At 65.9% G+C, this 56834-nt stretch carries 50 protein-coding genes and 9 pseudogenes (1 of these 59 only partly in view); 24 read left to right on the forward strand and 35 right to left on the reverse strand.

The genetic code is table 11. The features are described from left to right. Positions 1-6: 6 nt before the first annotated feature. On the forward strand, positions 7-1068 hold the full coding sequence (gene adhP / locus SHTP_RS02695) for an alcohol dehydrogenase AdhP (RefSeq protein ID WP_020726699.1): 1062 nt from the start codon (positions 7-9) through the stop codon (positions 1066-1068). On the opposite strand, the gene SHTP_RS02700 is transcribed toward adhP, so the two are convergent. Continuing rightward, positions 1059-1679, reverse strand: coding sequence for a hypothetical protein (locus SHTP_RS02700; RefSeq protein ID WP_012396440.1), 621 nt, complete (start codon positions 1677-1679; stop codon positions 1059-1061). The two genes, adhP and SHTP_RS02700, sit on opposite strands and share 10 nt — an antisense overlap. A 64-nt stretch (positions 1680-1743) precedes the next feature. On the opposite strand from SHTP_RS02700, the gene SHTP_RS02705 reads away from it, so the two are divergent. Together SHTP_RS02705 and SHTP_RS02710 are read left to right on the forward strand one after the other, a co-directional pair. Then, positions 1744-2637, forward strand: coding sequence for a phosphoribosylaminoimidazolesuccinocarboxamide synthase (locus SHTP_RS02705; RefSeq protein ID WP_096369693.1), 894 nt, complete (start codon positions 1744-1746; stop codon positions 2635-2637). After that, positions 2634-4751 (forward strand): S9 family peptidase, encoded by a 2118-nt coding sequence (locus tag SHTP_RS02710; RefSeq protein WP_096372288.1) that lies wholly within the window; start codon positions 2634-2636, stop codon positions 4749-4751. Before SHTP_RS02705 ends, SHTP_RS02710 begins: the two co-directional genes overlap by 4 nt. Here the strand turns inward: SHTP_RS02710 and SHTP_RS02715 are convergent. Continuing rightward, the gene (locus tag SHTP_RS02715; protein WP_011738826.1) at positions 4710-5159 is read right to left on the reverse strand and encodes a DoxX family protein; all 450 of its coding nucleotides are present in this window, start codon (positions 5157-5159) and stop codon (positions 4710-4712) included. The genes SHTP_RS02710 and SHTP_RS02715 overlap by 42 nt on opposite strands. Before the next feature lie 94 nt (positions 5160-5253). Between SHTP_RS02715 and SHTP_RS02720 the strand changes: the two genes are divergently transcribed. After that, positions 5254-5817, forward strand: coding sequence for a TetR/AcrR family transcriptional regulator (locus SHTP_RS02720; protein ID WP_094360599.1), 564 nt, complete (start codon positions 5254-5256; stop codon positions 5815-5817). Here the strand turns inward: SHTP_RS02720 and SHTP_RS02725 are convergent. After that, a pseudogene (locus tag SHTP_RS02725) lies at positions 5807-7426 on the reverse strand (DHA2 family efflux MFS transporter permease subunit). The gene SHTP_RS02720 and the pseudogene SHTP_RS02725 overlap by 11 nt on opposite strands. Before the next feature lie 168 nt (positions 7427-7594). On the opposite strand from SHTP_RS02725, the pseudogene SHTP_RS02730 reads away from it, so the two are divergent. Then, positions 7595-8300 (forward strand): annotated as a pseudogene (locus SHTP_RS02730) (DUF2334 domain-containing protein). Here the strand turns inward: SHTP_RS02730 and SHTP_RS02735 are convergent. Then, positions 8258-9304, reverse strand: a complete 1047-nt coding sequence (locus tag SHTP_RS02735; protein WP_096369694.1) for a DMT family transporter — start codon at positions 9302-9304, stop codon at positions 8258-8260. The pseudogene SHTP_RS02730 and the gene SHTP_RS02735 sit on opposite strands and share 43 nt — an antisense overlap. An 84-nt stretch (positions 9305-9388) precedes the next feature. Between SHTP_RS02735 and SHTP_RS02740 the strand changes: the two genes are divergently transcribed. Next, positions 9389-10303: a LysR family transcriptional regulator gene (locus tag SHTP_RS02740; RefSeq protein ID WP_096369695.1), complete on the forward strand. Its 915-nt coding sequence runs from the start codon at positions 9389-9391 to the stop codon at positions 10301-10303. Between the two features lie 79 nt (positions 10304-10382). On the opposite strand, the gene SHTP_RS02745 is transcribed toward SHTP_RS02740, so the two are convergent. Next, complete coding sequence (locus SHTP_RS02745; protein WP_096369696.1) at positions 10383-11021, reverse strand: MBL fold metallo-hydrolase; 639 nt, start codon at positions 11019-11021, stop codon at positions 10383-10385. Here SHTP_RS02745 and SHTP_RS02750 point away from each other — a divergent pair. After that, positions 10998-11726 carry an ATPase gene (locus tag SHTP_RS02750; protein ID WP_172900498.1) on the forward strand — a complete coding sequence of 243 codons (729 nt, stop codon included), beginning with the start codon at positions 10998-11000 and terminating at the stop codon, positions 11724-11726. The genes SHTP_RS02745 and SHTP_RS02750 overlap by 24 nt on opposite strands. 26 nt (positions 11727-11752) lie before the next feature. On the opposite strand, the gene SHTP_RS02755 is transcribed toward SHTP_RS02750, so the two are convergent. From SHTP_RS02755 to SHTP_RS02765, 3 genes and pseudogenes are all read right to left on the reverse strand, one after another. Next, complete coding sequence (locus SHTP_RS02755) at positions 11753-12232, reverse strand: hypothetical protein (protein WP_231991694.1); 480 nt, start codon at positions 12230-12232, stop codon at positions 11753-11755. Between the two features lie 60 nt (positions 12233-12292). Beyond that, positions 12293-13495, reverse strand: coding sequence for an ISAs1-like element IS2404/ISMul1 family transposase (locus SHTP_RS02760; RefSeq protein WP_420872931.1), 1203 nt, complete (start codon positions 13493-13495; stop codon positions 12293-12295). 146 nt (positions 13496-13641) lie between these two features. Further along, positions 13642-14195: pseudogene (locus SHTP_RS02765) on the reverse strand (PPE family protein); the annotation flags it as partial. A gap of 328 nt (positions 14196-14523) precedes the next feature. Between SHTP_RS02765 and purS the strand changes: the two are divergent. After that, positions 14524-14763: a phosphoribosylformylglycinamidine synthase subunit PurS gene (gene purS, locus SHTP_RS02770; RefSeq protein WP_015357291.1), complete on the forward strand. Its 240-nt coding sequence runs from the start codon at positions 14524-14526 to the stop codon at positions 14761-14763. Then, positions 14760-15434 carry a phosphoribosylformylglycinamidine synthase subunit PurQ gene (gene purQ, locus SHTP_RS02775; protein ID WP_011738743.1) on the forward strand — a complete coding sequence of 225 codons (675 nt, stop codon included), beginning with the start codon at positions 14760-14762 and terminating at the stop codon, positions 15432-15434. The genes purS and purQ overlap by 4 nt, the downstream gene beginning before the upstream one ends. A gap of 11 nt (positions 15435-15445) precedes the next feature. Here purQ and SHTP_RS30060 read toward each other — a convergent pair. From SHTP_RS30060 to SHTP_RS02800, 5 genes and pseudogenes are all read right to left on the reverse strand, one after another. Continuing rightward, a pseudogene (locus SHTP_RS30060) lies at positions 15446-15910 on the reverse strand (hypothetical protein). Between the two features lie 100 nt (positions 15911-16010). Then, positions 16011-16475 (reverse strand): cupin domain-containing protein, encoded by a 465-nt coding sequence (locus SHTP_RS02785; protein ID WP_012396425.1) that lies wholly within the window; start codon positions 16473-16475, stop codon positions 16011-16013. Between the two features lie 25 nt (positions 16476-16500). Beyond that, the gene (locus SHTP_RS02790; protein WP_096369699.1) at positions 16501-17985 is read right to left on the reverse strand and encodes a dihydrolipoyl dehydrogenase family protein; all 1485 of its coding nucleotides are present in this window, start codon (positions 17983-17985) and stop codon (positions 16501-16503) included. A gap of 558 nt (positions 17986-18543) precedes the next feature. Then, entirely contained in the window at positions 18544-19350 is an 807-nt protein-coding gene (locus SHTP_RS02795; RefSeq protein WP_096369700.1) for a family 1 encapsulin nanocompartment shell protein, read from the reverse strand. Continuing rightward, positions 19347-20396: a Dyp-type peroxidase gene (locus SHTP_RS02800; protein WP_096372289.1), complete on the reverse strand. Its 1050-nt coding sequence runs from the start codon at positions 20394-20396 to the stop codon at positions 19347-19349. The genes SHTP_RS02795 and SHTP_RS02800 overlap by 4 nt, the downstream gene beginning before the upstream one ends. A gap of 10 nt (positions 20397-20406) precedes the next feature. Between SHTP_RS02800 and SHTP_RS02805 the strand changes: the two genes are divergently transcribed. Both SHTP_RS02805 and SHTP_RS02810 read left to right on the forward strand, forming a co-directional pair. Continuing rightward, the gene (locus SHTP_RS02805; RefSeq protein WP_096369701.1) at positions 20407-21699 is read left to right on the forward strand and encodes a M18 family aminopeptidase; all 1293 of its coding nucleotides are present in this window, start codon (positions 20407-20409) and stop codon (positions 21697-21699) included. Positions 21700-21741: 42 nt separating this feature from the next. Then, a pseudogene (locus SHTP_RS02810) lies at positions 21742-22072 on the forward strand (VOC family protein). A 17-nt stretch (positions 22073-22089) separates the two neighbouring features. On the opposite strand, the gene SHTP_RS02815 reads toward SHTP_RS02810, so the two are convergent. Continuing rightward, the gene (locus SHTP_RS02815; RefSeq protein ID WP_096369702.1) at positions 22090-22740 is read right to left on the reverse strand and encodes an acetyl-/succinyl-CoA transferase; all 651 of its coding nucleotides are present in this window, start codon (positions 22738-22740) and stop codon (positions 22090-22092) included. Positions 22741-22837: 97 nt separating this feature from the next. Here SHTP_RS02815 and purL point away from each other — a divergent pair, with 97 nt between their 5' ends. Genes purL through SHTP_RS02830 form a run of 3 tightly spaced genes read left to right on the forward strand, consistent with a single transcriptional unit; the run spans position 22838 to position 26790 of the window. After that, entirely contained in the window at positions 22838-25135 is a 2298-nt protein-coding gene (purL, locus tag SHTP_RS02820) for a phosphoribosylformylglycinamidine synthase subunit PurL (RefSeq protein WP_096369703.1), read from the forward strand. Then, a complete protein-coding gene (locus SHTP_RS02825; protein WP_094360621.1) occupies positions 25123-25782 on the forward strand; it encodes an Rv0804 family intramembrane glutamic endopeptidase in 660 nt (219 codons plus the stop codon). The genes purL and SHTP_RS02825 overlap by 13 nt, the downstream gene beginning before the upstream one ends. A gap of 51 nt (positions 25783-25833) precedes the next feature. Continuing rightward, the gene (locus SHTP_RS02830) at positions 25834-26790 is read left to right on the forward strand and encodes a 3',5'-cyclic adenosine monophosphate phosphodiesterase CpdA (protein ID WP_096372290.1); all 957 of its coding nucleotides are present in this window, start codon (positions 25834-25836) and stop codon (positions 26788-26790) included. On the opposite strand, the gene SHTP_RS02835 is transcribed toward SHTP_RS02830, so the two are convergent. The 3 genes from SHTP_RS02835 to SHTP_RS02845 all read right to left on the reverse strand — a co-directional run bounded on the left by SHTP_RS02835 (position 26735) and on the right by SHTP_RS02845 (position 31086). Then, a complete protein-coding gene (locus SHTP_RS02835; protein WP_096369704.1) occupies positions 26735-28333 on the reverse strand; it encodes a stealth family protein in 1599 nt (532 codons plus the stop codon). The two genes, SHTP_RS02830 and SHTP_RS02835, sit on opposite strands and share 56 nt — an antisense overlap. Before the next feature lie 236 nt (positions 28334-28569). Further along, the gene (locus SHTP_RS02840) at positions 28570-29826 is read right to left on the reverse strand and encodes an HAD family hydrolase (RefSeq protein WP_096369705.1); all 1257 of its coding nucleotides are present in this window, start codon (positions 29824-29826) and stop codon (positions 28570-28572) included. 54 nt (positions 29827-29880) lie between these two features. After that, complete coding sequence (locus tag SHTP_RS02845; RefSeq protein WP_015357282.1) at positions 29881-31086, reverse strand: MCE family protein; 1206 nt, start codon at positions 31084-31086, stop codon at positions 29881-29883. A gap of 19 nt (positions 31087-31105) precedes the next feature. Between SHTP_RS02845 and SHTP_RS02850 the strand changes: the two genes are divergently transcribed. The 3 genes from SHTP_RS02850 to purM all read left to right on the forward strand — a co-directional run bounded on the left by SHTP_RS02850 (position 31106) and on the right by purM (position 34327). After that, entirely contained in the window at positions 31106-31495 is a 390-nt protein-coding gene (locus SHTP_RS02850) for a sterol carrier family protein (RefSeq protein ID WP_011738755.1), read from the forward strand. 138 nt (positions 31496-31633) lie between these two features. Continuing rightward, on the forward strand, positions 31634-33160 hold the full coding sequence (gene purF / locus SHTP_RS02855) for an amidophosphoribosyltransferase (protein WP_096369706.1): 1527 nt from the start codon (positions 31634-31636) through the stop codon (positions 33158-33160). Positions 33161-33223: 63 nt separating this feature from the next. Further along, on the forward strand, positions 33224-34327 hold the full coding sequence (gene purM, locus SHTP_RS02860) for a phosphoribosylformylglycinamidine cyclo-ligase (RefSeq protein ID WP_096369707.1): 1104 nt from the start codon (positions 33224-33226) through the stop codon (positions 34325-34327). A 93-nt stretch (positions 34328-34420) separates the two neighbouring features. Here the strand turns inward: purM and SHTP_RS02865 are convergent, their stop codons facing one another. From SHTP_RS02865 to csoR, 6 genes and pseudogenes are all read right to left on the reverse strand, one after another. Further along, a complete protein-coding gene (locus tag SHTP_RS02865) occupies positions 34421-34600 on the reverse strand; it encodes a DUF3073 domain-containing protein (protein ID WP_011738758.1) in 180 nt (59 codons plus the stop codon). 158 nt (positions 34601-34758) lie between these two features. Next, a complete protein-coding gene (gene ygfZ, locus SHTP_RS02870; protein WP_096369708.1) occupies positions 34759-35850 on the reverse strand; it encodes a CAF17-like 4Fe-4S cluster assembly/insertion protein YgfZ in 1092 nt (363 codons plus the stop codon). A 21-nt stretch (positions 35851-35871) separates the two neighbouring features. Next, complete coding sequence (locus SHTP_RS02875; protein ID WP_015357278.1) at positions 35872-36447, reverse strand: DUF5134 domain-containing protein; 576 nt, start codon at positions 36445-36447, stop codon at positions 35872-35874. Between the two features lie 36 nt (positions 36448-36483). Then, a pseudogene (locus SHTP_RS02880) lies at positions 36484-38818 on the reverse strand (heavy metal translocating P-type ATPase). A 55-nt stretch (positions 38819-38873) separates the two neighbouring features. Next, positions 38874-39182, reverse strand: coding sequence for a DUF1490 family protein (locus tag SHTP_RS02885; RefSeq protein WP_096369709.1), 309 nt, complete (start codon positions 39180-39182; stop codon positions 38874-38876). Between the two features lie 101 nt (positions 39183-39283). Further along, the gene (csoR, locus tag SHTP_RS02890; protein ID WP_096369710.1) at positions 39284-39637 is read right to left on the reverse strand and encodes a copper-sensing transcriptional repressor CsoR; all 354 of its coding nucleotides are present in this window, start codon (positions 39635-39637) and stop codon (positions 39284-39286) included. Between the two features lie 134 nt (positions 39638-39771). Here csoR and SHTP_RS02895 point away from each other — a divergent pair, with 134 nt between their 5' ends. Further along, entirely contained in the window at positions 39772-40662 is an 891-nt protein-coding gene (locus SHTP_RS02895; RefSeq protein ID WP_096369711.1) for an aminodeoxychorismate lyase, read from the forward strand. Between the two features lie 259 nt (positions 40663-40921). Here the strand turns inward: SHTP_RS02895 and SHTP_RS28355 are convergent, their stop codons facing one another. From SHTP_RS28355 to lmeA, 9 genes and pseudogenes are all read right to left on the reverse strand, one after another. Beyond that, positions 40922-41662 carry a RyR domain-containing protein gene (locus SHTP_RS28355; protein ID WP_231991267.1) on the reverse strand — a complete coding sequence of 247 codons (741 nt, stop codon included), beginning with the start codon at positions 41660-41662 and terminating at the stop codon, positions 40922-40924. A gap of 60 nt (positions 41663-41722) precedes the next feature. Then, entirely contained in the window at positions 41723-42034 is a 312-nt protein-coding gene (locus tag SHTP_RS28360; RefSeq protein WP_231991695.1) for a hypothetical protein, read from the reverse strand. Further along, positions 42022-43287, reverse strand: a complete 1266-nt coding sequence (locus SHTP_RS28365) for a hypothetical protein (protein WP_231991269.1) — start codon at positions 43285-43287, stop codon at positions 42022-42024. Before SHTP_RS28365 ends, SHTP_RS28360 begins: the two co-directional genes overlap by 13 nt. A gap of 126 nt (positions 43288-43413) precedes the next feature. Beyond that, a pseudogene (locus SHTP_RS02905) lies at positions 43414-44049 on the reverse strand (heme-binding beta-barrel domain-containing protein); the annotation flags it as partial. 186 nt (positions 44050-44235) lie between these two features. Continuing rightward, the gene (locus SHTP_RS02915; RefSeq protein WP_096369713.1) at positions 44236-44538 is read right to left on the reverse strand and encodes a DUF1416 domain-containing protein; all 303 of its coding nucleotides are present in this window, start codon (positions 44536-44538) and stop codon (positions 44236-44238) included. A 1-nt stretch (position 44539) separates the two neighbouring features. After that, complete coding sequence (locus tag SHTP_RS02920; RefSeq protein WP_096369714.1) at positions 44540-45382, reverse strand: sulfurtransferase; 843 nt, start codon at positions 45380-45382, stop codon at positions 44540-44542. Positions 45383-45419: 37 nt separating this feature from the next. After that, positions 45420-45890 carry a DUF4395 domain-containing protein gene (locus SHTP_RS02925; protein WP_015357271.1) on the reverse strand — a complete coding sequence of 157 codons (471 nt, stop codon included), beginning with the start codon at positions 45888-45890 and terminating at the stop codon, positions 45420-45422. A 138-nt stretch (positions 45891-46028) separates the two neighbouring features. Further along, positions 46029-46193 carry an Ms5788A family Cys-rich leader peptide gene (locus SHTP_RS30255; protein ID WP_369688737.1) on the reverse strand — a complete coding sequence of 55 codons (165 nt, stop codon included), beginning with the start codon at positions 46191-46193 and terminating at the stop codon, positions 46029-46031. Beyond that, positions 46190-47002: a mannan chain length control protein LmeA gene (lmeA, locus tag SHTP_RS02930; protein ID WP_011738769.1), complete on the reverse strand. Its 813-nt coding sequence runs from the start codon at positions 47000-47002 to the stop codon at positions 46190-46192. Before lmeA ends, SHTP_RS30255 begins: the two co-directional genes overlap by 4 nt. A 403-nt stretch (positions 47003-47405) precedes the next feature. Here lmeA and SHTP_RS02935 point away from each other — a divergent pair, with 403 nt between their 5' ends. The 6 genes and pseudogenes from SHTP_RS02935 (at position 47406) to pstB (ending at position 53165) form a co-directional block, all read left to right on the forward strand. Beyond that, positions 47406-48173, forward strand: coding sequence for a winged helix-turn-helix transcriptional regulator (locus SHTP_RS02935; RefSeq protein ID WP_085981878.1), 768 nt, complete (start codon positions 47406-47408; stop codon positions 48171-48173). Further along, positions 48170-49132 (forward strand): mycothiol synthase, encoded by a 963-nt coding sequence (gene mshD, locus SHTP_RS02940; RefSeq protein WP_096369715.1) that lies wholly within the window; start codon positions 48170-48172, stop codon positions 49130-49132. Before SHTP_RS02935 ends, mshD begins: the two co-directional genes overlap by 4 nt. A gap of 136 nt (positions 49133-49268) precedes the next feature. Further along, the gene (gene pstS / locus SHTP_RS02945) at positions 49269-50375 is read left to right on the forward strand and encodes a phosphate ABC transporter substrate-binding protein PstS (protein WP_096369716.1); all 1107 of its coding nucleotides are present in this window, start codon (positions 49269-49271) and stop codon (positions 50373-50375) included. 56 nt (positions 50376-50431) lie between these two features. Beyond that, a pseudogene (gene pstC, locus SHTP_RS02950) lies at positions 50432-51464 on the forward strand (phosphate ABC transporter permease subunit PstC). Next, positions 51461-52369: a phosphate ABC transporter permease PstA gene (gene pstA / locus SHTP_RS02955; protein ID WP_096369717.1), complete on the forward strand. Its 909-nt coding sequence runs from the start codon at positions 51461-51463 to the stop codon at positions 52367-52369. Before pstC ends, pstA begins: the two are co-directional and overlap by 4 nt. Before the next feature lie 19 nt (positions 52370-52388). Further along, positions 52389-53165, forward strand: coding sequence for a phosphate ABC transporter ATP-binding protein PstB (gene pstB, locus SHTP_RS02960; protein WP_011738774.1), 777 nt, complete (start codon positions 52389-52391; stop codon positions 53163-53165). A gap of 34 nt (positions 53166-53199) precedes the next feature. On the opposite strand, the gene phoU is transcribed toward pstB, so the two are convergent. From phoU to dusB, 3 genes and pseudogenes are all read right to left on the reverse strand, one after another. After that, entirely contained in the window at positions 53200-53868 is a 669-nt protein-coding gene (phoU, locus tag SHTP_RS02965) for a phosphate signaling complex protein PhoU (RefSeq protein ID WP_096369718.1), read from the reverse strand. A 57-nt stretch (positions 53869-53925) separates the two neighbouring features. Then, a pseudogene (locus SHTP_RS02970) lies at positions 53926-56049 on the reverse strand (LCP family protein). Positions 56050-56315: 266 nt separating this feature from the next. Further along, positions 56316-56834: the 3' portion of a tRNA dihydrouridine synthase DusB gene (dusB, locus tag SHTP_RS02975; protein ID WP_096369719.1), read on the reverse strand. Its footprint extends 615 nt past the window's final position; only the last 519 of its 1134 coding nucleotides appear in the window; the start codon falls outside the window, past its right edge — the gene reads right to left on this strand; the stop codon is at positions 56316-56318.

Here is a 56834-nt window from a genome sequence, read left to right on the forward strand (position 1 = left end):
ACCGTCATGACCCAGACACTGGCTAACCCAGGTGCAACGCAGGCGACCGAAACCCTGCGCGCGGCGGTCGTCACCGGATTCGGCGAGCCGTTGCAGATCAAGGAACTCGCGTTGCCCACCCCGGGCTACGGTGAGGCACTTGTCAAACTCGAGACCTCGGGTGTGTGCCACACCGATCTGCATGCGGCACATGGAGATTGGCCGGTCAAGCCGGCCCCGCCGTTCGTTCCCGGGCATGAAGGCTGCGGCACCGTGGTCGCGCTCGGGGACGGCGTCACCGACCTGAAGGTCGGCGACAAGGTGGGCAATGCCTGGCTGTGGTCGGCGTGCGGCAGCTGCGAACAGTGCCGTACCGGATGGGAAACGCTGTGCGAAAACCAGCGCAACGGCGGCTACACCGTCAACGGCAGCTTCGGCACCTACATGCTGGTCAACGCCGACTACGCGGCACGCATCCCCGACGGTGCCGACCCGCTCGAGGTCGCGCCGATCCTGTGCGCCGGTGTCACCGTCTACAAGGGGCTCAAGGTGACCGACACCCGGCCGGGCCAGTGGGTCGCCATTTCAGGAATCGGCGGGCTCGGCCATGTTGCCGTGCAGTACGCCCGCGCGATGGGCTTGCGGGTGGTGGCCATCGACATCGATGACGACAAGCTCGCGCTGGCCGCCCGGCTGGGCGCCGAACTGGTGGTCAATGCCCGTACCAGCGATGTCGTCGCGCAGGTGCAAGAAGCCACCGGCGGGGTGCACGGCGTCCTGGTCACCGCCGTGCATCCGCAGGCGTTTGGGCAGGCCATCGGGCTGGCGCGGCGCGGCGGAACGATCGTGTTCAACGGGCTACCCCCGGGGGACTTCCCGGCGCCGATCTTCGACATCGTGCTCAAGGGCCTGACGATTCGCGGTTCGATTGTCGGCACCCGCCAGGACATGGCCGAGGCGCTGGACTTCTACGCCCGCGGTTTGATTCACCCCACGGTGGAAGGCGCCGCGCTCGAAGACATCAACCACGTCTTCGAGCGCATGGAGCGCGGCCAGATCGACGGCCGGGTCGTCATCGACTACCGGTAGCGAAGCCTGACCCCGGCCGCCCGCAATTCAAGTGCGGCCAGGCCGCGGATGATGGCCGGATCCTCGCGGCGCCAGCCACCAACCGGATCCGCGCTGACGGCCGCCAGCTTGGCCGCTGGACGGTTGGTCAACGCCCGAAGGGCCAGCAGCTGCTGGCCCGCCGCCGTGGCGGCCAGGGCCGTCACGGTCCACTTGCGCCGGAAGAACCGCAACCGTAGGAACAACCACGGCATGGCCACGGCCAGGATCGGCGTGGCGGCCACCGCGAGTGCGAGCACGATCGCCAGCCAGCTCGCCGTGGAATCCAGATTGTGTCCGGCCTCGGCGATGCCGAGTGCGGCGTCGGCCGCGGCGGCAATCGGCTTGCTGACCGCATCGCCCACCAACGGGATGTGCTGGGCGCCGTGCCCCGCCGAGGCCAAGTTGCCCGCGACCCCTTGCGAGCCGGTCTCGATCTGGTGCCCCGCTTCGGCGATCGCCGAGATGGCGCGGTGCACGGCGATGCCGACGAATACCCACAGCGTGGTCCAGACGGCCACGGTGATATCGCTGAACAATTGGATCGCCAACCGGAGCGGCCTGGTGGAGTAGGGCAAGAACCGCGATTTCATACCACTGATACCAGCACAGCTCCCGGCAGAATGGGGCGGTCTGGTTGCCCGATAGGCTGGCCCGATGCGCCCCCAATTGTCCGACTACCAGCACCTGGCCAGCGGCAAGGTTCGCGAGCTATACCGCGTGGACGACGAGCATCTGCTGCTGGTCGCCTCCGACCGGATCTCGGCCTACGACTACGTGCTCGACAGCATGATCCCGGACAAGGGCCGCATCCTGACCGCGATGAGCGTGTTTTTCTTCGGCCTGGTCGACGCCCCCAACCACCTGGCCGGCCCCCCGGACGACCCGCGGATCCCCGACGAGGTGCTTGGTCGCGCGCTGGTGGTGCGCCAGCTGGAGATGCTTCCGGTGGAATGCGTGGCCCGCGGCTACCTGACCGGGTCAGGGCTGCTGGACTACCAGGCGAGTGGGAAGGTCTGCGGTACCGCCCTGCCGCCTGGCCTGGTCGAGGCCAGCAAGTTCGCCGAGCCACTGTTCACCCCGGCCACCAAGGCCGAGCTGGGTGACCACGATGAAAACATTTCCTTCGCCCAAGTGATCGAGACGGTTGGCGGGGTACGCGCCAACCAGCTGCGCGACCGCACCCTGCAGATCTACGTCAAGGCCGCCGACCACGCCCTGACCAGAGGAATCATCATCGCCGACACCAAGTTCGAATTCGGCGCCGACCGCGACGGTAACCTGCTGCTGGCCGATGAGATCTTCACCCCCGATTCGTCGCGGTACTGGCCCGCCGATGAGTACCGGGCCGGGGTGGTCCAGAACAGCTTCGACAAGCAATTCGTCCGCAACTGGCTTACCAGTGCGGAATCCGGTTGGGGCCGCGGCGGTGATCAGCCGCCACCCCCGTTGCCGGATCACATCATCGAAGCCACACGGGAGCGCTACATCGAAGCCTACGAACGAATTTCGGGTCTCAGTTTCGGTGAATGGATCGGGCCGGGCGCATGACCGATCCCACCCTTCCCCCCGTCGCCAAGCGCGTGGAGATTCGCCGGGAGCATCACGGCGACGTCTTTGTAGACCCCTACGAGTGGCTGCGCGACAAGGACAGCGTCGAAGTCATCGCACATCTCGAGGCCGAAAACACCTATACCGATCAGACCACCGCGCATCTCGAGCCGTTGCGGCAGAAGATCTTCGATGAGATCAAAGCCCGCACCAAGGAAACGGATCTCTCGGTTCCGACGCGACGCGGCAACTGGTGGTACTACGCCCGCACGTTCGAGGGAAGACAGTACGGCGTGCACTGTCGTTGCCCGGCCGCAGACCCGGACGACTGGAATCCGCCGCAATTCGACGAGCACACCGAGATACCGGGCGAACAGGTTCTGCTCGACGAGAACGAGGAAGCCGAAGGCCACGATTTCTTCGCCTTGGGTGCGGCCAGTGTCAGCCTGGACGACAATGTGCTGGTCTATTCGGTAGATGTGGTCGGCGACGAGCGTTACACCTTGCGGTTCAAGGACTTACGCACCGGCCAGCGCTACCCGGATGAAATCGCAGACATCGGCGCGGGCGTGACATGGGCCGCCGACCACCGCACCGTCTACTACATCACCGTTGACGCCGCCTGGCGCCCGGACACGGTGTGGCGCTACCGACTCGGCTCACCCGGATCGTCGGAACGGGTCTACCACGAACCCGACGAACGATTCTGGCTGGGCGTCGGACGTACCCGCAGCAACAAATACATTTTCATCGCGGCGGGCTCCTCGGTGACCTCCGAGATGCGCTACGCGGATTCGGCCGACCCCAGCGCCCAATTCACCATCGTGCTGCCGCGCCGCGAGGGCGTCGAGTATTCGGTGGAACACGCCGTGATCGGTGGGCAGGACAGGTTCCTCATCCTGCACAACGACGGCGCGGTGAACTTCACCCTGGTGGAGGCACCGGTCGACGACCCGACCCGGCAACGCACCCTCATCCCACATCGCGAGGACGTGCGCCTGGACGGCGTGGACGCCTTTGCCGCCCACCTGGCGGTCAGCTACCGCATCGAGGCGTTGCCCCGCATCCAGCTGTGGCCGCTGACCGCCGACGGTGATTACGGCGAGGTCGAAGACGTCGTGTTCGACTCCGAGCTGATGTCGGCCGGCCTGGGCGCCAATCCCAATTGGGATTGCCCCAAATTGCGAGTAGGCGCAGGATCTTTCATCACCCCGGTGCGCATCTACGACATCGACTTTTGCACCGGTGAGCGCACCTTGCTGCGAGAGCAGCCGGTGCTGGGTGGCTATCGTCGCGAAGACTATGTCGAGCGCCGTGACTGGGCTCATGCCGAAGACGGCACGCGTATCCCGATCTCGATCGTGTACCGCGGCGGCATCCAGCTTCCGGCGCCGGCAATGATCTACGGCTACGGCGCTTACGAGATATGTGAAGACCCACGCTTTTCCATCGCGCGATTGTCACTGCTGGATCGGGGAATGGTGTTCGTCATCGCTCACGTTCGTGGCGGTGGCGAGATGGGTCGGTTGTGGTACGAACACGGAAAGTTGTTGCAGAAGAAGAACACCTTTACCGACTTCATCGCGGTGGCGGAGCATCTGGTGGAATCGGGCCTGACCCAGCCGGAACGTCTGGTGGCATTGGGGGGCAGCGCGGGAGGGCTGCTGATGGGTGCGGTGGCCAACATGGCTCCGGAACTCTTCGCCGGAATTCTTGCCCAGGTGCCCTTCGTGGATCCGCTGACCACGATTCTGGATCCGTCGCTACCGCTTACCGTCACCGAATGGGACGAGTGGGGAAACCCGTTGAGCGACAGCGAAGTCTATGCCTACATGAAGTCATACTCGCCGTATGAGAACGTCGCGGACCGGCGGTATCCGGCCATCTTGGCGATGACTTCGCTCAACGATACCCGGGTGTGCTTCGTGGAGCCGGCCAAATGGGTTGCCGCGCTTCGTCATGCCAACGGTGACGGCAATCAGGTGCTGCTGAAGACGCAGATGAACGCCGGGCACGGCGGTATCAGCGGGCGATACGAACGCTGGAAGGAAACCGCCTTCCAATACGCGTGGTTACTGGCAGCCGCCGGTTGCGACGATAGCGGCGGCGGCTAGGAATACGAGCTCCTCGGCGCTGCGCACAGATAGCCGCGTCGTCATCGACTTGGGTGGGCTGGGCATCCGGGCGGCATAGATGTTGGCGGGGAACATCGCCAGCATCAGGATCAGCAAGCACAGTGCCGCTGCCACCCGGGTGACCGGCAGCAGCAGGCCGGCGGCGCCCAGCAGTTCCAGCGCTCCGGTGATGGAGACCAATAGCCCGGGCGCCGGCAGCCGGGGCGGCACGATCGCGACGAGGTCGCCGCGTAGCGGCGGCGCGAAATGCGCGATGCCGGTCAGGGTGAACATTGCCGCCAGTCCGACCGCGATCGCGGCGGACCAGCTGTCCAGGTAAGCGACGCCGAGCTGGCCGATGATGCGGGCCACGATGCTGCCCAGCACCAGGGTGATCATCGGTGCCATCTGAGCCTCCCAACAATCTAGTCGATGACAAGAATGACCGTTAGGCTAACCCGCGGAACTATTCACTGTCAAGATTGGCTTGTATGCTGGCGGGATGAATCGTCCGGCGTATCACCACGGTGACCTGCGGGCCGTAATCCTGGACGAGGCGGCGCGATTGGTGGCACAGCGGGGCGCGGACCGGGTGTCGATGCGGGAGCTGGCGCGCGACGCCGGCGTGTCACATGCGGCCCCCGCGCACCACTTCACCGATCGGCGAGGCCTGTTCACCGCGCTGGCAACGCAGGGATTTCAACTGCTGGCGGCCGCCCTCGTGGCGGCCCGTGGTCACTTCGCCGATGCTGCCCTGGCCTACGTACGCTTCGCGATCGAGCATCCCGGCCACTACCAGGTCATGTTCAACCGGTCGTTGCATGACGCCGATGACGCCGACCTGGCCGCGGCGCAGGCCGCTGCCGCTGCCGAATTGGCTGCCGGGGTAGCGACCTTGCGTGACCCGGGCGCGCGGTTCGATCCGGAGGGCGCGCAGTTGGCCGCCTGGTCCTTGGTGCACGGCTTCTCGACCTTGTGGCTCAACGACGCACTCGATGCGCAAGTGCGAGCGCTAGACCCGATGGACACCGTATTGCGTATCGCAATGATGCTGTTCAAAAGCTAGCCGGAGCGGCTGCCGGCGTTTTGGGCAGGAATGCCGCCGGGATGAGGGTCGACACCACCAGCACCACGACAACCCCGAAAACCACCGTGTAGGCGTGGGAGAGATCATGCATCACGTTGTCGGCGAAGTCGGGGGTGAGGGCCTGGGGCGGTAACCCGGAGGGGTCAACCGTGACTCCCCGTGCGGCCGCGTTCTGTTCCAAAGTGGCCACCTTGTTTGCGACCCAGATGTTGTCGCTGCGATTGAACTGGTTGGTCAGTATCGTCGCCATCAATGCGGTGCCGATCGATCCGCCCACTTGCTGGGTCACGCTGATCAGGGTCGAACCACGCGCGATCTCCCGCGGCTTCAGGGTCAGCACCGCTGCTCCGGCGAGCGGCATCATCGTGCATCCCGTGCCCATGCCCATGATCGCGAGCCCGACCAGCAGCGTGGGTAGGTACTGCGCCCGGGTGGCGACTTCGAAGGTGAACATGGCCAGGCCCACGGCGTTCAGGACGATGCCGAGCAGCACGCTCTTTCCTGGCCCGCGCCGGTCCATGAAGGCACTGGCGATGGGCATGGTCAGCATGGCGCCCAGGCCCTGGGGGATCAGATAGAGCCCCGATTGCATCGGCGTCTGGTGCAGCACTTGTTGCAGGTAGGTGGGGATCAACAGCGAAGAGCCGAAATACGCCGCGGCGAAGGCCAGCAGCGTCAGATTGGCCTGGGTGACCGCGCTGTTGTTGAACAGATGCAGGTCGATGAGCGGGTGATCGGCACGGTGCCACGCATGTCAGGCGAACCCGCCGATCAGTGACAAGCCGGCAATGACCGGTATCAACACGTAGCGATCGGCCACGGTGCCCCGGTCGGGAATCAATGACAGGGCCAACAGAAATGCCGCCAGGCCTGGCGAGAGCAGCAGCACGCCGATGACATCGAAACTTTCCGAGGGCACCGGACGATCCGCCGGAAAGGTAATCGCCGCCAAGGCGAACGCTGCCAGGCCGATGGGCAGGTTCACCAAGAAGATCCAGTGCCAGCCGAAGGAACTGATCAACCAGCCGCCCAGGATGGGGCCACCGATCGGGCCTAGCAACATCGGTATGCCGATGGCTGCCATCAAGCGCCCCAGCCGTTTTGGGCCCGCGGCCCGAGTTAGGATGATGAACCCCAGCGGCATCAACATGCCACCGCCGACACCTTGAAGCACCCGAAAAAAGATGAGCGACAGGATGTTCGGTGCCAGCGCGCACAGCAGCGACCCCAGGGCGAAGGCCAGGACCGAGCCCATCCACAGTCGCTTGGTGCCGAACCTGTCGGCTGCCCAGCCAGCCACCGGGATCACGGTCGCCAGTGCCAGCGTGTAGCCGGTCATGGTCCATGCCACGACAGCCTGGGTGGAGTCGAATTCGATGATGAACGTGCGCTGTGCGACGCCGACGACGGTGGCGTCCAGTACCGACATCAACGAGGCGAGCACGCAAACGCCGGCAATGCGCAGCAGTCCCGCGTCGAGCCGGTCGGGGTAGACGTGTTCGCCGGGGCTGCTTGTCCCCGTGCGGGTATCGGGCGGTGCTACCTCCGCCGGTGTGCAATGCGCCTCGCCCATGGCGGTACTGAGCATATCTAGGCATATCTCGCCATGTCATCGGCGGCGATGCGCCATTGGCCCGCCGGCTTGCCGGTTAACCCGGCCGTAATCGGAATATCCGCACGTCAGGCATGCTAGTTAGACGTTTTAAGTCTGCATGTCCTTCACCGTCTCGAAACCTGCATTCGGCAAATTGCAAGCGTGGCTGGAAAACTGATCGTCTCGGTTTCGGGGATAGGCGAGCGCACCCTGGCCGACGTCGAGTCGTTCTGTGCGCAGATGGACGAGCGCTCGGTGCCGTTGTCGCTGTTGGTCGCGCCGCGGCTCAAGGGGGGGCTACCGGCTCGAGCGCGATCCGCACACCGTCGACTGGCTGGCCGGGCGTCGCAATGGTGGCGATGCCCTGGTGCTGCACGGGTATGACGAAGCGGCGACCAAGAAGCGCCGGGGCGAGTTCGCGACACTTCATGCCCATGAGGCCAACCTGCGGGTGATGGCCGCCGACCGGGTGCTCGAACATCTCGGGCTACGTACCCGCTTGTTCGCGGCGCCGGGCTGGGTTGCTTCGCCGGGTGTGGTCAAGGCATTGCCGGGCAACGGATTCCGCTTGCTCGCCGATTATCACGGGATTTCGGATCTGGTCCGCAAGACGACTGTGCGGACCCGCGTACTGGGCATCGGGGAGGGTTTCCTCTCCGAACCGTGGTGGTGCCGGATGGTGGTGTTGTCAGCCGACCGAGTCGCTCGGCGGGGCGGTGTCGTGCGCATCGCGGTGTCAGCCCGTCAGCTGCGCAAGCCGGGACCGCGCCAAGCCATGTTGGATGCCATCGATCTGGCGCTTATGTACCGCTGCACACCGATGGTTTACAACTGGCGCCCAGATGGTGCGGTGCTCGACGCCGCATAGTCGCTCAGGCCCACCGGCAAGCTCTCAACGCCCTGCAATTGATCACCTGTACCGGCGCGCCGCCGACTACGCGCTGGCAGCCGCAGCAGTCCGCGAGCCAACGCGACCCCGATCAAACATGCTCCCCCGCCAGCGAGCCCTAGCGGGTTGGGAACCTCGGCGAGCAACAGTCCCGACAACGCGATCACCAACGCGGGAACCATGAGCGTGGTCGCGGCCGTCACTCCCGCGTTGGTGCGCGCCAAGGCATACGCCCACGTGGTGAACGCGATGGCGCTGGGGCCCGCCCCGAGAAACACAAGCCACCAGAGATCGGCGGCGGAGGCCAGGCTCAGTTCCCGGGCCGCTGCCGGCAGAAATGGCAGCGTCACGATGAAGCCCACCAGCGTTCCCCAGAGGGTGGCACTCAGCGCGTCGACGGTCCGCAGTGCCACCTTCTGCAACAGCACCCCAGCGGCGTACAGCACCGCGGCGAGCAACCCCAGACCGACGCCCAGCCAGTCGGTCTGCGACCCGCCCCCGCCGGCGCTGATGAGCACAACGCCGGCGAAAGCGATTGCAATGCCAGTCAACAGCCGCGCCGAGTAGCCCTCGCCGAGAAAGAAACCCGCGAAGACGGCCACCAGAATCGGGGCCAAGTTGACCAGCAGCGCCGTCGTTCCGGCATCGATGTGTTGCTCGGCCCAGCTGATCACGATCGAATAGGCGCCGAACCATGCCACCCCGTAGGCGATCACAAGGGTGAGCGCGGCGGCCGACGGCGGACGCAGACGCCTGGTCGTGGCGCGACCGGCATAGGCGGTGTACGTCGCCGCGATGGTAGCGATCACCGCCATCACCATCACCGCGATGAAGAGCCGGCTCAGCGCCAGGACGCCGGGGGAAAACACGCGCCCGGCCGACCGGACTCCGACAAACGCGAACGCCCACAGCGTGACCGTGACCCCCATGGCCAACGCGGGCATGTTCACGGTGCGTTGCGAGGAGGTCGTCGAGGAGGCCATGGCGGGTATCGTCCCCGGAAAAACACTTCAGCACAATTGAATATTTCTAAATTAATGATTAGCAGCACCGTATAGTCGTTGCGCGTGATCGATCCTCATCGCCTGCGCATCCTGCGTGCCGTCGTCGCGGAGGGATCGATCGGTGGTGCTGCCGCCGCGCTGGGGTGCACACCGTCCGCGGTGAGTCAGCACATCGCTGTGCTGCAACGTGAGATCGGACTCACCCTGGTGGAGAAGGTCGGGCGTGGAATCGCCCCCACGGATGCAGGCGCAACCCTCGCGGCGGAGTCGGCGGCGGTCTTCGACGGGCTGTCGCGTCTCGACGGTCTGGTCGCTGATCTTCGACATGGCCGCGCTGGCACCCTGCGGGTGAGCTACTTCGCGTCGGCGGGGGCGGCCTGGATGCCGGCGGTCATCGCGACCATCAGCTCGGAATATCCCGCTGTCCGGCTGGATCTACGGTTGGTCGAACTCGCCGACGCCGAGGACGCGGCGCCCGACGTCGAGATCAATGTCGCCGGCATGCCCGGCACCGAGCTATCGAACTACGACACCGCTGCCCTGGTCACCGAGGATTACGTGGTCGTGGTCGGCGCCGGAAACTCTCTCGCTGAACGGGATTCGGTGACCCCGCGTGAGCTCGCAGGCGAACCGTGGATCGACAACGACGTTGCGCGCGGCAACTGCCGGGAGAATCTCCTGCGTGCCTGCACTGCCGCGGGATTCACGCCGTGCTTTCGTGTCGAAACACACGACTACGTGACCGCGGTGCGATTCGTTGCCGCAGGTGTCGGTCTCACCGTGGTACCCAGGCTTGCCCTCATCGACCTACCTGCCGGGGTACGCACCGTCGCCATCTCCGAACCGACGCCGCGGCGCACCATCGTGGTTCGCCGGCACCACCGCGCACGTAACAATGTGGTCGCCGGCCGCGTACTCGAACTCATCCATCAACAGGCGGTGCGGACGCACGGACCGGCGGTGGAGGCACTGGCCTGATCTGGGCTTGGGTCGCACATCTTGACCCGAAAGACCTTGGGTGAAGTCGAAAATGATATGGCTGCAAGGTGTCTCGAGGTTAGAAGGTGACCGCGCTTTCTTCGGGCAACACCTGAAAGTCGGTATCGGTCATCTCGGCGAGCCGGCCGTAATAAATGCCACGTGCCTCGGTGGCGATGATCCCCTGATGGATGGGTACGGCGCGGGCCGGCGCGACCGATCGCAGGTAGTCGACGGCCTCGGAGATCTTCATCCACGGGGCGGCCGCCGGCGTGGCCAAGACGTCCATCGGTTCGTCCGGGACGAACAGGGCGTTGCCGGGATGCATCAGCCTGGCGCGATGATCGCCGTCGCCGACCAGGTACGAAATATTTTCTATGACTGGGATTTCCGGATGAATCACCGCGTGACGTCCGCCGACGGCCCGGATCGTCAGCTCACCGACCGCCAGTTCGTCGCCGACGTGGACCTCCCGGCATTCGGTGCCAAGTACGGCTGCGGTCTGCGCGTCGGCATACAGGGCGGCATCGGGGTTGGCCGCTAGCAGCGCGGGCAGCCGGCTCACGTCGACGTGATCAGGGTGCTGGTGGGTGATCAGGATCGCCGCCAGGCCAGTGATCCCCTCGAACCCGTGCGCAAAGGTCCCGGGATCAAACAGCACTCGGGTTTGACCGAAATCCGCGAGAAGACAGGAATGCCCAAAATGCGTCAGTTGCATGTCTACGATTGTGCCCTGATGGCAGCCCTGCCGATGCGACTGTTGCTGGCGACAATGCTGGTCGCCGGCAGCTTGGTGATCACGGTAGGGGTGGCCACGCCGGCAGCGGCGGAGCCCGAAACCTGCCCACCGGTCTGCGACCAGATTCCCGGTGCCGCGTGGATCCAGCGATGCGCCGTGCCCATGAACGCAATCTATCGCTGGCCCGCGCTGGGCGCGGTCGCGACCGCCCTGACCAGGACGACACCCCGGTTCCGGTTCGAGGAAATCTGTGCCACACCGGCCTTTCCGGACGACATCCGCAAATCGGCCGTTGCGGGCCGCGCGTCGGTGACTCACCCGGACGGTCAGTGGCAATTGCAGGCCCAAATACTGCACTGGCGGGGCGACACGGCCCGCGGTGGAGCCATCGCCGCGACCGTCTTCGGCGCCGCGGTCACCGCGCTGCGCGCGTGTCAGCTGGGGGCGCCCAAGCAATCCCCGTCGGTGACCGACGACGAACCCACCCGGATGTCCGCGGTGATCAGCGGTCCGGTCATCATGCACACCTACCTGGTTGCGCACCCGGCGAGTAGCACCATCAGCGAGCTCACGCTGTGGACTTCCGGACCGGCGCAGGTGGAATGGCCGGTGATCAACGATTCCACCGTCCTGGACGCCATGGTTGCGCCGCTGTGTGAGGCCTATATCGCCTCGTGCAGCTGAGCTGACCGCGCCGTTCCACCGGGGATCTAGGCGGCTATGCCAAGTGCTTCCACATGCTGTGCACGTGCCGCCGCGAAGGCGGCCGCCCTTGCGGAAACAGAAGCCGTAGGCGACACCAGCTCCGCTTCGGGCGCTATCGCCGACGCTATTGCGGAAGGCGCGGCAACAGGTTTAGCGCCCGCAATTTCAGATTCAGCCTCGGCGGGCGGTGCATACAAGCTCAGCAAAAACGGGAGGTTCGGGCCAATATCGATATTGAACGCGTCCGATAACCCGCGCAAAGTCCCGGACAACGCGCATGCCATTGCGATGAGCAGCAGCGTTGGGCCGGCCAGGGCCAAGGCCGGTCCCGCCAGGACGCCCACCGCCAAGGCAATTTCGTACAAATACACCATGAGAAATGTGTGCCAGAACACCAGCAGAATGATCATCGACAAATAGACGATTACATATAAATACACGCCCAAGATGATCGAATAGTACAGAATATTCATGATCAGCCACATGATTAAATCGATGATGTCGATTTTCTGGGCGGTGGCGGGCCAGGGCTCCGGCGTTGTTGATTAGCAGGCTTGTGAGCTGGGGAATTGTGGATTGAGGAGGTCTAGGCGGCGGTTGGCGGTCAAAGCGGTGATCCGGCAGGCTTCGGCGATGTTGTCGGCGCCGTTGAGGCGGTGCAGATTGATCGCGGTGTTGCGTAGCGTTGCTAGGACCTGTGCGCCGTTTCCGGTATGTGCCCTTTGACGGTCTTCGTCGAAGGTGACGTCGCGTATCCAGTGCAGGCTGTTCTCGATTCCCCAGTGTTGACGCATCCAGGTCATGATCGCGGTAGGGCGGGCGTGCTCGAACGGCAGGCTGCAGATGGCATAGACCACCTCCACGCTGCGCTGGTCGGTGGCGGTGATCAAGCGTTCACGAGTGATCCGGATGATTTGTTTTGCGTAGGGGAAGCCGATTCCTCGTGCAGCGGTGATGATTTGCAGGGTGCGGGTCTCGACACGGCCGTGGCCGCGGGAGTCGTCGGTAGCGGCTGCGGGCACCTCGGTCCAGGGCAGCGCGGTGATACGCGCAAGTATTTTGGCTTGGTTGGACTTGACGATCATCAGGTAGTGCGACTTCAAGGTGGCGCAGATCAACTTCGCGGTGACGACCTGGGTATGCATCGCATCCACGGTGACCAGCCACCGCAAGCTACCCGGCAGCAGCGTGAGCAGGGCACGTACGCAGGGAATTTCATTGCTTTTCTCGGCGACAGCGAGTTGACCGAGCACCAATCGGGCACGGTGGGCGAACACCGACACGAGATGCGTGGCTGTCGCTTTGGCGCGTAAAGCACCACGCAGCATCTTGCCGTCCAACGCGATCGGCACCAATCCACTGGGGTCGCTGCTGGCCACGTGTGCAGTGAAGTAACTGCCCATCCTGGCGTTGAGGTCGGCGGGGTCTAGCCGAGACAAAACAGCGCGGAAGGTCTTCTCACTGGGCCGCCGGAACCGGACCCCTAATTGGGCCAACACATCATCGGGAGCGGTGGCCGCCCATGTGGCAAAACCAGCATAGCCGCGCATCCCCGCGGCAGTGGCCAGAACCGCGATCGCCAACAAAGCCATCAGCGAATACCTCCGACCGCGTGGGTCCCTCGGGTCTGGCACCGAGGCCAACACATCGAGAAACTCCGATCCGATGAGCCCGCTGCGCTCACCAGGACTCCAGCGGTCGAACACCTCTGGAACCGACGACACAGGCAATACTGAAACGGTAGGCACGGGCAACTCCAGACCAACGACGAACAGTAACCAACTCGATCGTTCTCCAGATAGCCCGTGCCTACACTCCGGCCCCAATAGCGCGGCATCAAAGATCATCAACCCAGCTCACAAGCCTGCTAATCAACAACGCCGGAGCCCTGGGTGGCGGGCGTGCTGATTTCGGCCTTGAGTATGAGCGGGGCCGGTGTGGTGTGGGGCATCGAGGCCAGCGTCGTGCCTGAGACCGCCTGATAGGCGCTCATGGTGGTGGCCGCTTGGATCCACATCCGCGCGTAGTCGACTTCGTTGAGCGTGATGGGGATGGTGTTGAGTCCAAAAAATTGGTCGCGACGAGCGCCGCATGGGTGGTGCGGTTGGCGGTCAACTCCGCCAGTGTCGGCATTGCTGCCAGCGCACTGGCGTAGGCCCCCGCCGCCGCCTCGTGCTCGGCCGCCGTCACCGCGTAGCCGGCGCTGGTCTTGGTCAACCACGTCAGATACGGCACATGGGCATCGACATAACTCTGCGCGCTCGGCCCCTCCCGAGCCACGGCCGACTCACCCAGCATGGTGGTGAGTTCCTCTGCGGCCGAGGCGTGTTCGGCGGCCAGCGCCGTCCATGCCGCGGCGGCCTCGTGCAGTGGGCCCGGGCCCGGGCCCACGCTCAGCAAAGCCGAATGCACTTCCGGCGGCGAGGCCATCCAAACAGACGCCGTCATAAAAGTCCTCCCGAAATCCGACAAGTCGCCGCCACAGTACGGACGCCTGGTGAACAAACGGGGTTAGCTGGTTGCCGGCATCGGGGTGCGGGCGTCGCGTCGGTGAACCGGCGCCGGCGAAGCGACACAACGCAGCGAAACCGTCGGGTGGCTCCGGTGCGATCGCACACCGATCTCGATGGGTATGCCGTCACCGGATCGGCGAACAGCGCGTCTTCGGTCGGTTGTTCTCCCGGGCCGGCAGCAGCGGACTCGCGCCCGTGACGCGCCCCGGAGGCCATCGCCGGTAGAGTTGGCGCCGAGCAATCGGAGCTGAGGAGGAATGCCGGTGGCCCGGGTGGTCGTCAATGTGATGCCCAAAGCGGAGATTCTGGACCCGCAGGGCCAGGCAATCGTCGGCGCCCTGGGCCGTCTCGGGCATCCCGGAATCTCGGATGTCCGCCAGGGCAAGAGATTTGAGCTAGAGATCGACGACAGCGTGGACGATGCCACGCTGGCTGAAATCGCGGAATCGCTGTTGGCGAACACGGTGATCGAGGATTGGACGATAAGCCGGGACCCGCAGTGACAGCTCGGATCGGGGTCATCACATTTCCCGGAACGCTCGACGACGTGGACGCCGCCCGCGCGATCCGGCTGGTGGGCGCCGAGGCGGTGAATCTCTGGCATGCCGACGCGGATCTGAAAGGCGTCGAGGCCGTGGTGGTGCCCGGCGGCTTTTCCTACGGCGACTACCTGCGGGCGGGTGCGATCGCCAGGTTTGCCCCGGTGATGGGCGAAGTGGTGAGCGCCGCGCGGCGAGGCATGCCGGTCCTGGGGATATGCAATGGTTTCCAGGTGTTGTGCGAGGCCGGCCTGCTGCCCGGCGCGCTGACCCGCAATGTGGGGCTGCACTTCGTCTGCCGCGACGCATGGCTACGGGTGGCGTCGACGTCGACCGCCTGGACATCGCGTTTCGAACCGGCCGCGGACTTGTTGGTGCCGCTCAAGTCCGGGGAGGGCCGCTATGTGGCCTCAGAACAGGTGCTCGACGAGCTGGAAGCCGAAGACCGGGTGGTGTTCCGCTACCACGACAATGTCAACGGCTCGCTGCGTGACATCGCCGGGATCAGCTCCGCCAATGGCCGGGTGGTCGGGCTCATGCCCCACCCCGAACACGCGATAGAGGCGCTGACCGGCCCCTCCGATGACGGACTCGGGCTGTTCTATTCGGCGCTAGACGCGGTGCTGGCTGCCTGAGGTCGGCCGGATCAGCCGGCGTCGCGCATCAGCGGCGACGTCTGCGGCAGCTCGGCGACCCGGTTCAACTCGCCAAACAGCTCGATCGATGCGCCGATGGCGCGGTCCACGAATACGGCGAATTCGCTGAAGTCCACCGGACCGGCGATCCATTGGGACTTGTAGGCGGTGACGCCGATGCGCTGTGGGTCAGACGAGTTGTGCACTATCGCGGTGACTCCGCGACGCTGGGTGTTCTAGCGGTCGGCGAACCGCGCCAGCAGCGCACGGTCGCCCGCGGGGAAAAAGCATGCGGGAGCGACCCGAATCGCGAACACTTCCGGATGCGCCGGTGAGATCTCCAGGTGGACGTGCAGCCGCTGGGGATGGGCGTCGGTGACGAAGAAGAACTCGCCGCCGTGCTGGCCGCGGAAATACCGCCTTCCACGGGTGCACAAGTAGCGTTCGATCAGGGTTGCGCACAGTGGCTCGGTCATGAATCCATGCTCCGCGCTGCGGCTATGCAGATCCTTGGAGCCAGGGAAAGCGGATCCAAAGAATCAGTTGAGAATTTCCTGAGTGGCTGCTGCTTGTCGGTTACGAGAGCGGATACAGCCCCGGCAGGTTGACCACGATCGCCTCCTGGGTGCTGCGCGCGATGACCACTTCGGCGGGCATGGTCGGGTCGGGATTTTCTTCCCGGTGCGGCAGATAGGGCGGAACGAAGATGTAGTCGCCGGGTTCGGTGGCGATACGCACCTCTTGCTCGCCGTCGTGAAACACAAACTCCGGGCGTCCGCTTCGCACATAGATTGCGGTTTCGGAGTCGCCGTGGTGATGGTTGGCCGAGACCGTCCGGGGCAGGACATGCGTCTCGCCCATCCAGATCTTCTCCGCGCCCACCGACCTTCCGCTAAGCGCGGCAAACCGGCGCAATCCCTCCGACTGCGCGGTATCGGAACTGATTTCGGAGGCCTTGATGTGGTGTACCTGCGCGCGACGGCGGTCCGGGGCGGCTGTTTCGGCTGGGAAGTCGGGATGGAATCCGTCCGAGGTTGCCATGGCTGCTCCGATTGTTGGGTGAGTGCTAGACAAGGACGAAAAACGAATCGCGGTAGGCCTCGAGAAGTCGCAGCCACAGTTCGCTGAAGGTTGGAAAGCATGGTACGGCGTGCCACAGCCGGTCGATGGGCACTTGGCCGGCGATGGCGATGGTGGCCGCGTGCAGCAACTCCGCGGCGCCCGGGCCGACGATGGTGACACCGAGGAGGCAACCTCGGTCGACGTCGACGACCATGCGGGCCCGGCCGGCGTAGCCGTCGGCGAAGAGCTTGGCCCCGGTGACGACATCGCCGATTTCGACGTCGATCGTCTTGATCCGATGACCGGCCCGCGCCGCCTGCTCGGCCGTCAGCCCCACCGCGGCGGCTTCGGGGTCGGTGAAGAAAGCCTGTGGCACCGCGTGATGATCGGCGGTGGTCGCATGCGCACCCCACGGTGCGGTGTCCAGCGAGTCTCCGGCGGCGCGGGCACCGATAGCGCTACCGGCGATGCGGGCTTGGTACTTGCCCTGATGGGTGAGCAGTGCGCGGTGATTGACATCGCCTGCCGCATAAAGCCAACCGCCATCGACGGCGTTCACGCGGCAGGTGTCGTCGACATCGAGCCAGTTGCCCGGCGCCAGCCCGACCGTCTGCAGGCCGATGTCGTCGGTGCGTGGTGCGCGGCCGGTAGCGAACAACACCTCGTCGACCTCGAGCCGCGTATCGTCATCGAGTTCGAGGGTAACCGGTGCATCGGGATGCGGCCGGTGCAGCGCGCGCACTGAGATCCCCACGCGCACATCGACGCCCGCGCGGGTGAGACCGCGGCCGACGAAGTCGCCGACAAACGGTTCCATCCGGCTCAGCAATCGGGATCGCGCCAGCAGGGTCACCGACGACCCCAATCCTTGCCAGGCGGTCTCTATTTCGACACCCACACCGCCCGCGCCGACGATCGCGAGCCGGCGGGGCGCCGAACTGGCCTCGGTGGCTTGGCGATTGGTCCACGGCCAGGCCTCGGTGATGCCAGGCAGGTCGGGCAAGGTGGGGCGACTTCCGGTGCAGACGACAACCGCATGCCGCGCCGCGATCATCAGCGTCTGGCCGTCGTGATCGGACACACTGACTCGACGCGGACCCGCCAGCCGCCCATGGCCGCGGATCAGCGTCGCGCCGATACCACTGACCCAGTCGGCCTGGCCGCCGTCATCCCAGTTGCTCACGTACCGGTCCCGGCGATCGAAAACTGCTGCGGCGCTGATTGAGCCGCTGATTGCCTCGCGCGCACCGTCCACCAGGCGGGCATCGGCAACGGCGATCACCGGACGTAGCAGCGCCTTACTCGGTACACATGCCCAGTACGAGCATTCACCGCCGACGAGGTCACGCTCGATCACCGCAACGTGCAGCCCCGCAGCCTGGTAGCGGTCAGCGGCATTCTGCCCGACTGGTCCGGCCCCGAGCACTATCACGTCGAACGAAAGATCGGGTTCGCCGGCCGGTATCCGGGCGCGTTCGTCTTCGGTCACGGCCGCAGATCCTTCCGTCGACTCTCTCTGCGACGCTACGCCCCGCACGCTGGTGCGCTACCGGCGAGTGTGGGCTGAGTTCGTCCTGTTCTTCTCGACGACTCAGCCGCGTTGCTACTGGCCCGCTCCCACCAATGCCCTGGTGCGGTGGGACTCCAGCCGGTACTGATCCCACGCCTGGCGGCCGTAGGACATGCCGGGGTGCCAGCCCGCGGGGTCCATACGACCGGGCCGCGGGCGGCGTCTCGGGCCGAAGCGCTCGCCGCTGGGTGTGACGGTCGGCGGCAAGTCCCATTTCTCCGAAGGTATTTGGTCCGGGCCTAGCACGTCAGCTTCGTACCTCTCGTTGGTGGTGCACGACTGTTTGGCTACCTTCCAGCGTCTTGCTCGATCGGTGGCGAGCCGTAGTGGGTGTGGCGCCCGGCCACGGAGGTTTTCGGGCCGCGCGGTTGTATCCAGTGATAGTCAGTCAGTCGCAGCTGGTGCTGTTCGCCGGCTGCAAGTTGGCTGGGAAACCCCAGGCGACGGCGGGCCCGTGGTCCGCCGTCGGTCCGTCGGCTATCCCGAGTGCGGACTCAGCGCGACCGAGGCTTCGGCGGTGTAGCACAGGAAGGTTAGCGTCTCCTGCAGGTACAGCTGCACGGTGTCGGCGTCGTGGCTGGTGTACCCGATCGCGACATCGGTGCCCAACTGCAGGTCGAAGTCCCCGCCGCGAGTGGTCAGCACGAACGCACCGTCGATGGCCGGCGCCCAGATGATGTCACCGTCGACCAGCCGGTTCAGATGCTCACGAATGGGATAGCCGTGCTCGGTGGTCTCGCTGACCTTGGTGTAGACGTCGGCGGCCAGCAGCACCGAGTAGGGTCCGTCGACGCCGGCCAGCCGCAGTTCCGACAGTGCCTGGGTGATGACGTCCGGGATTTCGCGCGGGTCCTCGGGCAGCGTGAGCGGCGGGTTGGAGCTGGAGCTGCGGATGCCCTCGATCGATGCGGCGCCGTAACCCTCGAAGATGGTGCGGTCCTCCACGAACGCCAGCTGCTTGGCGGCCGCCTTGACCGGGTCCCAATCCGAGGCCTGGGAACCGCGTTCGACATCATCGATCTCGTTGCGTGACAAGGTGAATGGGACCCGCAGGCGCACCAGGGGCTTGCTCGCCCGCAGGTGGGCGATGACCCCGTCGGTAGGAGCCTTCACATCGATCAGCCGGCCCGTGCTCACTGCCGCGGTGACCGGACCTCCGGGGTCGCTCACGTCGACCACCCGACGGCCCGCGATGTGGCGCTTGAATGTCCGGGTGGCCTCCAATTCGATTTCGGCCCAGCCGGCTTCGGTGACCGGTGCCAGATCGCGGTAGAGGTTGTTCATTCGGAGGTTCCTTTCAGGCTGCCGATCGAGAGTGAGCCGTCGTCCGCGGTTGGGACGGCCGCCGGTGCCAGCGGCAAGGGCGGTGGATCGTCGAGGAAGTCGATGGTCGGCGAGAAGAACAACCCGCCGGTTGTCGCCGTGGAAAAGTCGAGCACGCGATCGGTATTTCCGGGCGAATCGCCGAGAAACATGTTGCGCAGCAGCCGTTCGGTGACGGTGGGAGTGCGCGAATACCCGATGAAATAGGTGCCGTATTCGCCCTTGCCGACCTCACCGAACGGCATGTTGTGTCGAACGATCTTCAGTTCGACTCCATCCTCGTCGGTGATGACGTTGAGCGCGATGTGCGAGTTGGCCGGCTTGGTGCTCTCGTCGAGTTCGATGTCTTCCAGCTTGGTCCGGCCGATCACCCGCTCCTGCTCGGTGACCGACAGCGAGTCCCATGACCCCATGTCATGCACATATTTCTGCACGTGCACATAGCAGGAGCCGGCAAAGTCGGGATCCTCGTCGCCGACGGTGGTCGCGCCGATCGCGATTGCGCCACCGGGGTTTTCGGTGCCGTCGACGAAGCCCAGCAGATTGCGATTGTCGAAAAAGCGGAAGCCGTGCACCTCGTCGACGACGGTGACCGCTGGGGCCATCGCCTTGAGGATTCGGCCGGCCAGCTCGAAGCACACGTCCATGGTTTCGGCCCGGATGTGCAACAGCAGGTCCCCCGGTGTGGCCGGCGCGTTGTGGCGTGGTCCCGTCAACGGGACGAACGGATGCAGTTCGGCCGGCTTTGGGCCGGAGAACAACCGATCCCACGCGTCGGCGCCGATCGAGGCCACCACCGACAGGTGCTTGGTGGGATCGCGGAATCCGATGGCCCGCACCAATCCGGATATCTCGGTCAGCGCGTCATGCACGGTCTGCTCGCCGCCGGCGTCGATGGTGGCCACCAAAAAGATTGCGGCTGGCGTCAGGGGCGCGAGGATGGGTTGCGGCTGAACCGAAGGCACCCTGCCGACCCTAGCGTGAATCCCGCAGTCCCCAACAGCCATGATGTTGAGCATGTCCGATGCGCCCACAACTTCAGCCACCGCTCGAGGCCTCGGCGAGTTCATCGACGCGTCGCCCTCCCCGTTTCATCTGTGCGCCACGGTGGCCCGGCGTCTGCTCAATGCCGGGTACACCGAACTGAGTGAGATAGACCGCTGGCCGCATCAACCGGGCCGCTACTTCACCGTTCGAGCCGGTTCGCTGGTCGCCTGGGACAGCGGCGGCGTCGGGACCGCGCAGGCACCGTTTCGGATTGTCGGGGCGCACTCGGACAGCCCGAACCTGCGGGTCAAACAGCACCCGGATCGGCTGGTCGCCGGCTGGCAGGTGGTGGCGCTCGAACCGTACGGGGGAGCGTGGCTGAACTCCTGGCTGGACCGCGACCTGGGCGTCAGCGGGCGGCTCTCGGTGCGCGCGCCCGGTGTTCGCGGCGGCATCAGTCACCGGCTGGTCCGGATCGATGAGCCGATCCTGCGGGTACCCCAGCTGGCCATCCACCTGGCCGAGGATCGCAAGTCGCTCACGCTGGATCCCCAGCGGCACGTCAACGCGGTATGGGGCGTCGGTGCGCAGCGGGGTTCCTTTCTCGGCTACGTCGCCCAGCGCGTCGGCCTGGCGGAGGGTGATGTGCTGGCGGCCGATCTGATGACCCATGACCTGACCCCGGCCGCGGTCATCGGCGCCAACGCCGACCTGCTCAGCGCGCCGCGGCTGGACAACCAGGCCAGTTGCTACGCGGGACTAGAAGCGCTACTGGCCGCCGAATCGGACCAGGTGCTGCCCGTGCTGGCGATCTTCGACCACGAGGAGGTCGGCTCGACCTCGGACCACGGCGCGCAGTCCAACCTGCTGAACACGGTGCTGGAAAGGATCGTGCTGGCCGGTGGCGGGGTCCGGGAAGACCTGTTGCGGCTGTTACCGGCTTCACTGCTGGCGTCCGCGGACATGGCGCATGCCACTCATCCCAACTACCCCGAGCGCCATGAGCCCAGCCACCAGATCGCGGTCAACGCGGGGCCGGTGCTCAAGGTGCACCCCAATCTGCGCTACGCCACCGAGGGGCGGACAGCCGCGGCCTTTGCGCTGGCCTGTCAGCAGGCCGGTGTGAATCTGCAACGTTACGAGCATCGGGCCGACCTGCCGTGCGGGTCGACGATCGGGCCGATGACCTCGGCCCGCACCGGTATCCCCACCGTGGACGTGGGTGCCGCGCAGCTGGCGATGCACTCCGCGCGCGAGCTGATGGGCGCCGCCGACGTGGCGGCGTATTCGGCAGCGCTACGGGCGTTCTACGCGCCCGAATAGTGGGCGGCAATAGACTCGGTTGGCATGACGCTCAGTGTCGAGATGGTCACCTTCGACTGCAGTGATCCCGCCCGGCTGGCCGGCTGGTGGGCCGAGCACTTCGGCGGGACGGCGCACGAATTGCTGCCCGGCGAGTTCATCGCGGTGACGCGTCCGGCGGGGCCGCGGCTCGGATTTCAGAAGGTGCCCGATCCAACACCCGGAAAAAAACCGGGTGCACCTGGACTTTTCGGCCGCCGACGTGGACGGTGAAGTGTCACGGCTGGCGGCCGCCGGAGCGACCGAGGTACAGCGGCACCAATTCGGGGAGAACTTCCGGTGGGTGGTGATGGCCGATCCCGAGGGCAACGTCTTCTGCGTCGTCGGCCAGTAGCGCACCGCCATCGACGGTCAGGCCGCGCGCGAAACGCCGAACAGCTCACGACAGCGGTCAAACCCCTCAACCCGAACCTCGACGTGGCGCTGGCGCAGCCAGTCGTCACGAGTCAACCGGAAGCGCACCTGCTGTGCCGCGGCGCCCTCTCGCGCCACTCGGTCGACGCCGTTTTCCCGGTAGCCCTGACGTCGGGATATCGCGATCGAGGCCGGATTGTCGGCGAACGCTGCCGAGGTAGCGGCCTGGGCTCCAAGCTCACAGAACACGAAATGCAATGCTGCCGCCCGCATCTCGGTGCCAAGGCCGTTGCCTTGGTACCGCAGTCCCAGCCAGGATCCGGATTCGACTTCGCCGGCGATCGGGAAGTTGCTGGCGCGCAAGCCCTGCACACCGACGGCCCGACCCTCGACCACGACGGCCAGTGGCAGGGCCCAGTCATCGCGGCTGAATCCCGCCAGCTCCCGCCACAGGAAGGACAAGGTGTTGTACGGCAGCTCCGCCCGAGGGGCTCGGGTCCAGGGGACGGAAAACGGCATCCGGTCCGGCTCGTGCACGCCGTCCAGAATTGTGTCGATCAGGTGGTCGCACAGCTCTTCGGTGGGCAGTCGCAGCTGTAGGCGCGAGGTAGTGATCCGCAGATCGAACAGCGGCCAGTGACGAGACATCGCCCCATTATGTTGACCGGGCCGACCGCTGTCAGCCGGTTTTCTTGCCGCGGGTCTCCGGCGGGAGCGATGCGGCCCGGGACTCTAGACTGTCTGCGTGACGAGCGCTCGCAGCCACCAGACTGACACAGTCGCACATGCCGCCACCACCCCCGACCAGCCGCAACCGTTTCACGAGCTGGGCCTCAAAGACGACGAGTATCAGCGGATTCGTGACATCCTGGGCCGTCGGCCCACCGACACCGAGCTCGCCATGTACTCGGTGATGTGGAGCGAGCACTGCTCCTACAAGTCCTCCAAAGTCCATTTGCGCTATTTCGGCGAGACCACCACCGATGAAATGCGCGCCGGGATGCTGGCCGGAATCGGCGAGAACGCCGGCGTCGTCGACATCGGTGACGGGTGGGCCGTCACGTTCAAGGTGGAATCGCACAACCACCCCTCCTACGTCGAGCCCTACCAGGGTGCGGCCACGGGTGTCGGCGGCATCGTCCGCGACATCATGGCGATGGGTGCGCGGCCGATCGCGGTGATGGACCAACTGCGCTTCGGCGCCGCCGATGCCCCCGACACTCGCCGGGTGCTCGACGGTGTGGTCCGCGGTGTCGGCGGTTACGGCAACTCGCTGGGGTTGCCGAACATCGGCGGCGAGACGGTCTTCGACGCGTGCTATGCCGGTAACCCCTTGGTCAATGCGCTGTGCGTGGGCGTCTTGCGTCAAGAGGACTTGCACTTGGCGTTCGCCTCCGGCGCCGGAAACAAGATCATCCTGTTCGGCGCGCGGACCGGCCTGGACGGCATCGGCGGGGTGTCGGTGCTGGCCTCGGACACCTTCAGCTCCGATGGCGAGGGCGAGGGCGCGCGCAAGAAGTTGCCGTCGGTCCAGGTGGGCGACCCGTTCATGGAAAAGGTGCTCATCGAGTGCTGTCTCGAGCTCTACTCGGGCGGACTGATGATCGGCATCCAGGACCTCGGCGGCGCAGGGTTGTCGTGCGCCACATCGGAGTTGGCCTCCGCCGGGGATGGCGGCATGGCGATCAACCTGGAAGCCGTCCCGCTGCGCGCCAAGGAAATGACGCCCGCCGAGGTGCTCTGCAGCGAGTCGCAGGAACGGATGTGCGCGGTGGTGTCGCCGGAGAACGTGGATGCGTTCATGGCGGTGTGCCGCAAGTGGGACGTGCTGGCCACGGTTATCGGCGAGGTCACCGAGGGCGACCGGTTGCGCATCACCTGGCACGGGGAGACGGTCGTGGACGTGCCACCGCGCACGGTGGCCCACGAGGGCCCGGTGTACCAGCGTCCGGTCGCCCGCCCCGACACCCAGGATGCGCTCAACGCCGATTCGTCGAAGAGCCTGCCCCGCCCGGCTACCGGCGACGAGCTGCGCGCGACTTTGCTTGCGCTGCTTGGCAGTCCGCACCTGTGCAGTCGCGCGTTCATCACCGAGCAGTACGACCGCTACGTGCGCGGCAACACGGTGCTCGCCGAACATGCGGACGGCGGCGTGCTGCGTATCGACGAGGCCACCGGTCGCGGTATCGCGTTGTCGACCGATGCGTCGGGGCGCTACACCCTGCTTGACCCCTACACGGGTGCCCAGCTGGCACTGGCCGAGGCCTACCGCAACGTCGCCGCGACCGGCGCGACCCCGGTGGCGGTGACCAACTGCCTCAACTTCGGCTCGCCCGAGGATCCCGGCGTGATGTGGCAGTTTGCCCAGGCAGTGCGCGGCTTGGCCGATGGTTGTGTGGCGCTGGGAATTCCGGTGACCGGCGGCAACGTCAGCTTCTATAACCAAACCGGGTCGACGGCGATCATGCCCACCCCGGTGGTCGGGGTGCTCGGCGTGATCGACGATGTCACTCGTCGCATCCCCACCGCGATGGGCGCTGAGCCCAGCGAAACCCTGATGCTGCTGGGCGATACCCGAGACGAGCTGGACGGCTCGATGTGGGCACAAGTCACCGGCGAGCACCTGGGCGGCACGCCCCCCGCGGTCGATCTGGCGCGGGAGAAGCTGCTGGCTGACGTGCTGCGCGCGGCATCGCGGGACGGGCTGGTCTCCGCGGCGCACGACCTGTCCGAGGGCGGACTGGCCCAAGCCATCGTCGAATCGGCATTGGCGGGTGAAACCGGCTGCCGCATTGTGCTTCCCGACGACGCCGACCCGTTCGTCATGCTCTTTTCCGAATCGGCCGGCCGGGTGCTGGTGGCGGTGCCGCGCACCGAAGAGAGCCGGCTACGGGCCATGTGTGAAGCGCGAAGATTGCCCGCGGTGCGTATCGGGGTTGTCGACCAGGCATCCGATGACATCGAGGTGCAGGGCTTGTTCACGGTCTCGCTGGCCGAACTGCGCGCGACGTCTGAGGCGGTGTTGCCGAGATTTTTCGGGTAAGTCGGCTGCGCGCGCTGGCTCTGGCCGCCGGCTTGGTCGGCTGGAGCCTGGCCAGTCCGCGGCTGCCGGCGCGGTGGCGGGTGGCGCTGCAGGCCGTTTTGGGTGGCTTACTTGTGCTGGTGACCCGCGCACCACTGGGGCTTACGCCGCCCCGGTTGTGGGCCGGGCTGCGACTGGGCGCGGTGGCCGCCGCCCCGGTGGCCACCGCGATCGCGGCGACGACTCCGGTGCCGATGGTGCGCCTGTCGATGTCCGAACGCGACCTGCCCGCATCGGTGCCGGGCTGGCTCGGGCTGCAGATTCCGTTCGGGACGGTCTGGGCCGAGGAGGCGGCGTTTCGTGCGGCACTGGCCACCATGGGCACCAGAGGTTTTGGTCACGTCGGTGGGCGGTTGCTGCAGGCGGTCACCTTCGGTCTGTCCCACGTCGCCGATGCGCGCGCGACCGGTGCGCCGCCGGTGCCTACGGTGCTGGTCACCGGCCTGGCCGGCTGGCTATTCGGGTGGCTGGCAGAGCGCAGCGGCAGCCTGGCCGCACCGATGGTGCTGCACCTGGCAATCAACGAGGCGGGGGCGGTTGCGGCGCTGACGGTCCAGCGTCGCTGGATTAACGGTGCCGAAATCACGCCGCGGCGCCGCTATACTTGACACGCTGGCTTTTCGCAGCAAACGACTCGACCGAGAGGCTTGGCACCCCAGGTGCACAGACTTAGGGCCGCGGAGCATCCGCGGCCGGACTACCTTCTTGTTCACATCAGCGACACCCATCTTGTCGGAGGGGATGACCCTCTCTATGGTGCAGTAGACGCCGACAGCAGGCTGGCTGAACTCCTTGAACAGCTCAAGCACTCGGGGGTGAGCCCCGATGCGGTGATTTTCACCGGCGACTTGGCCGATACCGGTGAAGCGGCGGCCTATCGTAAGCTGCGCGCGGTGGTCGAACCTTTCGCCGCCGAGTTGGACGCCGAACTGATCTGGGTGATGGGCAACCACGACAACAGGGCCGCCCTGCGCACGTTCCTGCTGGACGAGGCCCCGTCGATGGCGCCGCTGGACCGGGTAAACATGATCGACGGCCTGCGGATCATCACGCTGGACACCTCGGTGCCCGGGCATCACTACGGCGAGGTCCGGGATTCCCAATTGAGATGGCTCGCCGAAGAGCTGAAGACCCCCGCCCCGCACGGCACCATCCTGGCGCTGCATCATCCGCCGATTCCCAGCGTCCTGGACCTGGCCGTAACGGTGGAACTGCGCGACCAAGCTCGGCTGGGGCGGGTGCTCGAGGGCAGCGATGTCCGGGCCATTCTGGCCGGCCACCTGCATTACTCGACCAACGCCACCTTCGTGGGGATCCCGGTCTCGGTGGCCTCGGCCACCTGCTACACCCAGGATCTCACCGTTGAGGTCGGGGGAACCCGGGGCCGAGACGCGGCGCAAGCCTGCAACCTGGTGCACGTGTACCCCGACACCGTGGTGCATTCGGTGATTCCCATCGGTACCGGCAAAACCGTGGGCACCTTCGTCTCGCCCGCGCAGGCGAAGCGTCAGATTGCCGAAAGCGGGATGTTCATCGAGCCGTCACGGCGGGACTCGCTGTTCAGCCACCCTCCGATGGTGCTGACGCCATCGGTTCGGCCAAATCCTGCGGATTGATATCCGCGGCAACCTTTTCCCATGGCGCGGGGATGGGGAAGTAGCGCTCCAGGAAATTGACCACGCGCTCCGCCCGCTCGGTGCCGCCGACTTCGGGGAAGCTGCCGTCATTGAGGCAGAAGAAGTCATAGTTGCGGCGCCTGCGTAATTCGGGAAGTAGGCCGAGCCCGGCGCGGGTGGTGGTGTCCACGTAGAGGACCTTGGCTTTCTCTTGCTGGACGGCCTTGCCGGTCATCAGCGCGTAGTAGTGGTACAGCGAATTCGTCACCGAGATGTCGGTGCCGGACCGGAAGGCGCTGGCCTGGGTCCGCGCGAATTCCTCCGGAAACTCCCGCTCCAACTCGATGAGCACGCTCTTGCGCAGCGGCACGGCGGTGTGTTCGAGGTGACGGGTGATCATCTGACCGAATCGGGCGAACAGCAGCTGGCGGTTCACCCGGGCCGCGTTTTCAAAGCCACTGCGGGCCGGATCGTTTGCCCCGAGCCCGATCCTCGTATTGGCCTCGATGAACCGGGTGACGCCGCCAGGGGAGAAGAACATGCCGGCCTTGAGTGGCCGGCCAAAGAACATGTCGTCATTGGAATACAGAAAGTGCTCGCTGAGCTCGGGGATATGGTGCAGCTGACTCTCCACCGCATGCGAGTTGTAGGTCGGCAATGCGGCCCGGTCGGAAAAGTGGTCCTCGGCGCGCACCACCGTGACGTTCGGGTGCTCAGCCAGCCACGGGGGCGGGGTTGAATCCGTCGCGATGAAAATGCGACGGATCCACGGCGCGAACATGTTTACCGATCGCAGCGCGTATTTCAGCTCGTCGATCTGACGGATCCGCGCCTCGGCGTCGTCGCCTTCTCCCACCACATGCTGCGACATCTGTGTGGCGCGTCGGGCCCGGAACTCCGGGTCGCTGCCGTCCACCCAGGAAAACACCAGATCGATGTCGAACGTCACATCGCTGGCGTGAGGTGTGAACATCCCATCCAGCGTTGGCCATTTGTATCCATATAGCTTGACCGACGAAGGCGAAAGTTCGTCGCGCGGCAATACCTTGCGGGTGAGGGAGTTTTCTATGGGGCACCGGATGAGCGTTTCCTCGAAGACCCAGAATTGGATCTCGACACCAAACATTGCGCCATAACGAAATCCGCCCGGCGCAATCCGCCGGCGATACAAACGCAGAATTTGCGGATCGGCCACCCTGGAAAGGTGGCCATTAGCCAGCAAAACGGGAGAAATTCCTTTCTTATCAATCGTTTTGGCGTACATCGGTTCGGTGGCACACGCCGCGGCGAGAGCGCGTTCGAGGGCGGGACGCAACTGTATGTCGACCGCAAGAATCGGGCGGCCGCTGTGGTTGCGAATCAGCAGGAAGGGAATGCCAGCCCGGTTCAACGTCTTTCGCAGGAAGACGAGGTCCTCGATCTGTGCCTCTTGGGGGGTGAGGCTCGATTCCAGGCGGGCAATCTTGCCGCCCCGGGTAACGATGATGGGAGCCAGGCCGCGCGCGGCGGGCCGACTGCCGTCACGTGAAGGGATCTTGGGCATCGGAACACCGCCTTAGGTAAGAGTGATTTCGGCACCGCGAGGATCTCACACTTCCGGCGCCCCCGCAGTGCGAGAGAGCCCGGCGGCAGGCGGGGGGGGGGGGGGGGGGGCTCCGGGTACCCTTAGCTACGTCGACAAATACTGCGCCGCAGACGATTTAGCACTTTGCCGACATCTGCAGGACACCTCGCCGTTTCCGGCATGACCTATGATGCCGGGTTCGTTGAGGCGTTGTTTCAGTGCACCCGGTCCGGCTGGTCGGCGACGATGCTGCCGTCGGGTTGCCGCAGCGGCGCCGGGCTGCCGTCCGGGTCATCGAACCCCTGGGTCGCGCAGGGATACGGCGGGTGTGCCGGGAGCGGGTCGATGAACATGGGATTGACTAGCCAGCGCCCGTCGGCGTCCGCGTAGGCGCGACACATCAGCTCGATCTTGTTGCGGTTGATCACCAGGCGCAACGCGGTGGCGTCGGTGAGGAACGTGGCGTCCCCGTTGGAGTCTCCGGCCGCGAACGATTGGCGGCGCCCTTCGGGGAGTTGGTCGAACGCGGCCGGCCCCGAAACCCCGAAAACCTGCTCGTTGACCCGGCACCGTTTGCCTTCGTTGAAGGGGATTGACGGCTCCCCGCCGCACTGGGCCAGACGCGTCGTGAGCACCTCGCCGTCGTGTTCGGTGCGGACACCCATCACATGGTCGGCGGCGATACCCACGTCCGCGGCCCACACCCGCACCACCGGCTCGGCCGATGCGGAGATGATCCGCACATCGAATCCGTTGGCCTGCAAGGTCGCCACCAGGTCCCGTATCTGCGAGTAGTAACGCACCCAGGCGATCTGTTGAGTGCTGCCCACCGTCTGTTCGGCATTCTCGGCCGCGTCCAGGTTCTCCTGCCGGGCCGCGGTGACAAATCCGGTGACCTCTGCCTCGGTCCAGCCGGCCAATAACTGCGCGGCCCAGGCATCGGCGGGTTGCATGCGCCGATGGTTGAACCCGGCGAATGCGGCCGCCCCGGATCGTGTTTTTTCGTTCGTGTACACCGAAATCAGCTCGTCGGCGCATCCGGTTTCGGAGCCGGTCGGCAAGGGCTGGCCGGGCGCCGCGAGGTCGCCACAGGCCGCGGCCAGGGCCGCGGCCGCCGGCGGGGTCAGATACGGGCTGGTGCTGGTCCAGTCGCCGGCCGCGGGCTGGCGCACCTTGGAATTGCGGATCATCCAGAACAATGTCGCGTTGCCGATGTCGTTTCGCACCATGGTGTTGTCCCAGTCGAACAACGCCACCGGAGCCCCGTCTGCCACCGAACCGGACTTGCCGCAGCTGCCGAGCCGGCCGATCATCTCGTTGATCCGGTCCCGATTGTCGCCGTACCATCCGGGATCGGCGGCCATCGTCCGGCAGGCAGTCCCGGTCGAGCTGGTCGAAGCGGTGCCCGAATGATCGCCGCCGCCGCTACAACCGGCCAGCCCCAGCATCGCCGCAGCAGCAAGTACCCGCACAGGCCAAAGTCTCATCGCTCGTCTCTCGCACGGTGGGTTTCGGTGATCGCAACATTAGGGGTTAATGGTGTTCTCACCGAACTGACGTCCCCAGACATATTCGTTGAGCAGGGGTTGTCCGATCTCGAGATGGTTGTAGGGCGCCATGTTCGCGCCGACGTCCATCACCAGATACGGAGCGGGCCACAAGTCGCGGGTGATCGTCTGCCAGCACCCCGGTCGCCCGCCGGGGCCGCCCCGCGCATTCACCCGCGGCAGATTCTCCGGATAGATATACGGATTCGGCGCACCCGATATGGCGCCCGATGAGGCTGCTCCCAGCGAGTAGCCGTTGAAGCCCAGCGCGTTGCGGATCCGGGGGGCGACCTCGTCGTAGTTGCGGATGGTGCAGAAGATCTCCGGGCTGTACTCGTCGAGCAGCTGGCCGGTGGGCACCAGATCGGCGGCGCCGCGGGTCAGGTAGGGGCCGCCCCGCTCGAACACCTCCGAGCCGTTGTTGGCCAAACCGACCGATGCCAGTAACGCCGCATCCAAATCGCTACGTCGCTGGTTGACCGTGCGCGCGACGGTCACCGTGGAGTTGACGGCATCCCATAGGTCCGCCGAGGCGTCGGCATAGATGTCACCCAGCGCCGCCAGCCCCCTGATGTCGCGGTGCACCTGCGGCATCAGGGGGTTCACGTCATCGAGGATGGCGTTGCCGTTGACCAGTGCGGTGCCCAACCGATCGCCCAGGCCGCTCAGGGCCTGCGCGGCCGCGCTCAGCGTCAGGTTGAGCTTGACCGGGTCGACCTTCTCGCTGATCGCCGTCACATTCTCGAACAGCGTGTTGAATTCCGTGGTCACCGAGGTCGCGTAGATCACGCTGGCCGGCGTGATGTGTTGCGGTGCCGGGTCTGTTGGCGAGGTCAGGGACACATATTTGTTGCCGAAAACGGTCGTCGCCTTGATGGTTGCCGACACATTGGCCGGAATTGACCCGATGTACTTCGGCGTGACGTCTAGCGCGAATCTGGCCGCTGGCGCGCCGTCATGGGTGACCTCGGTGATGCTGGACACCCGGCCGATCTGCACACCGTTGAACGTGACCTTCGCGCCCGGATCGGTCACCAAACCGGCCCGCGGAGCAATCATGGTCAATCGGGTCTTGGGGATGAACGTCCCACGAAACTGCCAGTACAACATCGCACCGAAGAACACCAAGACCATCAGGGCCGCTAGACCGATGATCTTGTAGGGCGGCCGCGATCGCGGGTCCATGATTCTGAGACCCTAAGGTATGGTCGCCCGCGATAGAACCGATCCGGCAAAGACCCGCCAGATTGTCTTGGAGATTGCGGACTGGCTGCGCGACGAATCCCATCCAGCGCCGGGCCGCACCGCGCTGGCAACGGCGGTTCGGCTCACCGCGCGCACGCTGGGTGCGGTGGCACCCGGCGCGGCCGTCGAAGTCCGGATCCCACCTTTTGTCGCCGTGCAGTGCATTCCCGGGCCCAGACACACCCGCGGCACTCCGCCCAATGTCGTCGAAACCGATCCGCGCACGTGGTTATTGGTGGCCACGGGGCTGTTGAGGTTGTCCGAGGCGACGGCGACCGGCGCGTTGACGTTGTCCGGCTCACGGGCAGATGAAATCGGACACTGGCTGCCGCTGATTGATCTCGGCTGAATTTTATGTCCTGACCTGCGATTATTGTTCAACGCGGAAGATGGCCAAAAGGAAAACGCAGGTTTGATTCGGCCCCACGGCCATGGTGGCCGTAGACTCTTACTCGTCACCAACCGCGCCCCAGGGAGTCGCCAAACCGTGACCGCACAGCAGTCCGAAGAAGACTTCAACGCGCCTCGTGAAGAATGCGGTGTATTTGGGGTCTGGGCCCCGGGCGAAGATGTTGCCAAACTCAGCTACTACGGCCTTTACGCGCTGCAGCATCGCGGCCAGGAGGCGGCAGGCATTGCCGTCGCCGACGGCTCGCAAGTGCTGGTCTTCAAGGACCTCGGCCTGGTCAGTCAGGTGTTCGACGAGCAGACGCTGGCAGCCATGCAAGGGCATGTCGCCATCGGGCACTGCCGGTACTCGACCACCGGCGACACGACCTGGGAAAACGCCCAGCCCGTCTTCCGCAATACCGCTGCGGGCACCGGAGTTGCATTGGGTCACAACGGCAATCTCGTCAACGCGGCCGCCCTTGCGGCGCGCGCCCGGGACGAGGGACTGATCGGAAACCGATCCTCGGCGCCCGCCACGACGGACTCGGACATCCTGGGCGCACTGCTGGCCCACGGCGCCGCCGATTCCAGTCTGGAACAGGCCGCCTTGGAGCTGTTGCCGACGGTGCGTGGTGCCTTCTGCCTGACCTTCATGGACGAAAACACGCTGTATGCCTGTCGCGGCCCGCACGGGGTGCGGCCGTTGTCGCTGGGCCGGCTCGATCGCGGCTGGGTGGTGGCATCGGAAACGGCCGCGCTCGACATCGTCGGTGCGTCGTTCGTGCGTGACATTGAACCGGGCGAGCTGCTGGCAATCGATGCCGACGGGGTGCGGTCCACCCGCTTCGCCAACCCCACCCCCAAGGGTTGCGTCTTCGAGTACGTCTACCTGGCACGCCCGGACAGCATGCTCAACGGCCGGTCCGTGCACGCCGCCCGGGTGGCGATCGGTCGTCGGCTGGCCCAGGAGCGCGGGGTCGAGGCCGATTTGGTGATCGGCGTGCCGGAGTCGGGTACCCCTGCCGCGGTTGGCTATGCGCAGGAATCCGGCATCCCCTATGGACAAGGGCTGATGAAGAACGCCTACGTCGGGCGCACGTTCATCCAACCGTCACAGACGATCCGCCAGCTCGGTATTCGGTTGAAGCTCAACCCGCTCAAGGAGGTGATCCGCGGCAAGCGCCTGATCGTCGTGGACGACTCCATCGTGCGGGGAAACACGCAGCGCGCCCTGGTGCGGATGTTGCGTGAGGCCGGTGCCGTCGAAGTGCATGTGCGAATCGCCTCGCCGCCGGTGAAGTGGCCCTGTTTCTACGGCATCGACTTCCCCTCGCCGGCCGAACTGATCGCCAACGCCGTCGAGGACGAAAACGAGATGCTCGAAGCCGTGCGTCACGTGATCAACGCCGACACGCTGGGCTACATCTCGCTGCGGGGATTGGTAGCGGCCACCGAGCAACCGATCTCCCGGCTGTGCACCGCCTGTTTCGATGGCAAGTACCCGATCGAGCTGCCCGGCGAGACCGCCCTGGGCAAGAACGTCATCGAGCACATGCTCGCCAACGCGGCGCGCGGAGCCGAGCTGGGCGACGTTGCGACCGACGAAGTACCCATCGGGCACTGAGATGTGCGCGGCGCGAGAGTTGCCGATACCGGCGGTGAGCGCCGCCCGGTAGCCTTTATCGCGATGACGGATCCCGAAAAAAGTCCAGAAAGCTCCGGAAGATGCCCAGCCAGCCAAGGCGTCACGTACGCGGCGGCAGGTGTGGACATCGAAGCCGGCGACCGAGCCGTGGAGTTGTTCAAGCCGTTGGCAACCCGGGCCACCAGACCCGAGGTGCGTGGCGGGCTCGGCGGATTTGCCGGATTGTTCGCCCTGCGCAACGACTACCGCGAACCGGTGCTGGCCGCCTCCACCGACGGGGTCGGCACCAAGCTGGCGGTCGCGCAGGCGATGGACAAGCACGACACTGTCGGTCTTGACCTGGTCGCGATGGTGGTCGACGACCTGGTGGTGTGTGGCGCGGAGCCACTGTTCCTGCAGGACTACATCGCGGTCGGCCGGACCGTGCCGGAACGGGTCAGCGCGATCGTCAGCGGCATCGCTGAGGGTTGTGTGCGCGCTGGCTGCGCCCTGCTGGGGGGTGAGACCGCTGAACATCCCGGGCTGATGGCACCCGACCATTACGACATCTCGGCCACCGGGGTGGGTGTGGTCGAAGCCGACAATGTGCTGGGGCCGGAACGCGTCAAACCCGGCGACGTCATCATCGCGATGGGCTCGTCGGGGCTGCATTCCAACGGTTACTCGCTGGCCCGCAACGTCCTGCTGGAGATCGACCGGATGAATCTGGCCGGTTATGTGGAGGAGTTCGGCCGCACGTTGGGTGAAGAGCTATTGGAGCCCACCCGGATCTATGCCAAGGACTGTCTGGCGCTCACCGCTGAGACGCATGTCCGAACGTTCTGTCACGTCACGGGTGGCGGGTTGGCCGGCAACCTGGAGCGGGTAATCCCGCATGGGCTGGTCGCCGAGATCGACCGCGGCACCTGGACACCCGCGCCGGTGTTCGCGATGATTGCCCAGCGCGGCCGGGTGGTGCGCGAGGAGATGGAAAAGACCTTCAACATGGGCGTCGGCATGATCGCCGTGGTAGCCCCTGAAGACACCGACCGGGCGCTGGCCATACTGACCGCGCGCCACCTGGACTGCTGGGTGCTGGGCACCGTCTGCAAGGGTGGCAAAGAGGGTCCACGTGCCACGCTGGTGGGCCAGCACCCGCGATTCTAGAAACCACAAGCCCTAGGGCGGAGTCGCCACCGGCGTAGCCGGTGGCGACTCCGCCCTAGGGTTGGAATGTCAGCGGGAAACCGACCTGTGCGCCTAGCGGCGCCAGCTCTCCTCGTCGTCCCACGAGTCTTCGGTGTCGTCCACTTGGTCGGATGTGTCGGGACTTGCACCCGACAGCTCGCGCTGAAGCCGCTGGAAGTCGGTCTGCGGGGAGCTGTATTTCAGTTCTCGAGCAACCTTGGTCTGCTTTGCCTTAGCCCGGCCGCGGCCCATGGGGGAACCCCCTCGCGAAATAACGGAGCGGCCTAACAAGTAGGCGGCTCCGATCTCTTAGTGTCGTTATTGTCCTGCGGACAGCTTACCGTGCCGCGCGAGCGCGCGTGGGGCACCCTGCCAGCGGGCCCGGCCAGAATGGCGGACGTCACAGGGAATCATCGCGCACTGCCCCGTAATCGGTCCAGAGCCAGCCTTCCGGCGCCCACTTCGTCCGCCGGTGGCAGAGACTGCGCATCGATCAATGCCGGGATGGTGGCTTCGGCGCCGGTCATCAGCGCGGTGTCGGCGGGCAGCCCCCGCTTGGCCAAGGCCAAGGCAACCGGTCCGAGGTCCACGTGATCGACCACCGTTCCCACCCGTCCTACCGAACGCCCGCCGGCTAACACCGAGTCGCCGGTGGACGGTCGGTCCGTGGAACCGTCCAGATGGAGCAGGACCAGCATCCTGGGCGGTTTACCCAGGTTGTGTACCCGCGCGACCGTCTCCTGGCCCCGATAGCAGCCCTTGTCCAGGTGCACGGCCCCGATGCCGGGGCCACCGATCCAGCCGACCTCATGGGGAATAGTGCGTTCATCGGTGTCGACGCCCAGCCGCGGGCGCTTGGCCGCCACCCGATGCGCCTCGTAGGTCCAGATGCCGGCCGGTCGGACCCCCGCCTGCGTCAGGCGGTGCTTCCAGTCGGCGGTGCCGTCACGCGGTACCAGCAGATCCAGTTCGATCTGGCCGGCGCTCGACGGCATCCGGCGGGCGAAGCCGCCGCCCGACAACGGGACCGCCATCAGGTCCGCGGGCAGCGCATCGAGACCGAGTGCGTCGAGCACCGCTTGGTCGGACAACTGCGGCCCGATCAACGACAGCACCGCCAGGTCTGCGGTGTCGGGGGTCACCTCCGCCCAGAACACCATCTTGCGCAGGTAGTTCAACAGTGGTTCGCCGCGCCAGGGTTCGGTATCCAGATAGGTGGTTGCGCCCAACTCGGTCTGGATCCAGTGGTCTTCGACTCGGCCCTGCCCGTCCAGGCTCAGATTCTGGGTGCTGGCCCCCTCGGGTAGCTCGCTGACGTGCTGCGTGGAGATGTTGTGCAGCCAGCTCTGGCGGTCTTTTCCGGTGAGGGTGAGCACGGCTCGATGCGAGCGGTCCACCAGCACGGCGCCGGTTTCGGTGGCGCGCTGTTCGCCGAGCGGATCGCCGTAGTGCCAGATTGCGCCGGCGTCGGGACCAGGATCAGGAGCGGGAACTGCGGACACACCACAACTCTACGGAGCGGCCTAGATCGGAAAAAGCATGGCCAAGAACAAGACAGCCATCCCGCCGGCCATCATCGCCTGAACCGAGTCGCCCAGCCAGCTGTACCGTGGCGCGCATTGCCGCCGGTCGAACAGGCGCCGCAATATCCAGAACGCCCCCGCGCCCGCGAAGCCGACGGTGCCCAGCCAATTGGCCGCGCTGAACCAGAGCGGTGCCCCGCTGGTAGCCGGCATGTTCATCGCGGTCATGGCTGTGCCCGGCATTGACATGACGGCATACATCCAGGCTGTCGCCAGCATCATGATCGCGTGATAGCCATACCGCACCCGTACCGCAGTCGTTGGGGCTGCGCGCAGTGCCATCACCGCGAACCACACGGTTGCCAGCAGGAAAAACGCGACAGGCCCCGTGGTCGGCAGCCGGGTGGCCCAGGGCCAGGCCATGGTTGCCATCGCAACGGCCATCGCGAAGTGCAGCCCATGACCGACGACCAGCGTCCACGGCCGGCGCACGGTGATGATCGGCAGGCCGCATTCGGCCGCGGACAGCGCGAACAACACGGTCACCACCCAACGCAGGGGCAGGTCGTGAATCATGCGTTGATTCGGGATCGGTGGGGATGCAAGTCGCGGTCACACGTCGCGGCCGAAGCGGCGCAACCGCAGCGAATTAGTCACCACGCTGACCGAGGACAACCCCATTGCGGCGCCGGCCACGACGGGATTCAGTACGCCGAGTGCGGCAAGTGGGATCGCGGCGGTGTTGTAGCCGAAAGCCCAGCCCAGGTTCTGGTAGATCGTGCGCAGTGTGCGCCGCGACAGCTCAATCGCTGAAACGACACCGTCGAGGCGCCCCAACATCAGGGTGATGTCGGAGGCTTCAATGGCCACATCGGTGCCGGTGCCGATGGCAATGCCCAGGTCTGCCTGCACCAGGGCGGGGGCGTCGTTGACGCCGTCACCGACCATCGCGACAATGCGGCCCTCGTCCTGCAGTCGCCGAACCTCGTTGACTTTGTCCGCCGGCAACACCTCGGCGAGCATCCGGTCAATGCCCACCTGAGCCGCGATCGCGGCGGCCGTGCGGGCGTTGTCGCCGGTGATCAGCGCGACCTGCAGGCCCATGGCGTGCAGCTGGCTGACCACGTCGGCGGCGTCGTCCTTGACCGTGTCGGCCACCGCGAGCACACCCACAACCTGGCCATCCTGGCCGACATACACCGCGGTGCGGCCGCGCTCTTCCAGGTCCGCGGCCGCCGCGGCCAGCTGCTCGGGCAGCCGCAGGTGTTGCTCGTCGACCAGCTTGTGCCGCCCGACCAGCACGGACTTACCGCCAACCTCGCCTCGGACCCCATGCCCGGCCAGGTTGGTGAACTCGGTGGCGGGCGGAACCTCCAACTCCCGCTCACGTGCGCCGGCGACGATCGCGGCCCCGATGGGGTGTTCGGAACCCGACTCCACCGCGGCGGCGATGCGCAACACCGCATCCGGTTGGCGCCGCTTTCCGGCGATGACATCGGTGAGCTCCATCTGGGCCCGGGTGAGGGTGCCGGTCTTGTCGAACACGACGGTGTCGATCTTCTTCGAAGCCTCCAGGACCTCGCCGCCTTTGACCAGGATCCCCATGTCCGCACCCCGGCCGGTGCCGACAATGATCGCCGTGGGCGTGGCCAGGCCCAGTGCGCACGGACAGGCGATGATCAGCACCGAGACGGCCGCGGTCATGCCGGCCACCGGGTTGGCGGCGAGCAGCGTCCACCCGGCAAAGGTTGCGGCGGCAATGCCGACGACCACCGGCACGAACACCGCCGAGACCCGATCGGCCAACCGCTGCACGGGGGCCTTGCCGCCTTGCGCCTCCTCGACCAAGCGCACAATCTGCGCGAGCGCGGTATCGGCGCCGACAGCGGTGGCGCGCACGGTCAGCAGCCCATCGGTGTTGACGGTGGTGCCGGCAACCCGGTCGCCGACTCCCTTTTCGACCGGAACGGATTCGCCGGTCAGCATCGACTCGTCGACGGCTGCCCGCCCGTCGATCACCTCTCCGTCGACCGGGATCTTCTCCCCGGGCCGGACCCGCACCAGGTCTCCGACTTGCACCCGGTCAACCGGCACGAGGTGTTCCTCGCCGTCCACGATCAGCCGGGCCTCTTTTGGCGCCCATCTCGAGCAGCTTGCTGATCGCCTCCCGGGTCTTGCCGTGGGCGGTGGCCTCGAAATAGCGGCCCAACACGACGAACGCGATGATCAGCGCCGCGGTGTCAAAGAACAGCGGGCCACCGGCGAACAGCTGATAGGTGGAGTAGATGAACGCGGTCAGCGTGCCCAACGAAATCAGTGTGTTCATGTTCGCCGAGCGGGCCCGCGCTTGCTGCACCGCCCCCACCAGGAACGGCCACCCGGCGATGAATTGCACGGGTATGGTCGCGGCGAACGCCAGCCATCCCGCCCACGGGTATGCGCCGAAGAACATCGTCAAGCCAGAGGCCAGCAGACCCAACGGCCACGCCAACAAGGCCCGCCGCGACCAGAAGCGAATTCCGCTCCGGGCCTGCTCGCTCGGCGACAGCTGAGTCGCGGTGTCCTGCTCCGGCGAGTAGCCGATGCGATCCAACGCCGCGCGCAGTCGCGCGATCTCCGGCGGGGGGTCGTCGTCGTTGTCGTCGGTGCGCATGCCCAGCAGCGCTCGTGCCAGCCCGCCGATGACCCTGCCCACGACGCCGCCGTCGGCGATGCCGGCCGCACGGGCGGCGGGCGCGGGCGCCGATGCGTCACCCGCGTGCTCGGCCTCGGCGATCGCCGACACGATGGCGGCGGTGTCGCAGTGGGCGGGTGAATACCAGATCACCACCGATGCCGTTCGCGGATAGGCGCGCACCGCACGCACACCGCCGACCCTGCCCACCGACTCCTCGATCGCGGCAGCCCGGGTGGCGTCGATCGCAAACCCATTGGCATGCACCCGCATCCGTCCGGCCGCCGCGGACACCACGGTGACCGTGGCATCGGCGGCGCAGGCCAGCTCAGTGGCAAGCATTGTTGGCCTTGGTGACGATGCTCGGCGGCGTGTCCTTGGCCGGTGGTGGCGCAACTTCGGCGCCCACCCGCTCGACCGCTTCGGCCAGCACATCGGCAGCCGCCAGGCGAACCCGCTCGGTTGCCTGTTTGGTCCTGCGTTCGGTGGTACGCGCGGTCCGCAGGCCCCAGGCCGTCGCCGTCACCGTTGCCGACCGCCACGGAGCTTTCGCCAGCGCTTCGTAGGTCGTGACACCCACCACGCCGGTCACCACCGAGGGCACCGCCTTCGTCCACAGTCCATGCCACAGCGTCATCTCGCGCTCCCTTCACGTCTTGCCTCGTCACAAGTTGCGGACAGGCGCCGGGCCTGGCCGCCACAGCTAGGTGCGAACCGCGGCGATCCCTTCGCGGATCGTCATGCCGGGCTCTGTGCCGGTTGGTCGCCAGGGGGTTCGCAGACCACGGCGCCGCCCAGCTGCGCCTGTGGGCCAGTCAGGGCGGGCGTGAACTTCACCGCGTCGATCAGTTCGTCAATGGCCGCCTGGCCGCGCCCATCAAGCACCGCCGCGGAAAAGCAGGTCTCCAGGTGGTTGTGCAGCATCACCCGATTTGCCCGCTCCAGCGAGGACTGAACCGCGGAGAGCTGCTTCATGACGTCCACGCAGTAGGCATCGGATTCCAGCATCCGAATGATCCCGTCGAGGTGCCCTCGAGCCGTCTTCAGCCGGTTCAGCGCCGCACGTTTCTGGTCGGTCAGCTCGTGGCTCATGGCCGGTACCAGTTCCGCACGATTCCAGCGTATTCCACCCCACCCGGGGTGGGGTAGACGCGATTGGCGGGCCGTCCGCTGGCGTCAGGCACTGCCGCGAGTACGCCCGCCGCGGGCCACTAGGCTGCTGGGACATGACAGGGCAGACCGGTGTTGTCGTCACGCTTGATGGGGAGATTCCCGAGCCCGGGACCCCGTTACTGCACGCCGATGATCTTGCGGCGGTCCGGGGCGACGGCGTGTTCGAGACCCTGCTGGTGCGCGACGGTGCGCCGTGTCTGGTCGAGCCGCATCTACAACGCCTGACCACCTCGGCTCGATTGATGGATCTGCCCGCACCCGATCTCGCGCGCTGGCGGCACGCGATCGACGTGGCGGCCCGGCGCTGGGTGGCATCCACCGGTGCCGAGGGATCGCTGCGCCTGATCTACAGCCGCGGCCGGGAGAGCGGTTCGGCGCCCACCGCGTACGTGATGGTCAACCCCGTACCCGAGCGCGTTGCGGCGGTCCGGCGCGCCGGCGTCGCCGCGATCACGCTGGACCGCGGACTGCCGGCCGTCGGCGCCGACGCGATGCCTTGGCTGCTGGCCGGGGCGAAGACGCTGTCCTACGCGGTCAACATGGCTGCGCTGCGTCATGCGGCCAACCAGGGCGCCGGAGACGTCATCTTCGTCAGTTCGGACGGTTACGTCCTGGAGGGGCCGCGCTCGACGGTGGTCATCGCCACCGACTGCGACGGCGGGGCCGGCGCAAATCCGTGCCTGCTCACACCTCCGCCGTGGTACCCGATCCTGCGCGGCACCACGCAACAGGCGCTGTTTGAAATCGCCCGCGCCAAGGGCTACGACTGCGACTATCGGGCACTACGCGTCAACGATCTCGCTGACGCACACGGAATTTGGTTGGTGTCGAGCATGACCCTGGCCGCCCGCGTGCACACCCTCAACGGTCGGCGGTTGCCCCGTTCCCCGATCTCCGAGGCATTCTCCGAACTGGTTGACGCCGCCGTCGTCAGCGACCGCTGAACCCAGAAAATCTGTTGTGGGCACGCCGATGCGGGGGTACGGTCGGCCGTACACAGGGAAGGAGGTGGTCCGCGAATTGAGTACTTCATGGACATGTGAGGTGGCTACGCGCTAGCTGCATTGGCTCGGAAGAGCTGGCGTTACGCGCGCTGGCGAATCCCCGTAGCCACCCGGCCCCCGAGCTTTCGGTCTGTCCAACCGGAACTTCGCTCGGGGGCCGCTCCATTTCCGCAGAAACCCAACCCCTCGAGTTGCCGAGCTATCCGCGCTCGCCGGCCCGCGCCGCCGGATCGAACTCGCGGTACCGACGTGCGAACTCGTCGCCGGGAACCGGCCACTGTTCGCCGTCGCCGTCGCGCACCACCCAGTCGCCGTCGGCCGCGGTAGCCGGACCTTCCGGGGTGCTGATCGCCTCCCCGGCGTGCGCCGGGCGGGCTTGCACCGGCCCCTTGCGACGCCACTGTCCGTCGCCATTTTGTTCGTAGCTGGCCCGGAAAACATCGTCTCGCACCGACCACGTCTTCCCATCCGCCGCAACGGCCCAGTCGCCGGGGTCGGCGTGCCTGGTGCGCCCCGAATCCGACGTCCATGCCCAGGGCGCGTTTCGTTGTTGCGCGCTGACGGTTCCGACCCGGATAATCGGTCGCCACAGCGTACGCGACCGGTAGCCGAGCCGGCGCAGGCTCCACAGGGTGTCCGCCAAGCTGCCCAACGCGGCGTTGAGCAGATCCCGATCGCCTTCGACGACCGCCCAGTCGACGAGCCTGTCGTGGAGCTTGCGGGCGTCGTCGCGGGTGGGGCCGTAGCTCCAGCCGTTGCGGCGGTAGTAACGACACCAGTCTTCGTGCTCTGCCCGCGCCATGCTCAGCGCCGCATGGCGGTCAAAGCCCATCAGCGAAAGCTGTTCCAGTGGCGGTGATTCGGCCATCTCTTGGCTGGACAGTGGTTTGGCCGGGTTGCCCCAGGTGTTCCAGGTATGTCCGGCGATCTGTTTGACCATCCACAACGCGTTGCGTAGCCGGCGCCGGGTGGACCCACGATAGAACTCGTTGAGCTCGGCTCACGGCATCGTGGCGGGTGAGCGCGATTTCGTCGGGCCGATCCCCGCGACCTTGCGTTCATGGATCAGCCGTGCCGCCCGGTCCCAAACGTCTTGGATCCTTCCCTCCCGGGTGTCGAGCACCAGGGAGTAAGACTGCAGCAATCCGACCACCTGGATCGAGTCGTCGGTGATGTTGGTGCCGAGGTCCGAGGCGTACACGGGCATCTCGGGAAAGCGGGCGGCCAGCCTGGTCCCGCGGGTCGCGGCGTCGGGACCGGCCAGAATCACCCCGCAGTTGGTGGGGTCGGCGTCGGAGATCAACCGCCACATGGTCGGCACCGTCGGCGCCTCCGAAACCGCAGTGACTGCCGGTCCGGTCGATGACCCGAATCCGGCTTGCTGACGGTAAAACTCGTGATCGCGCACGTAATCTTCGGCGTCCGTCTCGACCAGGGTAAGCGCTGGCAGCGGGGCGCGCCGGGTGCAGTGTAGAAGTCACGCTCCAGGGCGCGGCGGGTCAGCTCGGCGCACAGCGCCAGGGTCAACTGTGAAGAGCCGCAGACGAATCCGCGCGTGATCCGGCCGGTCGCCATGACCCCGTCGAGCAGCCGGCTGGCCGTCACCTCGTACTTGCCGACCACATCGGCCGCCCAACGGGTGTCGGATCCGCCGAATTGCTTGGCGCGCCAGGATTCGGCCAGCCACGGGTCATCGATACGCACGATGAGCGGCAACCGTTGCTTGTTGCCAAGCTGGGCGACTCGGCGACCGATCACATCGAGCCAGAGCAGGTTGGTCGACGGGTCGGGCGACATCAGACAAAGCCGCCCCAGGTGGCGCCACAGGCGCAACGAAGCCAGCGAGGACGGCGCGTTGAAGTCCACCAGAACGACGCGGGCGCCCTGCCGGCGAGCCCGTTGCACGTGTTCGTTGTCGGCGTTGGTGATCAGCACCAGGGTGCCGTGACGGTCCAGCGCCCGCGCCACACCGCTGAGCATGGGTTGGGTGTCGTCGTCGCCCCCCACGATCACGGTGACCGAATCGGCGAGGTTGGCCCGCAACCGGTCCACCCGGGAACGGAAGATGCCGACCACCACACCGCCCAGGCCGGTAAAGATCGCCGAGAGTGCGGCGAACCGGGCCAATTCGAGTGCGACCGGGGTGGGATTGGGGCAGGTGCGTCCGCTCAGCGAGGTATCACCGACACCGCCTTTGACCAATTGGGCGGTCCACATCAGCGGGGTGAAGACGGCCGGATGGTTGTCGTCGTGGCAGCTCCAATACGCGCTGAGTCCCAGCACGGCGCTTGCCGAAACGAGCAGCGCGATGACGGTGAACGACACCCCCACCAGCCGGTGGCTGGCACTGGACCGGAAGGTCAGCACGCTGACCGCGCCCAGCACACCCACCACGATTGCGATGGTCGCCATCGATCCCGGCCGGCCGAACCAGCTCACCGGACTCGGCAGCTGGTCCAGGATGGCGGGCTGTAACGCGACGGCGGCCAGATAGCCGATCAGGAGCAGACCGACCAGCGAGAGGACCCAACGTGCCAGCGGCGCGGCTTTCCTGCTGCGCAACATCGGCCGGCTCCCTTCGCGGCTGAGCGGCTGCTTGAAACGTGGAACAAGTACACGCAGAACCGTCGGCGAAAGGCAATAAGAAACTAGAGGTGGGGGTTGGTTTTGCCGGGCCGGCGCCGGGCGCTACTAGCCGGCGTAGCGCGACAGGCGGGCCGAAAGGTGCGGCACCAAGCCGCCGTCGGCGTCCACTCGTTCCTCGACATAGGCGAGGTCGCCGCCTTCGATGATGCCGTAGAGCCGCTTGGCGCCGCCGACCAGCACTCCGGACCGGCTTCGGGCGAGCGCGTCGGTGACCAGCTCCCAAGATGACTGGGTGAGCGGGCGGCCGTAGAACAGTTCCACGTAACCGGCCGAATGCGCCAACAGCAGCTCGATGGCCTGCGATTCGCTCGGATCGTCCTCGGGGTCGCTGACGAAGCGCCAGAAGCCGGTCTCACGCAGGCCCGGCTCCTCGTACTGCCCGTCCTGGTCGAGGCGCCATGACCGGGCTTCCCAATTCAGATAGTCGCCACCATCGTGGGAAACCACGATCTGCTGGCCGAACCGGTAGTCGCCGTGGGGTCCGCGACCCTCGCCCTCACCACGCCACACTCCGACCAGCGGCAGCAGCGCCAGCAGCGCGTCGTGCAGGTTGGCGCCGTGGCGCAGGTTTGCGGTGTCGGCGGGTAGCGGTAGGTCGTCGAACGTGGGGATATTGCGGGCGGCGGTCAACTTGGCGCGTTCCGCCGCAGCGGCGACGGCGCGATCACCGAGCCCGCTACTGCATCCGGTCCGTCCTGGCTCGCGTCAGACGTCACGACTCGTCAGTGATAAGCCGATACAGTGCATAAAGCGCGAACCAGGAGATGACCACGGTCGCAAGGACCAGCAAGATCTCGTAGAACAGCACCACGCCGATGATTCTATTCGGCCATGCGGGTCGGCGAGTGTAGGAGGGTCCGGGGACCCTCAGGCGATCTTGACATCCACCTCGTGGATGCCCGCCCCCGACGGTCTGACCACGGCGTCACCGTTTCCGGCCTTGGACAGTGCGCGCACGGTCCACGATCCCGGCGCGGCGAAAAACCGGAAGTCGCCGGTCGCCGATGCCACGACCTCGGCGGTGAACTCGTCGGAGGAGTCCAGCAGCCGCACGAACGCGCCGCCGATGGTCTGCCCGTCGCGGTCCACGACGCGACCGGTGATCACCGTTTCCTTTTCCAGGTCGACGCTGGCGGGCAACGTCAGTCCATGCTTGGGCGCAGTGCACATATCAATTTCCCAACTCGATCGGGGCGCCCACCAGGGAGCCGTATTCCGTCCAACTGCCGTCGTAGTTCTTTACGTTCTTGTGCCCGAGCAGTTCGTGTAAGACGAACCAGGTGTGTGAGGACCGTTCCCCGATGCGGCAGTACGCAATGGTTTCCTTGGCGCCGTCGAGACCGGCATCGGCGTAGAGCTTGGCCAGCTGCTCATCGGTTCTGAAGGTGCCGTCCTCGTTGACGGTCCTGCTCCAGGGCACGTTGATGGCGCCGGGAACGTGGCCGGGCCGCTGACTCTGCTCCTGGGGCAGGTGCGCGGGCGCGAGAATCTTGCCGGAGAATTCGTCGGGGGATCGCACGTCCACCAGGTTCTTGACGTGGATGGCCGCGATCACCTCGTCGCGGAACGCCCGGATCGAATTGTCCGGTGCCACCGCGGTGTAGGAGGTTGCCGGCCGGCTCACGGCGGCGGTGGACAAGGGGCGCCCATCGAGCTCCCACTTCTTGCGGCCGCCGTCGAGGAGCTTGACGTTCTGGTGTCCGTACAGCTTGAAGTACCAGTAGGCGTACGCGGCGAACCAGTTGTTGTTGCCGCCGTAGAGGACCACGGTGTCGTCGTTGGAGATGCCGCGGTCGGAGAGCAGTTTGGAGAACTGCTGGGCGTCGACGAAGTGGCGCTTGATCGGATCCTGCAGATCGGTGCGCCAGTCCAGCTTGATGGCACCGGCGATGTGGCCGTCATCGTATGCGCTGGCGTCCTCGTCGACTTCGACGAAGACAACGTTGGCGGCCCCGGAGTTTCCAAGATTGCTCTTAGCCCAGTCGGCGGAGACCAGGACGTCGGTGCGTGCCATGATGTCGGTCCTTTCAGGTTCTTCAGGTGAACAGCAGTTAGGCGGGGTGGGGATCGCGTCGCAGGCGTGCGGCCAGCGGGTAGAGCTCACAGCCCAAACAGATGCCGAAGGCCGCATTCAGGAAGGCAGCCACCAGTGCCAGCGCGGTCGCGACCGCGCCGACCAGGAACGGGCCGAGGGCAAAGCCGGCGACGCCGCAGACCGCGAACACCAGCCCGACGAGCTGGGCGAACTTCAGCGGGGGGACCGGCTCACGCTCCCGAACCGCCGCGATGCGAGGTGCCACGAATGCCGAAAACAGCACTCCATATGGGTGCCGGCGCGGTCCGGCGAAGGCACCGACGGCGAACGCGGTGGCCTGCAGGCCCAACACGACCGCGGCGGCGGCGGGGTTGAGGGCCGAGATGATCAGGACCACCAGCAGAACCGCGGTGGTGACCCATGCGGCGAACCGGGGTCCTCGAACGTCTACCAGCTCGACTGCGGTGCGGGTGTTGGTGCTGGACACGGACTGCTCCTAGAAATGGCTGTTGCGCGGCGATGCAGGGCACTTCGGGCGATATAGCGATATAGGGCGAAGTGGGGAGATAGGCCACGGTCAGATTCCGCGGCTGCCCCGAGTGAACTGCGTAGACGACGCAGCTACTCAGCAGCTACAGCAACAGCAACAACCCGCGATGCGGCACAGATCTACTGCGCGACGCTTGGTGAGCAGAGGCTCAAGGCGGGCTGACACGCCGGTCAGCTTACCCAATAACCCAACGACATCGTGATCGAGCCACCAGAGCGGCGCGCACGCCGCCGCGGTCACGACTGCTTGAACCCCTCGAGGGAAATCGTCACGTCGTTGGTGATGCCTTCGATGATGATGTCCGAACCCCGGGCCCCTACCGTGTTGGGGGCCACGGCGAACGGCAGCTTCTGGTTCGGCAGCCGGCTGCTGAAGGCGCGCAGCACCGCACCGAGTTTGTCGTCCGGAACGGTTTGGTCGGCGGTATCGGGGCCGGTGACGACGCGGGTTGGGGTGATGACCAGGGTCGACTGGTCCTCGGGGGCGATGGACACGTCCACCGAGACGCTGACCCGTTGATCAAAGTCGGCCGATGTCGGCGTTCCGCTGAGCACCAACCCGTGACCGTCCGATATCCCTGACTCGGTCGTGCCTCCGGTGGCGTCGTTGCTCTCCTGCGGGGGCGCCTGCACCATCAGATCGCTGATGCCGAGGTGGCGGCCCAGGTGCATCGAGTCGATGATGATGCGGCTTTCCAGCTTGTGCACCGTCATCCGCGAATTCGGCTCGATCAGCCAGGAAGCCTGGGAGAGGTCGATCGAATGCATGGTGGCTTCGAGCGTGGCCACGCCGACCACGGCGTGCTCGACGGCAATGGCCTTGATCTCCAGCTCGAAGTACCGATGCCTCATCGCTTGCGGAATGAACGGGAAGCCGAGGATGGCGACAAACGGGTCCGACCCCAGGTGCGCAGCCTTGCGTACGCTGGTCGACAGCCGGTATTCCGCGTAGATGCTGGCCCCGAAGTCGATGCCGACGGCACCGAGGATGACGATGCCCAGGACGATCGCGGTTGCAGTGAGTCCGACCAGCACCTTGCGCATCCGCATATTGTGGCCTACCGGCCGGATTGATCCGATCGGATCGTCGTGCTGGGCCGCGCCCCGGTCATGAACTGTCAGCTTGGTCACAGTTACCGGGACGGACCTGGGTGGGTCGGCCCAGGATGCGGCCGCCGGTCAGTCGAACCGCCAGGGCGCTAGCACGACCGCTAGCTGGCGGTTGTCGCTGCACGGCGGGCAAAGAGCGTGCCCTGGGCAGATCCTGGGCGGCGCAGCCCCGGGCGGCCGGCGCGACGCGCCGCGGGGCCCTCCGGCCACCCGTTTCTGCCTTGCGCAACGCCTTATCGTCGGGCCAAAGACCAGGTGGCAAGTTATCGTTAGATGTGCTGGGCGCTAACGTCACATGTCGCGATGAATCTGGGAGATGCCTTTCCCACGACGCTGGAGGGGCTTGTTGGAGTTATTACTACTAACCTCGGAGCTGTATCCCGACCCTGTGTTGCCGTCACTGTCGTTGCTTCCTCACAATGTACGGACGGCCCCAGCGGAGGCTTCTTCGCTACTGGAAGCGGGCAACGCGGATGCGGTGCTTGTTGACGCTCGCAACGATCTATCGGCGGCTCGTGGTCTTTGTCGTCTATTGAGCACGGCCGGCAGGTCGGTGCCGGTGTTGGCGGTGGTGAACGAGGGCGGCCTGGTGGCGGTTAGCGCCGACTGGGGTTTGGACGAGATCCTGCTGCCCAGCACCGGACCCGCTGAGATCGACGCCCGACTGCGTCTGGTGGTCGGCCGCCGCGGAGGTCAGGCCGATCAGGAGAGCGTCGGCAAGGTCAGCCTGGGCGAGCTGGTCATCGACGAAGGCACCTACACCGCCCGGCTGCGCGGCCGGCCCCTCGACCTCACCTATAAGGAGTTCGAACTACTGAAATACCTCGCGCAACATGCCGGTCGCGTGTTCACCCGCGCGCAGCTGCTACACGAGGTATGGGGGTACGACTTCTTCGGTGGCACCCGCACCGTCGATGTGCACGTGCGGCGCTTGCGGGCCAAACTCGGCCCCGAGCACGAGGCGTTGATCGGCACGGTACGTAACGTGGGTTACAAAGCGGTTCGACCGGCGCGCGGACGGTCAGTGGCCGTCGATGCCGACGACGAAGAGGCCGAGTCGGATCACGACGGTTACGAAGAGCCACTGGTTGACCCGTTACGCAGTCCGTGACGGCGGGGCAATGGCGCTCGCATCTGACCGACGATCAACAGCGGCAGGTGCGTGATCTCGTCACGGTGGCAACACAAGTCGACGGGGTGGCTCCCGTGGGCGAGCAGGTGCTGCGGGAATTGGCCCAGCAGCGCACCGAGCACCTGTTGGTCGAGGATCAATCACCAGGGAAATCCGCCATCGGCTATCTGAATCTCAGTCCCGCCCATGGGGCCGATGCCGCGATGGCCGAGCTGGTGGTGCATCCGCAGGCGCGGCGGCGCGGGATCGCGACCGGAATGGTGCGTGCGGCCCTGGCGAAGACGGGCGGACGAAACCAGTTCTGGGCGCACGGCACCCTGGCACCCGCTCGGGCCACGGCGTCCGCGCTGGGGCTGACCCCGGTCCGCGAACTGGTACAGATGCGGCGGTCGCTGCGCCAGCTTCCCGAACCGGTGATCCCGAACGGACTGCAGATCCGCACGTATGCCGGAACGGAAGACGACGCCGAGTTATTGCGGGTCAACAACGCCGCCTTCGCCTATCACCCCGAACAGGGCGGATGGACCGAAGCAGACTTGGCCGAGCGCCGAGGTGAGCCATGGTTCGATCCCGCTGGCCTGTTTCTGGCCTTGGAAGGCTCCGAAGGCGCCGAGGACTCCCCAAGCGGCCAGCCCAGGCTGCTCGGCTTTCACTGGACCAAGATTCACCTCGATGATCCCGGCCTCGGCGAGGTCTATGTCCTGGGTGTCGATCCAGCCGCGCAGGGGCGCGGGCTGGGCCGCACGTTGACGATGATCGGTCTTCGCTCGTTGGCTCAGCGGTTGGGGGATCGCGATCTCGGCCACGAATCCACGGTCATGCTCTACGTGGAGTCGGACAATATCGCCGCCGTGCGGACCTATCAGTGGTTGGGCTTTTCCACCCATAGCGTCGACACGGCCTACGCCCTGGCGGCACCGGACGCGGCGTTGGCCTAGCGTCGGTGGTCGGCCCGGTTGCGTGTGCGCCGAAGGGCATACTGGCCGGGTGGGTCGGCAATCCGTCTGGGAGACGGCGAGCGCCGCCGGAAACCGTCGAGAACGCGTGCAGGAAGCGAGATTTGTGAGACTCGGCATGGTGGGCAGAGCCTTGGCGACGGTGATGGCCGCAACGACGTTTTGCGCCGGGGTGTTGACCGCGTGCGGTGGCGATGACCGCCGGGGCTCGTCGGCGAACTCCGGAGCGGTTTCGCGACGGGTGGAGTGCGGCGGCAGGAATACCTTGACCGCCGAGGGGTCCACCGCTCAGGAGGACGTCATGGCGCTGTTCAACCAGGTGTGGGGCGAGCTTTGTCAGGGTAAGAGCGTGTCCTACAAGGCCACCGGGTCCGGTGCCGGCCGCGAACAGTTCATCGCGGGGCGTGTCGATTTCGCGGGATCGGACTCACCGCTGGTCGCCGACCAGATTGGGCCGGCCGCCGACCGTTGCGGCGGCAATCCGGCCTGGGACCTGCCACTGGTTTTCGGTCCCATCGCGTTGGTGTACAACTTGCCTGGCGTCAAGACGTTGATCGTGGATGCCGATGCACTGGCCAAGATCTTCAGCGGTCTGATTCGGACCTGGGATGATCCGATCCTGCTTGGGCTCAACCCCGGTGTGGCGCTGCCCAACGCCCCGATCGCACCCGTCTATCGACAGGAATCGTCGGGGACCACCGACAACTTCCAGAAATATCTGACCGCCGCGGCGCCGCAGAGCTGGACCAACGGGGTCGGCGGGGAGTTTCGCGGTGGTGTCGGCCAGGGCGCACGCGGCTCGGCGGGGGTGATCACCGCGGTGCAGTCCACCCCGAACTCGATCGGATATGTCGAGAAGGGTTTCGCCGACAGCGCCGGCCTGCCGTTCGCGCAAATCAACAACGGCATCAGCGTCGTACCGCTGACCAACGAAACGGCCCGCAGTGCCGTCGATGCGGTGACGTTTGCCTCCAGCGGCAATGACCTGGTGCTGGAGCTGAATTCGATCTACGGGCTGCGCGACCCGGGCGCCTACCCGATCATGCTGGCCAGCTACGAGATCGTGTGCTCGAACGGATATGACGCGGAAACCGGGGCCGCGGTGAAGGCGTTCCTCGCGACCGCCGTCAACAGCGGTCAGAGCGGCCTTGCCTCGGCCGGTTACGTTCCGGTGCCCGATAATGTCAAACAGCGCCTAGTGACCGCGATCAACGCTCTGCAATGACCGCCTGAGGATCAGCGCTCGGTAGGCACAAGGGTGATGGCATCGATGGGACCGCAGTGATAGCACCTGACCCGGCCGACGTGGGTGCGGGGAAGGTCATCGCGGCACCCCTGCCGGAATCGCCGGTCATCTCCATCAATCCGTGGGGCAACGGCAAACCGGGTTTGGCGGACCGGATATTTCGTTGGCTGGCTCAGGGCGCCGGAGTCCTGGTCGTCGCCCTGATCATCGCGATCGGCGTATTCCTGGCGTGGCGCGCGATTCCCGCACTGGCCCGCAACAAAGAAAACTTCTTGACCTACGGCGGGAATTGGGTGACCTCCGATACGTCGGCGATGCACTTCGGAATCCTCGACCTGCTCGAGGTCACGGTCTTCATCTCGCTGTTTGCGCTGATGTTGGCGATGCCGGTCGCGCTGGGCGTGGCGATCTTCCTGACTCAGTACGCGCCGCGGCGGGTCGCCGGCCCGTTGGCCTACCTGGTGGATCTGCTGGCCGCGGTGCCGTCGATCGTCTATGGCGTATGGGGTCTATACGTGCTGGCGCCGCAACTGCAACCGGCCGCTGCCTGGCTCAATCGCACCCTGGGCTGGTGTTTCCTGTTCGCCAGCGGTGATGGCCCGGTCGACGAGGGCGGCACCGTCTTCACCGGGGGGGATCGTGTTGGCGGTGATGATCTTGCCGATGATCACCGCCGTCACCCGGGAAGTCTTCGCTCAAACTCCCCAGGACCAGATCGAGGCCGCGCTGACGCTCGGCGCCACCCGGTGGGAGGCGGTCAAGACCACCGTGCTGCCGTTCGGGCGCTCGGGATACGTCAGCGGCGCGATCCTGGGTCTGGGCCGGGCCTTGGGTGAGACGGTCGCGCTGCTGATCATCCTGCGCGGCACCGAGCAGGCGTTCGGATGGTCGTTGTTCGACGGTGGCTCCACCTTCGCCACCAAGATTGCCGGCGCGGCCTCGGATCTCGACGACCGGTATCAGGCCGGGGCCTACCTGGCCGCGGGACTGATGCTTTTTCTACTCACCCTCGTGGTCAACGCCATCGCCCGCACCGCGCTCATCGGTACCAGAAGGGTGCACCGATGACCTCGATGTTGGACCGGCCGGTCAAGGCGCGCACGTTCTCGGGACTGGCGCGCCGCCGTCGGCTGGTGAACACCCTGGCGACCGTGCTGGTGACACTGTCGATGCTGGTGGCACTGACGCCGTTGATCTGGGTACTGGGTTCGGTGATCGCCAAAGGCTTCAAGGCGGTGACTTCCAGCGCGTGGTGGACTCATTCGCAGGCGGGGATGACGGCATTCGTGGCCGGGGGCGGCGCCTATCACGCGATCGTCGGCACCGTGCTGCAGGGCTTGGTGTGTGCGGCGCTGTCCATTCCGATCGGCATTATGGTGGCGATCTACCTGGTCGAATACGACGGTGGCGGGCTGATGGGCAGGCTGGTGTCCTTCACCGTCGACATCCTGACGGGCGTGCCGTCGATCGTGGCCGCGCTGTTCCTCTACGCATTGCGGGTCGGGGTGTTGGGTTTTCCCCGTTCCGAGTTCGCGGTGTCCTTGGCGCTGGTCTTGTTGATGCTTCCGGTGATCGTGCGGGCGACCGAGGAGATGCTGCGTATCGTTCCGGTGGATCTGCGCGAGGCCGGCTATGCGCTGGGGCTACCGAAGTGGAAGACCATCGTCCGCATCGTCATTCCCACCGGGTTGTCCGGCATCATCACCGGGATCCTGTTGGCATTGGCCAGGGTGATGGGTGAGACGGCGCCGTTGCTGATCCTGGTCGGATATGCACGGACGATGAACTTTGACATCTTCAGCGGGTACATGGGCTCGTTGCCCGGCATGATGTATGACCAGACCACGATGGGTGCCGGAATGAACCCGGTACCCACGGACCGGTTGTGGGGCGCCGCGCTGACGCTGATCTTGGTGATTGCCATCATCAATATCGGGGCCAGGGTGCTCACAAGAATCCTCGTCGCCAAGTAGTCAAGGGCAGGAGCGCTAAGTGGCCAAGAGGCTAGACCTCAAGGACGTCAACATCTACTACGGGTCGTTTCACGCCGTCGCTGAGGTGTCGCTGTCGATTCTTCCCCGCAGTGTGACGGCGTTCATCGGCCCCTCCGGCTGCGGCAAGACGACGGTGTTGCGCACGCTGAACCGGATGCACGAGGTCATCCCGGGTGCCCGCGTCGAGGGCTCGGTGCTGCTTGACGACGAAAACATCTACGGTCCCGGTATCGACCCGGTGGGGGTGCGACGGGCGATCGGGATGGTCTTTCAGCGCCCCAACCCCTTTCCCGCGATGTCGATTCGCGACAACGTGGTTGCCGGCCTCAAGCTGCAGGGCGTGCGCAATCGAAAGGTGCTCGACGAAACGGCCGAGTATTCCCTGCGTGGGGCCAACTTGTGGGATGAGGTCAAAGACAGGATGGACAGGCCCGGCGGCGGGCTGTCCGGTGGGCAGCAGCAGCGGTTGTGTATCGCGCGGGCCATCGCGGTACAACCCGACGTGTTGCTGATGGACGAGCCGTGTTCGGCGCTGGATCCCATCTCCACGATGGCGATCGAGGATCTGATCAGCGAATTGAAACAGGAATACACCATCGTGATCGTCACCCACAACATGCAACAGGCCGCCCGGGTGAGCGATCAGACAGCGTTTTTCAACCTGGAAGCCGTGGGCAAACCGGGCCGCCTGATCGAAATCGACGACACCGAAAAGATCTTCTCGAACCCGCGGGAGAAGTCCACCGAGGACTACATCTCGGGCCGTTTCGGCTGACCCGGGTGGCCCCGGCCGCCACGGCCGATCGCGGTCAGCGCGAGTGGGTTGGCGATTCGTCTTCGGGGAATCTCCCGGTGGCCTGAAAGATCACCCGCCGCGCCACTTCCACGGCGTGGTCGGCGAAACGTTCGTAGAAGCGGCCCAGCAGCGTCACGTCGACGGCGGCCGCCACGCCGTACTTCCATTCTCGGTCCATCAGCACGGTGAACAGATGCCGGTGCAGATCGTCCATCGCGTCGTCTTCTTCGCGGATCCGGGCCGCCTTCTCCGGGTCGCGGGACAACACCACTTCTTGCGCACTGCTCCCCAATTCGACTGCGACCCTGCCCATTTCGGCGAAGTAGCCGTTGACCTCTTCGGGTAGCGCGTGTTGGGGATGGCGCCGGCGGGCGATCTTGGCCACGTGCAGGGCCAGGGCCCCCATCCGGTCGATGTCGGCCACCATCTGGATTGCGCTCATGATCGCCCGGAGGTCACCGGCAACCGGTGCCTGCAAAGCCAGCAGCACGAAGGCGCTCTCCTCGGCCCTTGCGCTCAGCGTCGCGATCTTCTCGTGGTCAGAGATCACCTGTTCGGCCAGCAGCAGATCGGCTTGTAACAGGGCCTGAGTCGCCCGCTCCATCGCGATGCCTGCCAGCCCACACATCTCACCGAGCCGCTCGGATAACTCCGAGAGCTGCTCATGGTAGGCCGTCCGCATGTGCTAAGCCTACGTTCTCGACCGCCTAAACGCCGCGAAGCGCCGCCCGAAGGGCGCCTACTCGCAGGTGGTGTCGGCGGCGTTGGTCACCGTTAGGTCTTCCGGCAGCTTAATCGGTGGGCTGGTGGAATTGCGGCTGATCTGCACGCTGACCGACGAGCCGCTCGGCGGGGGAGCGGTCACCGCCTTGAAGTCGGCGCCGAGCACCACCTGCACCACCTCGCCGATCCCGGTGACCCGCTCAACCTTGCTGTTGCCGAACGCGGCGGCTACCGTCGCGGCGGCTTGCTCGTTGCCGGGGGCAAAAAGCACCGTCGTGGTCTGCAACGAATTCGGGTAGTCGTCGGGTGCCATCACGTTGAAGCCGTTGCGCTTGAGCTGGCTGGCGGCGGTGGCGGCCAGACCCGTGGTCCCGGTTCCGTTGGAGACCTGCACGGTGACTTCTTGCGGCGAGGTGGTTGTCACCTGTTGGTGCTGAACCTCGTCGGCAGGACTTGCCGGCGGCGCTGTGGGGGCCGTGGTCGGTGCCGTCGTGGTCGGCCGGTTTCCCAACGTCTGGGCGTTGTGATCGTTTTCCAGCGGCAGCGGCTCATCGTCGATGATGGCGCTGAACAGCGCCTTCATGTCGGCCGTTCGCGGGGGCTCGTCGCCATTCTCATCGGTGATACCGGTGGGCACGGTGACGAACGTGATGTGTCCGGCCGCCATGCCCTGCAGCGACTGACCCAGCTCAACCAGATCCTTGGTCTTGACGTTGTCGACGTAGCTGTCGCCGATGAACATGTCGACCACGTTGTTGAGCTTGTTGAGGTTGAACAGGGTGTCTTCGGAAATCAGCGAACGCAGCAGCGACGACAAGAACAGCTGCTGACGTTTGATGCGGCCGTAGTCGCCGTTGCTCTCGGTGGTCACCTGGCGGGCTCGCACATAGTTCAGGGCGGTCGTCCCGCCGATCACCTGGCGTCCAGCGTGTTCGAGCACCGTGCCGATTTCGTAGTCGCGCAGCGGCGTGGTGCTGCACACCTCGACACCACCGAGCGCTTGGACCATCTTGGCGAAGCCGACGAAGTCGATGGCGATGAACCGGTTGATGCTCAACCCGGAGAGTTTTTGGATCACCTTCACCAGACACTTGGGCCTGCCGAAGGAGAACGACGAGTTCAGTTTGGTCCCGGTGTAGACCATCCGGGGACCCATCTATCCCGTCGTCTCGTCATAGATCGGCCCGTACTTGCCGGTGTCGGGGTTCCAGGCCTCGCACTTGACGGGGGTGATCGCCAGGTCGCGGGGGAACGAGACCGCCACTACTCGTTTGCGGTTCGCCGGGATGTTGACCAGCATCACGGTGTCCGACCGCGCCCCGCCGGCGTCCTCGGTGTCACCGGCGCCGACATTCGAATTGGCGCCGGCACGGGTGTCCATGCCGACGATCAGGAAATTCTCGTCGCCGTATTGCCCGCTGGGGTTGACGATGTCGCCCGAGTGCGGGTCGAGCGCGCTCACCGTGTTGAGCCGGTTGTTTTTCGACGAACTCCATTCCTACGCCCCGCCGGTGAGCACCAGCGCCAGCACGGCGAACAGCGCCGCCAGCGACCGCCCGGCCAGCAGTATCGGGCGCCGGCGTGGCTTCGGCTCGTCCTTGCGGGGCGGGGGAGTCTTTGCGGTCGACCTGCGACGCAACCGCGGCCGCCGGGCCCGCGCCGGTGCGGCCGGCTGCTCGCCGGGCGATTCGGGGTCGGACTCGTCGTGCGGATAGTTGGCAGAACCGAGGTCGGGGAGTTCGGAGAGCAGTTGCAGCGAGTAGGCCGGGATGGCGATGACCTCGGTGTCCAGCTGCTCGTCAGCCGGCTCGTGGACCTGGTCGGCGATATCGGGGGCGGCATCCGCGGGGACTGGGTCGGGCCCGGATTCCGGTGCGCTGTGGTGGTGGGCCGGATGGGCGGGAACGGGGGCCCCGAGTTTGGCGATCAACTCGGCGACGCTGACACCGCCGTCGATGTGAGAGCCGACCTTCGGGGTGCGCTCGACGTCGTCGTGGGCTTGGCGCGGGTTCGCGCCACCGCGGGTGTCGACCGCCGCGGCGGCCTGCGCCACGTCGGCGGATCGTGTACTCGACCATCGAACGAGGTCGTCATCGACAGGTGCGGCCGAGAACCGCTCCCACGGCGCGGCGCCTCGCATTTCCTGTCGGTTTGGGGTAATCAATTCATCACCGCGGTGGGTGCCGGACGCGCGCCGATGGCCAGGAGTGGCGTCCCTCTTGCCATCACCCATGTCCTACCGGCCTCCGAAAATCTGATGAAGACATCAGCGTTGTCCGTGCGCATACCACAGCGCAGCGCCAAGGTGATGGCGCCGCGCAATGCAATAAAGCCCACATCGTACTGACATATCGGCGCACACGCGATTTCGAGAGCGTCTCAGTTCGACTGCCGAAGTCGATGGGGCTAGCCGCCGGAGTGCATGACGTCCGCGCCGTCGGGCACCCGGCAGTCATCGGGGTCATCCAGCCAATCCTCGGGAAGGGCGACTCGGGAGGGTGAACCCTGCCGGCCCCTGGGGCCGTTGGCGGCTTCGGGGAAAGCGACACCGGGGTCCAACCGCGTCAGCAGAGAGTCGAGTTCGTCTAGGGTCTTGACCAGCGCCAATGCTCGGCGCAGGTCGGATCCGGCCGGAAATCCGTGCAGGTACCAGGCGACATGCTTGCGGATGTCGCGCATGCCCTTGTCCTCGCCGAAGTGCGCGGCCAGTAGTTCGCCGTGCCGGCGGATGATGTCGGTCACCTCGCCCAGGGTGGGGGGCGTGGGTCCCGGGTTACCGGTGAAAGCCGCCGACAATTCGGCGAACAGCCACGGCCGGCCCAGGCAGCCGCGGCCGATGACAACGCCGTCGCAACAGGTGGCGGCGATCATCGCCAGCGCATCGCTGGCGTCGTAGATGTCTCCGTTGCCGAGCACCGGGACCGT

This window comes from Mycobacterium ulcerans subsp. shinshuense (genome assembly GCF_002355775.1).
In the GTDB taxonomy this organism is placed as follows: domain Bacteria; phylum Actinomycetota; class Actinomycetes; order Mycobacteriales; family Mycobacteriaceae; genus Mycobacterium; species Mycobacterium marinum.

Excerpts from the sequence above, each read along its gene's own strand:
- SHTP_RS02800 (WP_096372289.1), bottom strand. The coding sequence starts at position 20,396 with ATGGCTGTTGGGGACTGCGGGATTCACGCTAGGGTCGGCAGGGTGCCT.
- SHTP_RS02755 (WP_231991694.1), bottom strand. The coding sequence starts at position 12,232 with ATGTGGCTGATCATGAATATTCTGTACTATTCGATCATCTTGGGCGTG.
- SHTP_RS02815 (WP_096369702.1), bottom strand. The coding sequence starts at position 22,740 with ATGTCTCGTCACTGGCCGCTGTTCGATCTGCGGATCACTACCTCGCGC.
- SHTP_RS02895 (WP_096369711.1), top strand. The coding sequence starts at position 39,772 with ATGACAGGGCAGACCGGTGTTGTCGTCACGCTTGATGGGGAGATTCCC.
- SHTP_RS02885 (WP_096369709.1), bottom strand. The coding sequence starts at position 39,182 with ATGACGCTGTGGCATGGACTGTGGACGAAGGCGGTGCCCTCGGTGGTG.
- lmeA (WP_011738769.1), bottom strand. The coding sequence starts at position 47,002 with ATGCGGATGCGCAAGGTGCTGGTCGGACTCACTGCAACCGCGATCGTC.
- SHTP_RS02785 (WP_012396425.1), bottom strand. The coding sequence starts at position 16,475 with ATGGCAACCTCGGACGGATTCCATCCCGACTTCCCAGCCGAAACAGCC.
- pstS (WP_096369716.1), top strand. The coding sequence starts at position 49,269 with ATGGTGGGCAGAGCCTTGGCGACGGTGATGGCCGCAACGACGTTTTGC.
- SHTP_RS02915 (WP_096369713.1), bottom strand. The coding sequence starts at position 44,538 with ATGTGCACTGCGCCCAAGCATGGACTGACGTTGCCCGCCAGCGTCGAC.
- phoU (WP_096369718.1), bottom strand. The coding sequence starts at position 53,868 with ATGCGGACGGCCTACCATGAGCAGCTCTCGGAGTTATCCGAGCGGCTC.
- SHTP_RS02865 (WP_011738758.1), bottom strand. The coding sequence starts at position 34,600 with ATGGGCCGCGGCCGGGCTAAGGCAAAGCAGACCAAGGTTGCTCGAGAA.
- SHTP_RS28365 (WP_231991269.1), bottom strand. The coding sequence starts at position 43,287 with ATGTTGCGCAGCAGGAAAGCCGCGCCGCTGGCACGTTGGGTCCTCTCG.
- SHTP_RS02805 (WP_096369701.1), top strand. The coding sequence starts at position 20,407 with ATGTCCGATGCGCCCACAACTTCAGCCACCGCTCGAGGCCTCGGCGAG.
- SHTP_RS28360 (WP_231991695.1), bottom strand. The coding sequence starts at position 42,034 with ATGTGGCGGTTGATCTCCGACGCCGACCCCACCAACTGCGGGGTGATT.
- SHTP_RS28355 (WP_231991267.1), bottom strand. The coding sequence starts at position 41,662 with ATGGTCAAACAGATCGCCGGACATACCTGGAACACCTGGGGCAACCCG.
- SHTP_RS02920 (WP_096369714.1), bottom strand. The coding sequence starts at position 45,382 with ATGGCACGCACCGACGTCCTGGTCTCCGCCGACTGGGCTAAGAGCAAT.
- SHTP_RS02845 (WP_015357282.1), bottom strand. The coding sequence starts at position 31,086 with ATGGACCCGCGATCGCGGCCGCCCTACAAGATCATCGGTCTAGCGGCC.
- SHTP_RS02710 (WP_096372288.1), top strand. The coding sequence starts at position 2,634 with ATGACCGATCCCACCCTTCCCCCCGTCGCCAAGCGCGTGGAGATTCGC.
- csoR (WP_096369710.1), bottom strand. The coding sequence starts at position 39,637 with ATGAGCCACGAGCTGACCGACCAGAAACGTGCGGCGCTGAACCGGCTG.
- SHTP_RS02720 (WP_094360599.1), top strand. The coding sequence starts at position 5,254 with ATGAATCGTCCGGCGTATCACCACGGTGACCTGCGGGCCGTAATCCTG.
- SHTP_RS02750 (WP_172900498.1), top strand. The coding sequence starts at position 10,998 with ATGCCCAAAATGCGTCAGTTGCATGTCTACGATTGTGCCCTGATGGCA.
- SHTP_RS02745 (WP_096369696.1), bottom strand. The coding sequence starts at position 11,021 with ATGCAACTGACGCATTTTGGGCATTCCTGTCTTCTCGCGGATTTCGGT.
- SHTP_RS02835 (WP_096369704.1), bottom strand. The coding sequence starts at position 28,333 with ATGCCCAAGATCCCTTCACGTGACGGCAGTCGGCCCGCCGCGCGCGGC.
- SHTP_RS02875 (WP_015357278.1), bottom strand. The coding sequence starts at position 36,447 with ATGATTCACGACCTGCCCCTGCGTTGGGTGGTGACCGTGTTGTTCGCG.
- SHTP_RS02795 (WP_096369700.1), bottom strand. The coding sequence starts at position 19,350 with ATGAACAACCTCTACCGCGATCTGGCACCGGTCACCGAAGCCGGCTGG.
- SHTP_RS02850 (WP_011738755.1), top strand. The coding sequence starts at position 31,106 with ATGGTCGCCCGCGATAGAACCGATCCGGCAAAGACCCGCCAGATTGTC.
- pstA (WP_096369717.1), top strand. The coding sequence starts at position 51,461 with ATGACCTCGATGTTGGACCGGCCGGTCAAGGCGCGCACGTTCTCGGGA.
- SHTP_RS02715 (WP_011738826.1), bottom strand. The coding sequence starts at position 5,159 with ATGGCACCGATGATCACCCTGGTGCTGGGCAGCATCGTGGCCCGCATC.
- SHTP_RS02705 (WP_096369693.1), top strand. The coding sequence starts at position 1,744 with ATGCGCCCCCAATTGTCCGACTACCAGCACCTGGCCAGCGGCAAGGTT.
- purM (WP_096369707.1), top strand. The coding sequence starts at position 33,224 with ATGACGGATCCCGAAAAAAGTCCAGAAAGCTCCGGAAGATGCCCAGCC.
- SHTP_RS02700 (WP_012396440.1), bottom strand. The coding sequence starts at position 1,679 with ATGAAATCGCGGTTCTTGCCCTACTCCACCAGGCCGCTCCGGTTGGCG.
- SHTP_RS02735 (WP_096369694.1), bottom strand. The coding sequence starts at position 9,304 with ATGGCCTCCTCGACGACCTCCTCGCAACGCACCGTGAACATGCCCGCG.
- adhP (WP_020726699.1), top strand. The coding sequence starts at position 7 with ATGACCCAGACACTGGCTAACCCAGGTGCAACGCAGGCGACCGAAACC.